Raw genomic sequence first — 56406 nt, forward strand, 5'->3', positions numbered from 1 at the left:
TTGATACACCCTTTGCCCGGGCGTTGTGGCGGGAGCATCAGGAGCGCATGGCAGCGCGGATTGCGGCTCTGGACGCCGGCCTGCCGCGTCCTGACATCGCCCGTTACGACCGCTTCGCGCTCCGCACCATTCCGGCCCTGCTGCTGGTCACTGCTTTCAGCTTCTCCATGTCCAACAGCGGCGGCGCGCTCAGCGATGCCTTCACTGCTCCGGCCGAGACGTCGATCAATCCGGACCTGCGCGTCGATGCCTGGGTAACGCCGCCCTACTATACCGGGGAAGCCCCCGTCTACCTGACGGGCAGTGCTGCCAACACGGGCGACAGCGTCAACATACCGCAATTCTCCGAGCTTACTGTGCGCGTCACCGGCGCTTCGACGGACGAGAAGGTGTTGTTTCAGGCTGCCGGCAGCGACACTGGCGCCGAAATCCCCGAGCAGGCGGCGGATGCGAGCAAGCAGCCGCCGATGAACGGCAATGCCGCCACCCCTCCGGCCATACAACCGGTGTCCAATAACGCCGCCACCCCGGCTGGCGCCGATGCCATGGTCGCCCGCACCCATGTGCTGAAGCTCGAAAAAGGCGGCAAGCTCACCGTCAACGGCAAATCCTGGTCCTTCAAAGTGGTCACCGACAAGCCGCCGGAAATCGCCTTCGACGGTATTCCGCACGGCAACCCCAACGGCGCGCTCGAAATGGGCTTCAAAGTCAAGGACGACTACGGCATCGAGGAGGCCCATGCCGAAATCGTGCCTGTGGAGACCGATCCCAAAGCCACGCCGCTTTACGGCCTGCCGGAATACAAGCTGGAGATTTCGCGCCGGGATCGCCGTAACGGCAAAGGGCTGGCGAGCCACGACCTGACGCAGGCCCCGCTTGCCGGCAGGCAGGTGCGCATTACCCTCGTCGCCCGCGACGGCGCGGGCCAGACCGGCCGCAGCGCACCCTATGAAATGACCCTGCCCTCGCGCAATTTCACCGAGCCGCTCGCTGCCGCCGTTGCCGAGGAACGCCAGGTTTTCGCGCTGGACACCCGCAAAATGCCGGAGGCGATTGAACTCAATCGGTCGCTGACGATCCGGCCGAATGAGACGATCCCGGATCTCGGCAACTACCTGCTGCTCGAATCGGCACTGACCCGTATGAAACTCGCTCGGGGCGATATCGCGCTGAAGGATACTGCCGACTATCTGTGGCAGATCGCGCTCGGCATGGAAGACGCACAGTTGACCGATGCGGAAAAGGCGCTGCGCGACGCGCAGCAGAAGCTCTCCGAGGCCCTGCAGCGCAATGCGTCCGATGCCGAAATCAAGAAGCTGATGGACGAACTGCGCAAGGCAATGAACGACTATATGAAGGAGCTCGCCGAGCGCATGAAGAACATGCCGGCGCAGCCAAACCAGAAGTCGGCCAATATCCTGCGCCAGCAGGACCTGCAGCGGATGATGGATCAGATCGAAAATCTGGCCCGTTCCGGCAACCGCCAGGCGGCGCAGCAGATGCTGTCCGAACTGCAGCAGATGATGAACAGCCTCCAGGCCGGACGGCCGCAACGCGGTCAGAACCAGCAGCAGAACGAAGCCAACGACAAGATGCGCCAGCAGATGGACAAGCTCGGCCGCATCCTGCGCGACCAGCAGAAGCTGATGGAGCAGACCTTCAAGCTCGACCAGGCCATGCGCGACCGCATGCAGCGCGGCGATCCCAACGAAGATGGTGACGATGCGCTGAACCAGCCCATGCCGGATCTGACCGATCCGACACAGCCGGATATGGGGCAGCGGGATCAGGGGCAGCAGGATCGGCAGCAGGGCCAGGAACAGCAAGGCCAGCAGAAGGGTCAGAAACAGCAGGGCGACAATCAGACTGATAATATGACTGCCGATCAACTGCGTGATGCGCTGAAGCAATTGCGCAAGCAGCAGGATGAACTCGGCAAGCAGCTCGGCGAACTGCAAAAGGACCTCGGCTCCATGGGCATGAAGCCGAACCAGAATTACGGCAAGGCTCAACAGGAAATGAAGGGCGCCTCCGGCGACCTCTCCCAGGGCAATGGCGAAGCCGCCGTACAGGGCCAGGGCCGCGCGCTGGACGCCCTACGCAAGGGCACGCGCGATATGATGAACCAGCTTATGGCGCAGATGCAGCAACAGCAGGGTCAGGGCCAAGGTCAGCAGCAGGGACAAGTTGGCCAAGGTAATCAGAACGGCCGCGATCCTCTCGGCCGTCAACGCAACGATGGCAACTTCTTTGATGATGCAAACGAAAACAAGATACCGAACATCATCGATCCGCAACGCGCCCGCGAAATCCTCGATGCGATCCGCGAGCGGTTGAGCAACAACCCGTCATTTTCGGAAGAACGGCGCTATCTGGAGCGCCTGCTCGATCTTGGCCAGTAAGAGAAGAGCTGACGCCACCTTCGCCGCCACGGGCGAAGGTCATTGTCTGACATAACTGCTTAAGCCGCCAGCGCGCGGGCAACGGCCTTGCGGATATCCGGCAAAGCGAAAGGCTTGGCGACGACGTCGACGATCTTTTCCATGAGGTCGTCGGCGCGTTCGCGCTGCTCGGCATAGCCGGTCATTAAGAGGATTTTCATGCCAGGGCAGGTCGAGGCAGCCTGATGCGCCAGTTCGATACCGTCCATCACCGGCATGCGAATATCGGAGAGTAGCAGGTCGTAAGCCCCCTGCTTCAGCTTTTCCAGACCTTCGGCGCCATCGGCCGCCTCTTCGGTCTCGTGTCCGTCCAAGCGCAGGGCGCGCGCGACAAAGGTGCGAAGAGAATCTTCGTCTTCGGTGATCAGAATTTTTGCCATGGTCTATGCTCCGTGGTCCGTCATGTTCCGCGACCGAAATCACCAGAATTCCGTTTGCGATCGGTAAACGACGGCGGTGCGATGCGGCTCCGTGGTTAATGAGTCGTCATCGCTGGAGCATATTGGGACAGCTTGTATGAGCGTTGGATTGTCCCAAAACGGCAGCCATACTTGGCTCCCGATACGTCAGGCGTCCCCGGTTACCACGCCAACAAAGGGCAACTCGCGGAAGGCATAGGCAACGTCCATGCCGTAGCCGACGACGAAATAATCGGGGCATTCGAAGCCGACATAATCGGCCTCCAGCTCTTCCTGGCGCTTCACGCTCTTGTCGAGCAGCACGGCAAGCGTGACGTGGCGGGCGCCGCGCTCATAGAGCAATTCCTTGGCGAATCGCAGCGTGCGGCCGGATTCCAGAATGTCGTCGATCAGCAGCACATCGCGATCCCTGACATCGCTGTCGATGTCCTTGACGATGCGTACGCCCTGGGAGACCGTGCCTGCACCGTAGCTTGAGAGCGTGATGAACTCGACTTCCGGCGCCAGTCCCGTCTCATGCAGCGCACGCAGCAGATCGGCGGCAAAGATGAACGAGCCTTTGAGAATGGCGATGACGAGGAGATCCTTCGTCGGTCCGCTGGCGATTTCCTTCGCCATGGCGCGATTGCGCTCGGCGATCTGCTCGGCGGTGAAAAGCGGCTCGATATTCTTCCCGCGTACGACAGGCATTGGTTGGTATGCTCCATGGCTATTTTCGGCGCTTGTCCGCCGATCAAGCTCTAGCCCGTAGCACAAACCTGAGGGCCGACACACCCCCTAAGGCATGAAGGAGAGGCGAACATCCGGCATTTTTCCACCGGGATGCTGCAATCGCGTGGAAAATCCGCGGCTCTCATGCGGCCCGATACGGTTTACCGGCGGGTTCACCACCACGCTTGTCAGCAATTGACCGCCGGAGAAGATATCGGCGCGGACAGGCGGCACCGAGAGCGTGGCGCCGGTCTCGTTCTCGATGATACCGTTGACGGTGAGCACCCGCATGCCGTTCTCGTCGCGCGGCGTCAGCGTCACATGGGAAAACTGTAGCGGCTCCGAGGTGGCCTGTGCCGGCGTACCCGACAATCCCGAGAAGCCGCCGGCAAGCCCGAAGACCAGGATGGCCAGAGCAACGATGAGCGCCACGAAGCTGCGCCGCGAGGCTTGCTGCAGCCAGCCTTCGGCAAGGCGCAGGCCCGTGAGCGCATGCAGGAAAGCTCCCTTGGGAGCCGGCCGCGGCGATTGGCTGGGGCGGAAAGCCCCGTCGCGAGCGTTGCTGCCCGAGGCGGTTCTGATGCGGCTGGGAATGACCGTCACGAACTCGGCGTCGACGACATCCGGCTTCGGCCCGAAGCGGCGCGATAGTCCCGAACCCAATGCGCGTTCGGGCGGCAGCAGGTCATAGATCAATCCCGCCTGTTGTTGGCGGTGGCGAAAAGTGCCCATGACGATCTCCCTTTCCGGTGATCCACATGGTTTCAACGCCCACCTGAATTCTGGGCATTGAAACGAATCCTGCCCAGTCGTAAATTTTAATAGTTAATGCTTCGCAAAGATCGCCATGAATCGGGCGCCTTTCCAGCAAAATTTACCGGCTGTTAACGCCCTTGGTTAACAAGTCGCCTGATTGAACACTGCGGAAGAGTGGACTGCCCGTTGATTCATTTTGAGAACGTCGGTTTGCGCTATGGTATGGGTCCGGAAATCCTCCGTGACCTGACCTTCGACATTCCGCGAAAATCGTTCCAGTTCCTGACGGGACCTTCCGGCGCCGGCAAGACGACGTTGCTTCGGCTTCTCTTCATGTCGCTGCAGCCGACCCGCGGACTGATCCGCATGTTCGACCGTGAGATTTCCTCGATCCCGCGCAACGAGCTGCCGCTCCTGCGCCGCCGCGTCGGCATCGTCTTTCAGGATTTCCGGCTGCTGGAGCATCTCACGACATACGAAAACGTCGCCCTGCCGCTGCGCGTGCGCGGCAAGGAGGAAAGTTCCTATCGCACCGACGTATTGGAACTGTTGAAATGGGTCGGCCTCGGCGAACGCATCAATGTGTTGCCGCCGGTGCTGTCGGGCGGCGAGAAGCAGCGCGCCGCCATTGCCCGCGCCCTGATCGACCGCCCCGAGATTCTGCTCGCCGACGAACCGACCGGCAATGTCGATCCACCCATGGCACGGCGGCTGCTGAACCTGTTCCTCGAACTCAATCGCCTCGGCACGGCGGTCGTCATTGCCACGCACGACCTCACCCTCATGGATCAGATCGAAGCCCGGCGCATGATTTTATCGGGAGGGCATCTCGATATCTATGACTGAGCCCGCTCCCCGCAGGAAAGCCTCGAATGCCGGGGCTGCCAACAACCAGGAAAGACCCGCCGCATCTCCGCCGGAGAGAAGGCGGCCGGAAATGCGCGTGCGCCCGACCGGACCGATCGTGCCGTCCTCCAATATCCAGGGCAACGCGCTGATCGTCGTTATCGCCATCATGGCTTTCCTTGCCTGCCTGACGCTCGGCGCCGTCAGCATGGTGCGCTCGACGGCGGCAAGCTGGGAGAGCCAGATTTCCCGCGAGATCACCATCCAGATCAAGCCGGACGACAATCTCGACATGGACAAGGCGCTCGCCAGCGCCCGCGACATCGCGCTCGGTTTCGTCGGCACCAAGTCCGGCCAGATCGTCGACGAGGCGGCGACCGCTCGCCTGCTCGAACCCTGGCTCGGCGCCGGCCTCGACCTCAAGGAGCTGCCCGTCCCGCGCCTGGTGATCATCACCATCGACGAAACGCATCCCCCCGATTTCGAGGCGATGCGCAACCTCCTCAAGGATCAGATTCCGCAGGCGACGCTGGATGATCACCGCACCTGGGTCGATCGGCTCGTCTCCATGGCGCACACTACCGTTTTGATCGGCACCGGCGTCCTGCTCCTGGTTTTCACCGCCATGGTGCTGACCGTGGTGTTTGCCACGCGCGGCGCGCTCTCGAGCAATCGCCACATCGTCGAGGTGCTCCACTTCGTCGGCGCCGAGAGCACCTTTGTTGCCACCGAATTCCAGAAGCATTTCCTGAAGATCAGCCTGAAGGGTTCGGCTGCTGGCAGCGCGCTCGCCGCCCTGTTTTTCGCCAGCGCCGGCTTTCTGCAAAGCCGCACGATCGCGACGCCGCAGACCGACCAGGCAACCGCCCTGTTCGGCACATTCTCGGTCGGCGCGCTCGGCTATCTCGGCATCCTCGCCACCATGATCATCATTGCCCTGCTCACCACGGTCACGGCGCGCTTCACCGTCATGCGCACCATTTACGAGATCGATTTGATCCGCTCCGACCCCGGAAGAACCGAAACTGTGCAAAATTGACGCTAGGGCGATGATTTTTTTCGATCTAATGGTCTGTTCCTTGCCGCAATTGGCGCATAATAGCGAATCATGAGCATGGACCTGACGACTCGCAAGACCGTGAGTTCGCAGACGTTGCGAGAGCAATCCCGCAGCGACCGGCCTGTGCGGCGCAGCCTCTTCCGAAGGTTTTTGCGCTGGGGCGGCTTCGGCTTCATCATCCTTGTCGCCGTTGTCTTCGGCGGCTTCCTGCATTTCGCCGATTCGATCACCACGCTGAAGCCGCCGCCGGAACCGAAGGCGGATGCCATTGTCGTGCTGACTGGCGGCTATCAGCGCATAGGCCAGGCCGTGGAACTGCTGCGCACCGGCGCCGGCAACAGGTTGTTGATTTCCGGCGTCCATCCGACCACGACGCCGTCGCAAATCCGCAGGCTGACCCAAAGCCCCGTCAGTCTCTTCAATTGCTGTGTCGATGTCGGTTATGACGCCCTCGACACCATCGGCAATGCCCGCGAAGCCGCGAAATGGATCCATGCCAGAGGCTACAAGAGCATACTGGTGGTGACGAACAACTATCACATGCCGCGCAGCCTGGCCGAGCTGAAATATGTCGATCCGGCCACGGATTTCATTCCCTATCCGGTGGTCAATTCCGATCTCAAGACCAAGAACTGGTTCACCGACCCCAATGCGCTGCGCACCATGCTCTCCGAATATGCCAAGGTTCTTCTCGCCGGCGCCCGCAATCTCACGGGTCTCGGACGCCCGCTCGGCCTGCGCTCGCGGGAGACGGACGATGATCCGGACTAAGATACTTGGCGACACATGGACCGACTTTTTATTGACAGCGTAATCGTGTAGGCAAAGCTTCAGATGCTGGCGAAAGCCGGCGTGTTGGGAAAGCCTTTGATGATCACCTTGCGTTCGATCCTGTTCAATACGACCTTCTATGCCAACCTGATCATTCGCATGATCGTGCTTTCACCGATCTATTTCCTGATGCCGCGCAAGGCCGGCTACGCGATCCCCAAGGCCTGGGCGAAATCCAGCGTCTGGCTGATGGAGAAGATCGTCGGCACCACCTTCGAGATCGAGGGCTTGGAGAATATTCCCGCCGGCAGCTACATCTTCGCCCCGAAGCATCAATCCTTCTGGGATACCTTCGCACTGCTGCCCTATCTCGATGATCCGGTCTACATTCTGAAGCGCGAGCTGATGTGGATTCCGCTGTTCGGCTGGTATGCGAAGAAACAGCGCATGATCCCGGTCGACCGCAGCGCCCGCGGCAAGGTGATGTTCGACGTGCTGAAGCGCACGCGGGAAGAGCTTTCTACCGGCCGCCAGTTGATCATCTATCCCGAGGGCACTCGCCGTCCGCCGGGGGCCGAGCCGGTCTATAAGTACGGCATCGCCCGCATGTATCGTGATCTCGACATTCCCGTCGTCGCCGTGGCCATGCATCCCGGCCTGTTCTGGCCGCGCCGCACCTTCCGCAAGTATCCCGGCCATTTCAAGGTGCGCATCCTGCCGCCGATCCCGCCGGGCCTGGATCCGGACGCCTTCTTCGCGCGATTGCTTGAGGAGACGGAAAAGGCAAGCGACGAATTGCTGGTCGAAACCATCGCCAACAATCCGCATCTGCCGGTCCCGCCGACGGCCGCGCGGCGCCTGGCCGAGATCGCAAAAGCGAAGATGGCGACCGCGGTTTAAGACGCCTCCCGCATCCGCTCGATCTCGCCCGCCACCTGCTCCAGCCATTGGTCGCGAATGCCCATCTCGCGCAGATGCGTCAGCGTATTGAAGACATAGGCATCGTTCGGTCCGGACTGTCCGACGGCGGAATCGACAATATGGGCCGCCTCTATGGCGTCGAGCGTGCCGGCATATTGCTGATGATTACGGTCGACAATATAGGCGACGGCAGCTACCCTTCGGCCATCCGCGAGACGAATGGGCAGCGTCCTTTCCAGATAGACGTTGGTGACCAACTCCCGCTCGCGTAGATAGCTCAGCACTTCGTCCCGCTCGGCGGCTGCTATGCTGAATGCCATGCCGCGGCAGGAGCCGCCGTGATCGAGGCCGAGCACCAGGCCCGGACTTGCCTCCGTGCCGCGATGGACCCAGGAATGGACGCAAAGGGAGCGGCGGTAGCCGAAAATCAAGGCCTCTGCTTTTTCAACATAGCTAAACCCCGGATTCCACATGAGTGATCCGTAGCCAAATACCCAAAATTCGTCCATATCCAACGCCAAATCATTGTGAACACATAGGTTCAACCATTGGAGAACAACATGGCAGCGTCAAGCCAGAGCGTAGCATCCGGCAGAGGCAAACGCATGTGGCTCATCGGGCTGGGGCTGATCGTGATCCTTGCCGGGCTTTATACCGGCGGTTGGTTTTATGCGACCACGATGGTGAAGACGACCGTGCTGAAGGCGCTCGGCGAGCAGAAAGACGCAGGCATTTCGGGCGAATGCAGCGACATGGCCTTCAGCGGCTTTCCCTTCTCCATCGGCCTCTCCTGCGCCAAGGTGACCGTCGACGATCATGTGAAGGGCGTTTCCGCCTCCTTCGACAACCTCCATGCCTCGGCGCCGGTCTATCAGCCGAACCATGTCGGCTGGAGCCTGAGATCGCCGGCCGAGATCCGCACCGCGCAGGGTTTGACGGTGTCGGCCGAATGGACGGATCTGCAATCGAATCTCATCGCCAAGGGCCGTGGCGTGGCGCAGAGCGAGACCGTCATCGATGGGCTAAAGGCTGGCATCGTCTCCTCGTTCACCGGCCAGAGCGCCGACGTGACCGCCGCGCACACCGAAATGCACGCGCGCCAGAACGGCGACGACCTGGAACTGGCGATCGGCATCGAAAATGCCAATGCCGTCATCAAGGATTTTCCGCAGACGCTGCCGACGGCATCGACAAGCGCCGATATCACCTTGACCGGCAAGGCAGGCTTGCTCGACGGCAGCGACGGACACGGCCTTTATGGTGCTGCAGGCGTTCTTCGCAAGGTGGTGATCGATATCGGCGACGGCCGCGTCATGACCCTTTCCGGCCCCTTCAATTTCGACGATCAGGGCTTTCTGTCCGGTCAGTTCAAACTGGAGATCAATCAGATCGGACCATGGGGCGACAGCCTGAAAGCAACGATCCCAGCCGCCAAAAACATGATCGACACCGCCACCAAGCTTCTGAAGTCGCTCGCGGCCGGCGGTGACAAGGTCTCCGTCGATCTCACCGCCGATCGCGGCCGCCTCTCGCTCAGCGGCTTCATTCCGCTCGGCAAGATCCCGCCGATCTGAGAATCACCACCTGCGCCTCAGCGGGGCGAAGGTTATGTCGATACCTACTTCTTCACATCCAGCGCGTGACGCCCGAAATCCGGGGCGTCGACGTCCTGGCCAGCCTCGACGATCGAGCGGCGGATGGCGCGTGTGCGGGTGAAGAGATCGAAAATCTTGTCGCCCTCTCCCCAGCGGATTGCCCGCTGCAGATAGGCAAGATCTTCCGAGAAACGCGCCAGCATTTCCAGAATGGCATCGCGATTGTGCAGGCAGACGTCGCGCCACATTGTCGGGTCGGACGCGGCGAGACGGGTGAAATCGCGGAAGCCGGAGGCGGAATATTTGATCACTTCCGATTCCGTCACCGTCTCCAGATCATCAGCCGTGCCGACGATGTTATAGGCGATGAGATGCGGCAGATGCGAAACGATCGCCAGCACCTTGTCGTGATGGGTGGCATCCATCTCATCGACGCGCGAGCCGAGCGCTTCCCAGAAATGGCGAAGCCTTTTGACGGCGGCCTCGTCGGTGCCGGGGATCGGCGTGAAGATGCACCAGCGCCCTTCGAACAGCCCGGCAAACCCGGCGTCAGGCCCGGACTTCTCCGTGCCCGCAATGGGGTGGCCGGGAATGAAATGCACATTGCTCGGCATATGCGGCTGCATCTGCGCGATGACGGACGCCTTGGTCGAGCCGACGTCGGTGACGATGGCGCCGGGCTTCAGATGCGCGGAGATTTCCGCCGCAACGCTTCCCGATGCGCCGACCGGCACGGAGACGATGACGAGATCGGCATCCCCAACGGCTTCGGCCGACGATTGCGTATAGCGGTCGCCGAGTTCGAGTTCTTCGGCACGCTTCAGCGTCTCGGCGCTTCGCGTCGAGATCACTACTTCCTTGGCGAGGCCGAGCCGCTTGATGTCATAGGCGATCGACGAGCCGATCAGGCCGATGCCGATCAGCGCGATACGGTCGAACTGCATGCTGCTCATGCCTTGCGCCCCATGAATTCGGTCAGGGCATCGATGACGCCCAGATTAGCCTCTTCCGTGCCGATGCTCATGCGCAGCGAATTCGGGAAGCCGTAGGCACGCACCGCACGCAGGATATAGCCGCGGCTGGTCAGGAACTCGTCGGCATCGGCAGCACGCTTGCCCTCGATATCGGGGAAGTGAACAAGCACGAAGTTGGCGACCGACGGCGTCACCTCGAGGCCGATCGATTCGAAGGCCTTCGTCACTTTCTCGATCCACAGCGTATTGTGCGCCACGGCCTTCTGGGTGAAGGCCTGGTCGCGGATGGCGGCCGCACCGGCGGCAATGGCTGCCGCATTCATGTTGAACGGGCCACGCACACGGTTCAGCGCATCCACCACATCGGCCGGCCCATACAGCCAGCCGACGCGCAGCGCCGCAAGCCCGTAGATCTTCGAGAAGGTACGGGTCATGACGACATTGGGATTAGAGGAGACAAGCTCGAGGCCGGCTTCATAATCGTTGCGGCGGACATATTCGGCATAGGCAGCGTCAAGCACGAGGATAACATGCTTCGGCAAGCCCGCCTGCAGACGGCGGATTTCGCTGACCGGCACATAAGTGCCCGTCGGGTTGGCCGGATTGGCGATGAAGACGATCTTGGTCTTGTCGGTTACAGCGGCAAGAATCGCGTCGACATCGACAGTACGATCCTTCTCCTTGACCGTCACCGGCGTTGCGCCTGCGGCCAGGATCTGGATCTTGTAGATCAGGAAGCCGTGCTCGGTGATGATGCCTTCATCTCCGGCGCTGAGATAGACATGGCAGAGCAGGCCGAGCAGCTCATCGGAACCGTTGCCGCAGAGGATATTGGCGGTGTTCAGGCCGTGAATGTCGGCGATCGCCTGACGCAACTCCGTGGCCTGCCCGTCCGGGTAGCGTTCCAAATGCTCGCCGGCTGCGCGGAAGGCTTCGATGGCCTTGGGGCTTGCACCGAACGGCGTCTCGTTCGAGGAGAGCTTGAACACCCGCGCCACGCCCGGCGCATGCTCCTTGCCCGGCACATAGGCGGCGATATCGAGAATGCCGGGGCGCGGGACGGGCTTGCTCATTTCCATGCTCATGGGATCGACCTTGGGAAGGGCCGGAAAATTCCGGCTTTAGACATCTCGTGGCATTAATGCGGATTGACGAATTTGTCGAGTGTTTGCCAGTTGGCAAGCCTGCTCATGCACCGTCGCGCGTCGTCGGTATGCCGCGCGGCGCCAGCACCGGCACGAAGACGCGGCGCGAGGCGCGGACGGCGACCGGCAGGCCCTGGTAAAGCCGCTTCTGCGCCTCGACGATGATGACGCCGGAAAAAGCCGGCCAGAGCGTACGCCCGATCCGTTCGAAGGCGCGTCTGAGCCGCAGGACGGTGCGCAGCTTCGAGGGCGGAAAGAACAGCGCCTCGGCGGTCGCACCCGGCGTAAAGTTGGTCTCTCGCAGCAGTGAAGTAAGCTGCCCTCGCGAATAGGGCCGACCGGAGCCGAAGGGTGTATGCTCCATGCGCGCCCATACGCCCGTGCGGTTCGGCACGACGATGACGAGCCGGCCGCCAGGCGCCAGCACGCGCCAAAGCTCCTTCAGCGTCTCGCGCGGGCTTTCGGCGAATTCCAGCGAATGCACCATCAGAACCCGGTCGATGGAACTGTCCGGCAGTGGCAATTCCTCGTCGAAGATCAATGCTGTCGCCGAAACCGAATCCACCGGCCAGTTCACGGCGCCCTGCCCGGCCGGCATGAAGGCGAAAGTGCGTTCGGTGTCGGCGCGGAAACGATCGAGATAGGGAACGGCATAGCCAAGGCCGACAAGCCGTTCTTCCGGCAGCCGCGACCAGATCGAGGAAAGCGCCATGGCGATAGACTGCTCGGCCAAGCGCCCAAGCTCGGAATGATAGAATTGGCGGAGATCGACGATATCGGCGTGCATCGCCACAAATGTTATCAGCCACCCGTTGGACTTCAAGGCCGAACCGCCTACATTCCGATTCAAGCGCATCGATAAGGACTATTTCGACCATGAAACCCTTGGAATTAGAGGTATTTATCTGCCGCTCAGACAATTTCGGCGTGCTCGTCCATGATCCAGAAAGCGGCTACACGGCGTCGATCGACGCGCCTGAAGCAGAGCCTATCCTGGCGGCCGCCAAGCGTCGGGGCTGGACGATCACCCACATCCTCACCACCCATCACCACACCGATCATGTCGAGGGCAATCTGGCGCTGAAGGAGCAATTCGGCTGCGAAATCATCGGCCCGATCAATGAAGCAGTCGCCATTCCCGGCCTCGACCGCGCCGTCAGCGACGGTGACACCTTCGAGTTCGGCGATCATACCGTCAACGTCATCGAGACACCGGGCCATACGGCTGGTCATGTCTGTTACCACTTCGAGGATGACAAGCTGCTTTTTGCCGCCGACACGCTCTTTGCGCTCGGCTGCGGCCGGCTGTTCGAGCGGCCGGCGGCGGATATGTGGGCATCCCTCCAGAAGCTCGCCGTATTGCCGGACGAAACGGCAATCTATTTCGGCCATGAATATACGCTGTCCAACGCCCGCTTTGCCGTTACCATCGATCCCGACAATGAAAGGCTGAAGGCGCGCGCCGCCGATATCGAGGCGCTGAGGGCCGAAGGCAAATTCACCATTCCGACGACGCTCGCGCTGGAGAAAGAAACCAATCCCTTCCTGCGCGCCGCCGATCCATCGATCCGCAGGAATCTGCTGATGGAAAGCCGCAGCAACGAGGAAGTCTTTGCCGAAATCCGCAAGCGCAAGGACAATTTCTGATGCGGCCGGAAGAGATCATCGAGGCACTTTCCATGCAGCCGCATCCGGAAGGCGGCTGGTATGTACAGACGTTCCGCGACGAGCATGGCGGCAACCGCGGCCATTCGACCGCGATCTACTATCTGCTACAGGCGGGCGAACGCTCGCATTGGCATCGGGTGCGCGACGCCGCGGAGGTCTGGCACTACTATGCCGGCGCACCGCTTGCGCTGTATCGCTCCGCCGACGGCAAAACGAGCGAGACGATCGTCCTCGGCGTCGACCTCGCAAAAGGCGAGCGTCCGCAGGCGATCATCCCCGCCGATTGGTGGCAGGCGGCCGAAACTCTCGGCGATTTCACCCTCGTCGGCTGCACGGTCGCGCCGGGCTTCGAATTTTCCAGCTTCGAAATGGCCGCTCCCGGCTGGAAGCCTTCATCAGACTGAACTTTTCCCGTTCTTTGATATCACGTACGACCCAAGGTGGCTGCTTTGCGGACAGCCGCCTTGAAAAACCTTCGCACTGCCGCAGCTTTACACGGGGAGAGAGAAATTGGTTGATGTGGAGGAGATTTTTTCGTGCGCTTGTTGTTCCCCGTGTTTGTTCTGGCGGGCTGTGTCATGAGCCTTCCCGCCGCTGCCCTTGACGCTCCCGCCGCACCGCCGGCGGAACGTCCGCTGAAGGAATTCGTCACCTCCGTCGGCAAAGACGGATCGATCACCTTCCGCCTCTACGCTCCTTCGGCAAAAGCCGTCACCGTCGTTCTCGGCTCGCACAATCCGATCGCGCTGCAACGCGGCGATGACGGCATATGGGCTGCCAAGACCGAGCCGACGAAGCCCAACCTCTATGAATACTATTTCAACGTCGACGGCTTTCGCAGCATCGATCCCGGCACAAATTCGCCCAAGCCGCAGCGGCAGGTGAATACCAGCCTCATCCTCGTGCCCGGCAGCATCCTCGATATTCGCAATGTTCCGCACGGCGACCTGCGATTGGTGACACTACATTCCAAAGCGCTCGATTCGGAGCGCCAGATGTATGTCTACACACCGCCCGGCTATAGCAATCCGACGAAGCCACTACCCGTGCTCTATCTCTATCACGGCTTCGGCGACACGGCCGCATCCTGGATTGCGCAGGGACGGGCACCCCAGATTCTCGACAATCTGCTGGCGGAAAAGAAGATCGAGCCGATGATCGTCGTCATTCCGGACACGGAAACCGACGTGCCGGATGCGGTTGCGGAGAATTTCCCCGCCGCCGAACGCCGGAAAAACTTCTATCCGGCAAATGCCGAAGCAGCGGATCGAGAACTCATCGAGGATCTCATCCCCTATATGAAAAACCATTACCAGGTGCGCAGCGATGCTGACGGACGTGCGGTCGCCGGCCTGTCGCAGGGCGGATACCAGGCGCTCGTTTCCGGCCTCTCGCATCTCGGCACCTTCGGCTGGGTCGCGACCTTCAGCGGGGTGAGCACGACCACCGTGTCGAACAAGGCCGTTGACGCAGCTTTGAGCGGCCCTGACAAGGTCAACAAGCTACGCAACTTCACGGTGACGGTTGGAAGCAAGGACCAGGTCGTCGGCAAGGACGTCGCCGGCCTGAAGGCGATGCTCGAAGAGAAGAAAATCAAACACGACTATCAAGAATACCCGGACCTCGGGCATGAGATGGATGTCTGGCGGCCGTCGCTGATCGCATTCCTGCAAAAAGTCTTCAAGGAATAGGCGGCAACGACCGGAGCGGAGCTATTGCGCCGCTTCCGCCTGTGCCGGGCCGGTATTGTCCCGGCGCAGGATCATCCTGTGCGCTGCCAGCACCGCCCCGCCGGTGACCAGAATGCAGGCAAGCGCGATGCTCCAGCTAGGTTCGGCAAAGCCGAACAAAGTGAGGATCAGCGTCGAGAGCAGCGGTGCAGCATAGCTCGCCGCGCCGAGAATCTGGATATCGCCGTTTTTGACGCCGTAATCCCAGGCATAGAAGGCAGCGCCTACCGGAAAAAGCCCGAGCCCGAATACCGCAATCCATTGCGACGCCGCTTCCGGCCAGATCGTATCCTCCAGGCCAAGATGGCAGACGAGGGAAAGGGCTGATGTCACCAGACAGAAGATAGTGACGACATCGGTCGATACCGCCTCGAACCGGCGGGTGATCAACGAATAGCCGGACCAGGTGAAGGCGCAGAGAAATGCCGCACCGTAGCCGATGGCATGGGCACCCTCGAAGTGAAACCCGTTGCGGCCGACGATCAGCACCGTGCCAGCAAGACCCATCAGCGCGCCGACGATATGGTACCAGCGCAGCCGCTCGCCCGGCAGGAGCGCCGAGCCGACCACGATCAGCAACGGCCAGAGATAGGCGATCAGCCCCGCCTCGACCGCCGGCGCATGGCGCAGCGCGGTGAAATAGAGGAAATGATAGCCGAACAGCCCGGCGATGCCGGTGATCCAGACCTTGGCCGGCTGGCGCAGCAACTGCAGGCGCTCCGGCCTCAAGGCGAGAACAACGATGCCGGGGATGCTGCCGATGGCGAAACAGATGGCGAGCAATTGAAACGGCGGCATCTTACCCGATGCCACCGTCAGCAAGGCCAGAAACGACCACATCACGATGGCCGCAAATCCCGTCAATGTTGCGCGAAACTTCAAGTCGGCCCCCAGTCTGTCGCCGCGGGCTCTTTCCGAATCGAAAGCCCGTCTAGCTACCGTATTTCACGGCAGTAATCGTCACCGTCCCGTATTGCGTCGGGATACGGACGTAGACAGGCGCATATACATTCATGGCATCAGCCTTGGCAAACCAGATCTCCATGCCGTCGCTCTTGGCGAGATAGAGATAATCCTTGCGCGTTCCCTTATAGCCGCTCTTCGGCGTGAAGCGTACGCCACAGGCAATCGTCTTGCCCTTGAAACCATCCGTCGAAAACGGGTGCGATCCCTTCGGCGACAGTTTCAGATCCATGCGCATCTCGCCGTCGAAGACAGGCAAGGTCTGATTGCAGAGGTTGAGATTGGCGGTCGCTGGAAAGATCATGCCGGAAATCGGATCGAGTACCGAGTGCAGATCTCCGTTGCTGAGCGGAATCCAGCTTTGCGGCCGCTTCGGCTCCGGCGTGATCGTATTCGACGTCACATTGCCATCGGTATAGGCGACATCATAGGTGCGTTCCTTCTTTCCGCTCTTGTAATAGAGAGTGTAATGCGTCGCCTGCAGCTTGTTATCGCCGACCGTGCCGGTCACATCGGTTTTCGCATCGATCGACGTGACGAGATCGGCAAGGCCCGCCGACGTAATATCGCCCCGGATGGTAAACTGCTTATCCTTGACCTCGGTCTTGAAATCCGCCCTCGCGATCGGAAAACCGGCGAGCGACACGCGATACTGTGTTTCATGCCGCAGTTCCTCGGCCGATGCCGCCAAGGGCATCGACGCCAGCAGGGCCGAAACAAAAAGCCACCTTCCAAAATGAACCATGACCAAAGCCTTCAACAAAGAGCAGACAGCATATATAGGCGCTTTATGCCCTTGCTGCGACAATCAGAAAACAGCAGCTTTTTGACGGAATTGCGGGAAAGCTCAAGGTTTGGCTTGACGTAGCCGGTCGCTCTGACTATAGAACCGCAACTTTCCAATTATGGCCTGTTGGATTGCGCGCCGGGTTTTGCCCGGGATGACTATCCGATGGCCAAGAAAAACAAAAGTAGGTGTACTATGTCCCGCATGTGCGAATTGACCGGCAAGGCCGTCCTCGTGGGCAACAATGTCAGCCACGCCAACAACAAGACCAAGCGTCGGTTCCTGCCGAACCTCTGCCAGGTCACGCTGATTTCTGACGTTCTTGGCCAGCGTTATCGTCTGCGCGTTTCCGCTGCAGCACTCCGCTCGGTCGAGCATCGCGGCGGTCTCGACGCTTTCCTGATCAAGGCAAGCGAAAACGAGCTCAGCATGCGCGCCCGCCTGCTGCGTCGCCAGATCGTCAAGAAGACCGCTGAAGCTGCTGCCGTAGCAGCCTAAGCTTCCGCGCTTCTAGAAATAATACGGGCTGAAAGGCTTGCACGGATAACCTCCGGACAAGCCTTTTTCCATGCCCGGTTTGTTCCTCGAACTGGTGGCATCACCCAGGATAAAAAAATGCTGACGTCACGCTATACGCTTGTCTACGTTCTGCTGATGACGCTCGTCGTCGTCGCCTCCAACATCCTCGTGCAGTATCCGCTGCAGGCTGAGCTCGCCGGTATCAATCTCGCCGACATCCTGACCTGGGGCGCTTTCACCTATCCCGTCGCCTTCCTGATCACCGACCTGACCAACCGCCAGTTCGGGCCGAAGGCCGCGCGCAAGGTGGTCTTCGCCGGCTTCGTCGTCGGCGTTACGCTATCTTTCTTCACCGCACAGCCGCGTATCGCGATCGCCTCCGGCTCAGCCTATCTCGCTGGCCAGCTTCTCGATATCTCGGTCTTCAACCGCCTGCGCCGTATGGCCTGGTGGCGCGCGCCGCTGTTCGGTTCGCTGATCGGCTCGATGCTGGACACGGTGATGTTCTTCTCCTTCGCCTTCGCGCCCTTCTTCGTCTTCTTCGGCCCCAACGATCCCTTCGCAATCGACTGGGCGCCAATTCTCGGCACTTTCTCGACCTCGGCGCCGCGCTGGATTTCCTGGGCGATCGGCGATTTCTCGGTGAAGATGACCGTCGGCTTGGTCATGCTGCTGCCCTATGGCGCGCTGATGAACGTGTTGAAGCCGACGCAGCCGGTCCGCGCCGCGTAAACAGCTACCCATGCGATTTCATGAAAGCCCGCAAGTCGCGGGCTTTCTCATTTCTGGCTGACCAGCTTCTCATCCCTCAGCCGGAATTCCAGCATCAGGCTTCGCTGCAGGATCGAATGATTGTCGTCGGAGACCATGATCAGGTGGATCGCGCCATCGGCGGCGCGGAAGGCGTCCAGTCCTTCCATATTGTCGATCTGCAGATTGGACCCTGCCTGGAAGATGACGTTGCCGTCGACGACCGCGCCCGGCTTGATATCGCCGCCCGCGATGCGGCGGATACGTACGCCGATACCGTGCGCCAGATCGAAGCGCCGCTCCAGCAGCAGTAGATCGCCGTCGGGTAGGAAAACACCGTCGCTGGCGTCGAAATCGTCGTAATGGCGCACGGTAAAGCGGCCCTTCAACGGTCCGTCCAGAATCGCCGCCAGCATGTTCCCCTGATCGTCCAGGCTGCGCTCCGCGACGATCACCGCTGCTCCCGCAAGCGGGCTCGATTGCGGTGCAGTCATCAGGGCTTCCAGGCTGCGGTTGCCGCGCAATAGTTTCTTCGGAATTAGGATCGGAACGCTGCCGTCGGGCGGAGAAGTCTCGAAACCAGGATCGGGATAGGTGTCGACGCGATGATTCTGCTCATAGCTGACGAGCACATGGTTTCCCCGCAGCGCCAGCCCTTCCGCATCCATCGCGCCTTTGCCGGCATCCGTCTCGCCGAAGCGATCGATCATCGGCATGATGTGGGCATCGACAATGCGCCTCAGCCTGCCGTCCTCATCGCGCTCGATGGCCCCCGTCAGCCAATGACCGGTATCCAGGACCGAAACGAAATGACGCTGATCAGGACGGAAGCGGATGGCGGAGAGGGCGCCGAGAAGTGCGTTGCCGGAGCTGAGTTCAAGACCGCCGAGAAATTCGAGCGCACCGAACCGTGTCTGTTCGGAACCGGGCTTGAATGCCGTTATCGCCGTCGCGTGTATTTCCGCCGGCCCACCTTCCGACGTATCCATAGAGCCGCAGCCGGCGAGCAGCATCACAAGCATGGTCGCGCGGCAAAGGCGTTTCATGGGCTCTCACGGGGCCTTGCAACTAGAGCAATTCCAGGAAAAGTGCGTAGCGGTTTTCCGTCCGGAATTGCGTTAAAACAAAGAGATGGAGCAGTTCAGCGATTCCGTGAAGCGATGAACAGCTCTAGGCGGAAAATCGGCGGAAGCACCGGCCGGAAGGCCGATACAGGTTGGACTATAGGCTGTTCAGCTTGCGCGACGCATACGCGGCAGGCTGGCCTGATCCTCAAACAGCGATGCGAGCTGTTCGGTCATGGCGCCAGCCAACTCGTCGGCATCGACGATCGTCACGGCGCGGCGATAATAGCGAGTGACATCATGGCCAATGCCGATTGCCAGCAGCTCCACGGGCGACCGCGTCTCGATCTGCTCGATCACGGCGCGCAGGTGCCGCTCCAGATAGTTGCCCGGATTAACCGACAGCGTCGAATCATCGACCGGCGCGCCGTCCGAGATCATCATCAGGATGCGGCGCTGCTCGCGGCGGCCGAGCAGGCGGTTATGGGCCCAGATCAGCGCCTCGCCGTCGATATTTTCCTTGAGCAGGCCTTCGCGCATCATCAGGCCGAGATTGGTTCTCGCCCGTCGGTAGGGCTCGTCGGCCGATTTGTAGATGATGTGGCGGAGATCGTTGAGCCGGCCGGGCGTCTGCGGCTTGCCGCCGGCGAGCCATTTCTCGCGTGCCTGTCCGCCCTTCCAGGCCTTGGTGGTAAAGCCGAGGATTTCGACCTTGACACCACAGCGTTCCAGCGTGCGCGCCAGAATATCAGCGCAGGTCGCGGCGACGGTAATCGGCCGGCCGCGCATGGAACCGGAATTGTCGATCAGCAGAGTCACGACCGTATCGCGGAATTGCGTGTCGCGCTCCATCTTGAAGGAGAGCGCCTGCATCGGATCGATGATCAGGCGCGTCAGGCGCGCCGGATCGAGATACCCCTCTTCCAGGTCGAAATCCCAGGCGCGGTTCTGCTGCGCCATCAGCCGGCGCTGCAGGCGGTTCGCAAGCCGCCCTACGGCGCCCTGAAGATGCGCGAGCTGCTTGTCGAGGAAGGCACGCAGGCGCTCGAGCTCCACCGTGTCGCAGAGTTCCTGCGCCGTGGTCGTCTCGTCGAACTCCTCGGTGAAGACGTGGTAGTCGACCTTTTCGTTGAAGTCGGCGAAGGGCGTATTCGGACGGCGGGTCTCTCCCGGCGTTTCCGAATCCTCTTCGCCCTCTTCGCTCATGTCGTCGTCGGAGATTTCGGCGCCATCCATCTCGCCGTCGTCCATCTGCTCATCGGAAGCTTCGCTGTCCTCGGCAGGCGCGGAGTCGGAACCGTCGTCGCTCTCGACGTCCTGATCATCCTGATCTTCGCCGCTCGGCTTGTCCTCCTCGGCAGACTCCTCATCGGAATCCGGCTCCATGTCCTCGTCGCCGTATTCCTCGGCCATGTCCATGGCCGTGAGCATATTGCGGACGACGCGGGCGAAGCTCTGCTGGTCGTTGATGGCAGAAAGCAGATTGTCGAGTTCGCCGCCGGTCTTGTCCTCGATAAAAGGACGCCAGAGGTCGAGCACCTTGCCGGCGCTTTCCGGCGGCCGCTGACCGGTCAGCTTCTCGCGCACGATCATCGCCATGGCCTCGCCGATCGGCGCGTCTTCCTGCCGCTCGATACCGGAGAAATTCGCCTTGGCGTATTTCTCCGAATTCATCGAATTGAGGTTGGCCGCCATGCCGCTCATGCGCAATGCCCCGATCGATTCCACGCGGGCCTGTTCGACGGCATCGAAGATGGAGCGCGCCTCGGCGCCCTGCGGCGCCATGGTGGCGTGGACGCGGGCGTCGTGGCAGGCAAGCCTCAGCGCCATGGAATCGCCAAGGCCGCGCGTCACCGCCAGCTCATGCGCCGTCGGCCGCTTCGAAAGCTCCGGCAGGCGAATGCGCTCGCCCGTCATCCCCGGGCGTTCGTTGGCGAAGGCCACTTCGACCTCGGCATCGCCGGCGATCGAGCGCACGCAGCCGGTAATCGCCCGACGCAACGGCTCCATGTCCACCGGAGCGCCCGGCTTCGCTTTGGAATTGTCTCCGCGACCTGCCATGACTTGCTGGCTCTTCTCTTAGGCTTCGAGCACGATGTTGGCGGCGCTTTCCTTCAGCTCGACGCCGAAAGCGCGCTGATATTGCTCGGCGACCAGCGGCCGCTCCAGCTCATCGCACTTGTTGAGGAAGGTCACACGGAAGGCAAAGGCGACATCGCCGAAGATTTCCGCATTTTCCGCCCAGGTGATGACCGTACGCGGGCTCATGACGGTGGAAAGATCGCCGTTCATGAAGGCCGCGCGGGTCAAATCGGCGACGCGCACCATCTTGGACACGGTATCGCGGCCTTTCTCCGTGCGGAAAGACTTTACCTTCGCCAGCACGATATCGACTTCGTTGTTGTGCGGCAGGTAGTTCAGCGTCGTCACGATCGACCAGCGGTCCATCTGCGCCTGGTTGATCTGCTGCGTGCCGTGATAGAGGCCCGTCGTATCGCCGAGACCGATGGTGTTGGCGGTCGCAAACAGGCGGAAGGCCGGGTGAGGACGGATAACACGGCTCTGGTCGAGCAGCGTCAGGCGGCCGGACGATTCCAGCACGCGCTGGATGACGAACATGACATCCGGGCGGCCGGCATCGTATTCGTCGAAGACGAGCGCGACATTGTGCTGATAGGCCCAGGGCAGAATGCCGTCCTTGAATTCGGTGACCTGCAGGCCGTCCTTGACGACGATGGCATCCTTGCCGACGAGGTCGATACGGCTGACATGGCTGTCGAGGTTGATACGCACGCATGGCCAGTTAAGGCGGGCTGCGACCTGCTCGATATGCGAGGACTTGCCGGTGCCGTGATAGCCGGAGATCATCACGCGGCGGTTATGGGCAAAGCCGGCGAGGATGGCGAGCGTCGTCTCGCGATCGAACAGATAGTCGGTGTCGAGGTCGGGCACATAGGCATCGCCCTTGCTGTACGCCGGAACGCGGATATCGGAATCGATTCCAAAGACTTCACGGACCGAAACGGTCGTGTCGGGAAGCTCGGAAATATCAAGGTCAATCTTGCTCATCATGTCTCCAAGGCGGGCGACTGTCACCCAGCCATATCAATCTCAGCTTTTTTCATCCGTGACGCCGCAGCTTATTGTCCGCATCCGTCCGGTCGGGACATCGGCGATACTTCTCCGGGACTGAAGCGAAACCTCGGCGCGATGAAATGATCGCTTACGAGCATTCTGGAACTGAGTCCCGGACAAGAAACGCCGCGCCCGGAAAGTTGACCGAGGTGCAGCCAGCCAAAAGCGCACCTTGCCGCAGTCGCCTGCGGCCTCAGCCGATTTGGACCATACCTGATTGAAGACGGAGAGCAAGGACAGGAATTAACAAAAACCGTTCTGCTTCAACAATTGATAGGCCTGAATGACCGCGCGAAACCGTTCCTCCGAGCCGCGATCGCCGCCGTTGGCGTCCGGATGGTGCTTTTTCACCAGTTCCTTGTAACGGCTCTTGATCTCGGCGCTGGTGGCATTGGCACCCAGCCCCATCGTGTCGAAGGCTTTCGCCTCGAGCGTCTTCAACTTGCGCTCCTGGGGGAAGCGCGGACCGCGTCCCTGCCCCTGCCCGTCCTTGACGAAACCGAAGGGATCGCGAACGCGGGAATAGGAACCGGAGCGGATGTCGGATTGCAGCGGGCTGTTGCGGGCCGACTTATTGACGCCGACGGTCCAGGTCGGGCGATGACCGGTGATGGCTTCCTTCTGGTAACGCGCGATCTCACCGTCCGAGAGGCCGGAGAAATAATTGTAGCCCTTGTTGTAATCTTTGACGTGCTCGAAGCAGAACAAAAAGAACTGCCCTTCCGCATTGCGCCCGACCGGCGCACGATGCGTACCCTTTTTGTCGCAGCCGTCCCATTGGCACGTCGGCGGAGCCTGTTCGGCCTCCGGCTCGCGCTTGCGGCGGGTTCGAATGCGATCGAAATATTTTGAATCGAGTCTCATGGCGCCCTAATTATGGGGCCTCAGCCACCCCACAACAAGAATTGACAAATGGGAATGTTGCAGGCTTTGTGAAACCTTTTTCGCGAACGAGGTGACGGCGGGAATATGGAAACGACGCTTCAATCCCGCATTGAGAAAAAGCTCAACGACGCCTTCGCGCCCGAGCGTCTCGCTGTCATCAACGAAAGCCATATGCATGCCGGCCATCAGCCCGATATGACCGGAACGGGCGAAACTCATATAAGGGTTCGCATCGTCTCCGCCAAGTTCGCCGGCATGACACGCCTTGCCCGCCATAGGGCAATAACCGAGCTTTTGAAGCCGGAACTCGATGCCGGCCTCCATGCCCTGGCCGTGGAGCCGGCAGCACCGGGCGAAGCGGTGCGGTGGTAACCAGCTACTCCGGCTTCCCCTCTTCCGTTTCCGCTGGCCTGATCCTGATCTTGGTGATGCGGTTCTTCTCCCGCTTCATGACGATGAAGCGCTTGCCGTAGAAGGTGAACGCCTGGCGCTCTTCCGGAATGGTCATTGATTCGTGAATGACGAGGCCGGCGATCGTCGTTGCCTCCTCGTCCGGCAGATCCCAATCGAGGGCGCGGTTCAGATCGCGAATCGGCACGACGCCATCGACGACGATCGAACCATCGGCCTCCTGCCGCACGCCCTGAATATCGAGATCGTGCTCGTCGGCAATATCGCCGACGATCTCCTCCAGAATATCCTCCAGGGTGACGATGCCCTGCACTTCGCCATATTCGTCGACGACGACGGCGAAATGCTGCTTGCGGCGCAGGAAGGCATTGAGCTGATCTTCGAGATTGGTGCTGTCGGGCACGAACCAGGGCTTCTGGGCGATCTTGACGATATCGAGGTTTTCTGGCTCGACATTCCGCTCCGCCAGCGCCCTCAACAGATCCTTGGCATGCACGACGCCGATGATGTTGTCGATCGTACCGCGCCAGAGCGGCATGCGCGTATAGGGGCTGTCGAGAATAGCCCTCACCACGACTTCCGGCGGATCGTCGGCATTGATGGCGCGCATTGCCGTGCGATGGACCATGATGTCGGAAAGCTCCAGCTCGCCGAGATCGAGCACACCGCCCAGCCGGTCGCGGTCCGCCTTGACCACCGAACCTTCGCGATGCAGCAGATCGACGGCGCCGCGCAATTCGTCATACGCCGACAGCATCGACACTTCCCTGGAGAGATTGACACCGAAGATGCTCAGTATCTGACGCACGATGGCGTTGACGACGCTCGACACCGGCCCGACGACGATGACGAAGAGACGTATCGCACCGGCGACATTCAGCGCGAAGCGGTCCGGCGTCGCAATGGCCCAGCTCTTCGGCAGAACCTCGGCGAAAATGACAAGGATGACTGTCATGGCGGCAGTGGCGATCGCCACACCGGAGTTGCCGAACAGGCCGAGGAACAAGCTGGTCGCAAGCGACGACGACAGAATGTTGGCGAGATTGTTGCCGATCAGCAGCGCGCCGATCAACCGGTCGCGACGCTCGATCAGCAGCCGCACGATGCCGGCGCGGCTGTCACCGTTGGCTTCCAACGTGTGGATGCGGCTACGCGAAGCCGCCGTCAGCGCCGTCTCCGAGCCGGCGAAAAAGGCCGAAAGCAGCACCAGCGCGATGATCGAGATGATCTCGGGCCAATATTCCCACAGAACAGCCAGGGTGCTTTCGACCGTCATTGCGGATGTTTTTCCCTTAGGAAACTGAGAACTTCGGAGGAAGGAACGTCATCGGCGACGAAGGATTGCCCGATGCCGCGGGTCAGGATGAAGGTTAGCTTGCCGCTCTTGACCTTCTTGTCCTGGGCTATCGCGTCCATCAGTACCTCGGCCGGCGGCAGCTCGCCCGGAATGTCGCCCATCCGCGTCGGCAGGCCGACCGCCTTCAGGTGCGTCTCGACTCGGTTCGCGTCGTCGGGGCTCGCCAGATTGAGGCGCGAAGAAAACTCGTGCGCCAGCACCATGCCGATCGAAACACCCTCGCCATGCACCAGCCGCCGGCTGTCATAGGCGGTGGCCGCCTCCAAGGCATGGCCAAAGGTGTGGCCGAGATTGAGCAGCGCCCGCGGACCGTTTTCGCGCTCGTCGGCAACGACGACGTCGGATTTTGCCTGGCAGCTCGCAGCAATCGCCTCGATGCGCGCCTCGCCGCCGGAGAACACCTCTTTCCAGTTGGCTTCCAGCCAGGCGAAGAAATCCGGCTTGTCGATCAGGCCGTATTTGGCAACCTCGGCATAGCCGGCGCGGAATTCGCGTTCGCTGAGCGTATTCAGCACGTCGGTATCGGCGAGCACGAGATCGGGCTGATGGAAGACGCCGACAAGGTTCTTGCCGTGGTGGGTATTGATGCCGGTCTTGCCGCCGACAGAAGAATCCACCTGCGACAGCAGCGATGTCGGCACCTGCACGAACCGGACGCCGCGGCGCACGATGCCGGCAGCAAAGCCGGCGAGATCGCCGATCACGCCGCCACCAAGCGCGATGACGGCATCGTTGCGCTCGACACGGGCGGTCAGCACGGCATCGCAGACGGCCATCAGATGCTCGAAGCTCTTGGTCTTCTCGCCGGCCGGCAGCACCAGCTTCGACGGCTGAATACCGGCTTCTTGAAGGCTCGCAATCAGGGCATCGAGATAGAGCGGCGCGACATTTTCGTCCGTAATGACAGCCGCTCTGCGGCCCTTCAGCCTTGCTGCGATTTCCTTGCCGGCGCGCGCAATCAGGCCAGGGCCGATCAGAATGTCATAGGCGCGCTCGCCGAGGGGCACGCGGACGAGACGCTCGGCCGATGCCGATGGGATCGCATTCATGGTGTCTTGCTTTCTTCTTTCCCCTCGACGATGGCAGCAAGGACTTCCTTGACCATAACTTCCTTGCCCACATCGCGGGACAAAACCGTGAGATCGGCTTCCGCATAGATCGGATAGCGCGCATTCATCAGCTTTTCGAGGGTCTGCTTCGGATTTTCGGTTTTAAGCAGCGGTCGCGTATCGCGCTTGTTGACCCGCTCCCAGAGCACGTCGAGATCGGCTTTCAGCCAGACCGACAGGCCGCTGCGTTTGACGTGCCGGCGCGTGCGGTCGTTGATGAAGGCGCCGCCGCCGGTGGAAACGACGCGAGGGCCGCCCTTAAGCAGCCGCTTGATCACCCGCGTCTCCAGCGCCCGGAATTCGTCTTCGCCGTAGGCCTCGAACAGCTCGGCGATCGTCATGCGCGACACGCGCTCGATCTCGATATCCGTATCGACGAAGGGAATGCCGAGCTGATGCGCGACCAGCCGGCCGACCGAGGATTTTCCGGCCCCCATCAACCCGACGAGGACAAGATTGCGCGTACCCAATACGGCACGCGCTCTGTCTCTAAGGCTTTCTGCAAGGGTCAGTACTTGTTCACTCATCGGCCCATTCACAATTTGTTTGGAAACGGTATCGTCAAATGCGCCTGTAGCGTCAAGACGCCGCAACATAAACATGTCTGCAATATCCTTCGGCTAACGCTTGTCGGATATGATTACAGTATAGCGTCGGACCAATGATTGGGACGAGGAGAGTTTCTGAATGCCGACCCTGTTTCGCTTCCTTGTCATCTGTGCGGTGATCGCCGGATCGGTCTATGGAGCAATGTGGGCCCTTGTGCTCTTCGTCGATCCGCAGCCGCGTGATGTGACGATCCGCATACCGTCTGAGCGCGTCAACCCGCCGGCGACCGGTTCGGTGAAGCCGTGAGCGCGGAGTTTGCCGTGAAGGACCTGGGCCGCGTCCATATGGAAGCCTTCCTCGAAATGATGAGCGCCGAACGCGGCGCGGCGGTCAACACGCTGCAGTCCTACGAGCGCGACCTCGACGATCTCCATTCCTTTTTGTCCGAGCGCAACGTCCGCCTGACGGAAGCGGCATCGAACGATCTCGGCGCCTATCTCTCCGGTCTTTCCCGCCAGGGCTTCAAGCCTTCGTCGCAGGCCCGCCGCCTGTCGGCCATGCGCCAGTTCTATAAATTTCTCTATGCCGAGGGTCTGCGCACCGATGATCCCACCGGCATTCTCGACGCGCCGAAGAAAGGCCGCGCCCTGCCGAAGACCATGGGTGTCGACGAGGTGACGCGCCTTCTCGCCCAGGCCGAACACGAAGCTGCCGTCGAAGGTCCCGATCAATTGCAGCATCTGCGCATGCTGGTTCTGCTGGAGCTGCTCTATGCCACCGGCATGCGCGTCAGCGAACTCGTTTCCCTGCCGGCGAAAGTCCTGCACCAGGAAGGGCGCTTCCTGATGATCCGCGGCAAGGGCAACAAGGAGCGGCTGGTGCCGCTGTCGCAATCGGCGATCGCTGCGCTGAAGACCTATGGCCGCCGACAGGCGCTGGAGGTGGCAAAGGCCAAGCAGCCCGCCCCGGAAAGTCCATGGCTCTTTCCCGCGGCCTCCAAGCAGGGCTATCTGCCGCGCCAGGTCTTTGCGCGGGATTTGAAGGATCTTGCCATTCGCGCCGGGCTGACGCCCTCTTTGATCTCACCGCATGTCATGCGCCATGCCTTTGCCAGCCACTTGCTCGCCAATGGCGCGGACCTCCGCGTGGTGCAGGAACTTCTTGGCCATTCCGACATTTCGACCACACAAATCTACACACATGTGCTGGAAGAACGGCTTCACCAACTGGTGCAAACGCATCACCCCCTTGCCAAACAGGCCAAAAAACGGGAATAGGACCGGCACACAGGCTATACGTGCCGTCTCTCGTCACGGGCAAAAGGATCGGAAACGCACCTCATGCACAATTATCTCGACTTCGAAAAACCCATCTCGGATCTCGAAGGCAAGATTCACGAGCTGAAGAAACTGGCAAGCGAAGACGAGAGCATCGATACGTCCGACGAAGTCGGCCGGCTCGAAATTCGCGTCCGCGAAGCCATGGCCGATATCTATTCGAAGCTCAATGCCTGGCAGAAGACGCAGGTCGCCCGTCATCCGCAGCGCCCGCATTTCGTCGATTATGCCGGCGCGCTGTTTACGGAATTCACGCCGCTCGCCGGCGACCGCAAGTTTTCCGAGGATGCCGCCATCCAAGCGGGCTTTGCCCGTTTCCGCGGCCAGCCGATCGCCATCATCGGCCAGGAAAAGGGCAATGACACCAAGACGCGCCTGAAGCACAATTTCGGCAGCGCCCGTCCCGAGGGCTACCGCAAGGCGATCCGCATCCTGGAAATGGCCGATCGCTTCGGATTGCCGGTTGTTACCCTGGTCGACACGGCCGGCGCCTATCCCGGCGTCGGCGCCGAAGAGCGCGGCCAGGCGGAAGCAATTGCCCGCTCCACGGAAATGTGCCTGGGCGTCAAGGTGCCGATCATCTCGGTCGTCATCGGCGAAGGCGGGTCGGGCGGCGCAATCGCGATTGCCACCGGCAACCGCGTCTATATGCTCGAACATTCGATCTACAGCGTGATTTCACCCGAAGGTGCCGCCTCGATCCTCTGGCGCGATTCCACCCGTGCCAAGGAAGCAGCCACCAATATGAAAATCACGGCCGAGGATCTGAGGGGGCTCGGCATCATCGATGGCATTATCCCCGAACCGCTCGGCGGCGCGCATCGCGATCCGCAGACCGTGATTGCGGCGACGGGCGACATGATTTCCAACGCGCTCGGCGAACTTTCCAGCCGTTCGGGCGAACAATTGCGCAGCGACCGCCGCCAGAAATTCCTCAATATGGGTCGCAATCTCTAACTTCAGTTAGAGACTCGTGATCTCTCAAAACGGGAATGAGGCCAAATCTTGGCCACATTCTTGTTATCGAAACGCTTATGACAAAGAAAAGCTTGCGGCCATGCCGCGGGCGCGTCATAGGCTGGTAAGGAATTGTCAAGTATAAGCCGTCTATGATTCTGTTTCATGTTTCGATTGGGGGCGGCGAAACAGATCGTGCAGCCGCTCTTCGTGTCTATGGGCTAAGTCAGAATGCGCTTCCGTCACCTCGCCTATGTTTCCCTGATGGCGCTGGCTCTCGCCGGCTGTAACGACACGCTGGAATCCGCGTCGGTCGATCTGTCGACGGTGAAAAACAAGGTCGAGCAGCCGCTTCCGAGCCACATCCTTGCCGACATGACGAAAAAGGGCATGGACCGCAATTCGCCGATCATGATCCGCATCTTCAAGGAAGAAGGCGTGATGGAGATCCTCAAGGCGAACCAGAGCAATCGCTTCGAGGTCATCGCCGATTACAAGATCTGCGCCTGGTCTGGCCGTCTTGGCCCGAAGGTGAAGGAAGGCGACCGGCAAGCGCCGGAAGGCTTCTACATGCTGACGCCGGCCAACCTCAATCCGAATTCCAAATATTATCTCGCCATCAACACCGGTTTTCCGAACCGTTATGACGCGGCCAATGGACGCAGCGGCGCCAATCTGATGATCCATGGCGCCTGCTCGTCATCGGGCTGCTATTCGATGACCGACCAGCAGGTGCTGGAAATCTATGCCTTCGCGCGCGACGCGTTCAAAGGCGGCCAGAAGGCGATCCAACTCGAGGCCTTCCCCTTCCGCATGACCGCGGAAAACATGGTCAAGCATCGCCTCAGCCCCAATATCGAATTCTGGAAGATGCTGAAGGTCGGCTACGACAATTTCGAAGTGACGAAGCGTCCGCCGGAAGTTGAGGTCTGCGAGAAGAAATACGTCTTCAACCAGCAGGCCGCCGGCCCCTTCAACGCCGGCGGCAAATGCCCCGTCATGACCACCCCGCCGGCCCTGCAGACCGCGCTGCTGAGCCACGACAAGCAGTATGACGCCGACTACAGCGCCGCTCTGAAGAAATACGACGGCATGGCCTGGTACGACCCGACCGAAGCCGAACGCAAGGCTGTCGTCGCCAAGCAGCGCAAGGGCCACGATCTCGCCTATGCACCGACCGGCACCGCACTTGCGGCCGGCAAGATGATGAAAGTGGCCGATCTGGAGACGATGATGTCCAACCAGTCGGCGCAGCAGGTCGCCCGTGGCACCACCGTCGCCAATCCGACGACCGCAAGCATCCGCATGGCCGGCAACGGCCTTGCCACGCAGCCGGCGGCTCCGGCCGGCGGCCCCGTGGTCGCCACGGCCGTCCCGGCGAACGTGCCGATCCCGATGGCAAACCCCATGGTCAATCCGCTCGCCTATGCACCCCCGCCCGTCGAAACAGCCCAGACCGAGCCGGCCAAGAAGCCGCCCTTCTGGAAGTTCTGGGCCAAGAGTGAATAGCCTGACCGACGAGGTTTACGATCTGCGCGGGCTGAAATGCCCGTATCCGGCGATCAAAACGGAAAAACGCCTGCGCGGCATGCCGAGCGGCGCGGTTTTGACGGTGGAGACGACGGACCCGCTTGCCGTCATCGACATTCCCCATCTCTGCAACGAGCAGGGCCATACCTTGCTCACAAGCGAAAAAACCGAACGCGGCCATCGCTTCGTGATCCGCAAGGGATAGCGATTTTCACCTGGAGCGCATCTTTGCTCTACCTTCTCCCCAACGGGGAGAAGGTGCCCGAAGGGCGGATGAGGGGATCCGCGACGCGGGCCTTGAGCGGTAAGCGAAAGGCAATTCTCCTTACGGTGCAACGCCCCCTCAACCGCGCTGACGCGCTACCTTCTCCCCGTCGGGGAGAAGGTAAAGGCGCCTCAGAACCGCATCCCCGGCACGGCGAGCGGATTGTCCTGAAGTGCGGCGCGATCCGGCGTGTCGACACGCGGCTTGCTCAGGAACGCATCGAACAAGCCCTTCACGAAATCCTCGGGCAGATCCTTGGTGATGATCACCATGCGCGTGCGCCGGTCGTCGGGATTGGGCCAGGCGGGCAGGCGCACCGGCGGATGGAAAATATTCTGCACGCCATGCAGTACGACCGGACGTTCCGGCCTGTCGGACATGGCAACGATGGCTTTCATCCGCAGCAGCTTTTCGCCATGCGCGGAACGCAGGAGGTCGATGAACATTTCCAGCGCGATCGGGTCAATCGGTTGGCTCTCGACGATCGAGAAAGAGCGGATCGACTCGTCGTGACGGTTCACATCATGATCGTGCTGATGCCGATGGCCATGATGATGGTGGCCATGGCGATGATGGCCGTGCCCCTCGTGATGATGGTGGTGATCGTCCCCATGGTCGTGATGATGGTGATCATGGTCATCATCAGCCTCGAGCTCGTCTCGCAGCCAGCGGCCGACATCGGCGATCTTGGACGCCGGATCGTAAAGGCCGTTGACGAGAATGGCGGCATGGCCCGCCTCGTTGCTGTCGGCGTTCAAGATTTGCGCCCGCGGATTGAGCGCCCGCAACCGGCTCTCCAGCATGTCGACGGAAACGGCGCCTTCCAAACCGGTCTTGGAGACGATCAGCCGGTCGGCGACTGCCACCTGCTTGCGCGCCTCTTCGTGATTGTCGAGCGTCTGCAACCCATTGACCGCATCGACGATGGTGATCACGCCATCCAGGTCGAAATTGGCGGCGATGATCGGATTGCCCATGATCGACTGCATCACCGGCGCCGGATCGGCAAGGCCGGTCGTTTCGACGACGACGCGCTTCAGCGGCCGGATGCGGCCGGTCTGCATGGCGTCCATCAGATTAGCGAGCGTATCCACCAGCTCGCCGCGCACCGTGCAGCAGAGGCAGCCATCGGAGAGCTCGATGATGGAATCGCCGGAGCTTTCGACCAGCAGGTGGTCGATGCCGACATCGCCGAATTCATTGATGATGACAGCGGCGTCCCGCATCTCCGGATCCTTGAGGATGCGGTTCAGCAATGTCGATTTACCGGCCCCGAGAAAACCGGTCAGGATCGAAACCGGCACCCTCTCCTGCGGAACGCTCATGGTTCAGGTCCGATCAGTAAGTGGGGCGCGGCATGGGAATGGGTATGCCGGTGACATCGCCCGTGGCGGCAATCTTGTCGCCCTTCACGGCCTTGTCGCCCTTTGCCGTCACATCGTCCTTGTCGCCTTTGCTCGCGGTCGCGACGTCCTGACCGCCGATCAGGCCGGCATAGACGAAATTCGGCTCGTGATCCATTTCATGGATGTAGGGCGACTGTACCTTTGTGCGGCCGGTGGGATCACGGGTTTCGCTGCGGTGTTGTGCGCCCTTGGCGCTGCAGATGTCGGCAGTGACGTCGGCAACCTCGTCCTGGCCGGTTCCATAGGGCTGCAGGCTTGCCAAGGTGTCCCGCCCGGAGAACTGGTTCTCGAAACCCTTTTCCAGGAAATTGGCGGAATCGTCGGCGCGTGCGGCAAGGCTGTCCGTTCCGAGAACGACGGAGACCAGGGTGCGGCCGTTGCGAGTGGCCGAGGCGATCTGGTTGAAGCCGGAAGCGCAGATGAAACCGGTCTTCATGCCGTCTGCGCCGTCGAAGCGGCCGATGAGCATGTTGATGTTCTGCACCTGCTTGACGCCGTTGGTGAAGCCTTCCAGCGAGAAATAGCCGGCATATTGCGGGAACTCGCGGCGCAGCGCCACGCTGACAACGGCAAGATCGCGCGCCGTGGTGTACTGACCCTTGCCCGGCAAGCCGTTGGGATTGATGAAATGCGTGTCACGCATCCCGAGGCGGGCGGCTTCCGCATTCATGCGCGCGACAAAGCCCGGCTCGGAACCGCCAACCGTCTCGGCGATCGCCATGGCAAGGTCATTGGCGGATTTGATCAGCATCATCTTCAGGGCGTTGTCGAGCGTCAGCTTCTGCCCCGGCTTGAAATACATCTTCGCCGGCGGCTGCGAGGAGGAAAGCTTGGACATGACGACGGGCGTATCGAGCGTGACCTGGCCGGACTGGAGGGCGCGGAAGGTGACATAGACCGTCATCAGCTTGGTCAGCGAGGCCGGATACCACTTTCTGAAGGCGTCTTCATGATCGAGCACGCGGCCGGTGCTGACATCGACGAGAATATGCGGATTTGCCTCGGCCACATGCGCGGTCGACAGGAAAAGCATGGATACGGCTGCGGCCATGGGAACCAGCCGCAGGGCGGCATACAAACGATTCTGCTTCGTCAGCACGGTCTATCCTTCAGAAGTCCGGAATTTTCTCGAAAGCTCCCCCTATTTAACCTATATGGCTAAGAGAAGGCAAAGGCGATTGACGACTTTATTGCCAACGGATCACAGCCTTGTGATCACGCGCACGGCATCAAAAAGTGCGATGTGATATTGAGGGTTGTGCGCCGGATGAAATTGCTAAACCGAATCCGATATTGAGCAGCAGGAAAAATCAGCATGCCGATTTTGAACAGAGCCGCCGAACTCCAGGACGAAGTGACGGAATGGCGCCGCTATATCCATACGAGGCCTGAGCTGATGTATGCGGTGGAAAACACCGCCGCCTTCGTCGCCGAAAAGCTCAAGGCATTCGGCGTCGACGAGGTCGTCACCGGCATCGGCCGCACCGGCGTCGTCGGCCTGATCCGCGGCAAGGGCGAAGGCCGCACCGTCGGCCTGCGCGCCGACATGGATGCCCTGCCGCTCACCGAAATCACCGGCAAGCCCTGGGCTTCCGAGACACCCGGCAAGATGCATGCCTGCGGCCATGACGGCCACACCGCCATGCTGCTGGGCGCCGCGAAATATCTCGCCGAGACCCGCAATTTCAACGGCAACATCGCCGTGATCTTCCAGCCGGCCGAAGAAGGCGGCGCCGGCGGCGACGCCATGGTCAAGGACGGCATGATGGAGCGCTTCCGGATCGAGGAAGTCTACGGCATGCACAATCTGCCGGGGCTGCCGGTCGGCCAGTTCGCCATCCGCAAGGGCGCGATCATGGCGGCGACCGACGAATTCACGGTCACGATCAAGGGCCGCGGCGGCCACGCCGCCATGCCGCACAAGACGATCGACCCCATCGCCATCGGCGCGCAGATCATCACCAACCTGCAGCTCATCGCCTCGCGCAGCGCCGATCCGCTGAAATCGGTGGTCGTCTCCGTCACCAAGTTCAATGCCGGCAACGCCTATAACGTCATTCCGAACGACGCAAGCTTCGTCGGCACCGTGCGCACGCTCGACGCGGAGATCCGCGACCTTGCCGAGCAGCGCTTCCGGCAGATCGTCAGCGGCATTGCCGCCAGCCACGATGCCGAAGCGGAGATCCAGTTCCACCGCAACTATCCGGTCACCGTCAACCACGCCGACGAGACCGAGCACGCGATTGCCGCCGCACGCGACATCGCCGGTACTGCTAATGTCATCCCCAACATCGATCCCATGATGGGCGGCGAGGATTTCTCCTACATGCTGAACGCCCGCCCCGGCGCCTTCATCTTCGTCGGCAACGGCGACACCGCCGGCCTGCACAACCCGGCCTACGACTTCAACGACGAAGCCATCGCCCACGGCATCTCCTATTGGGTCCGCCTCGCCGAACAGCGCCTCAACGCCTGAGACGCCACCCTCTTTCCGTGCGCCTGACCACGGCGCACGGCCCCGCAAAAGCAGATTGTCTCCAGGACGTAAAAGGGCTTGGCTTCGGGCCCTTGCTTTTGTATGGATCAATGTCAGTGGTCCCGTAGCTCAGCAGGATAGAGCATCAGATTCCTAATCTGAGGGTCACGCGTTCGAATCGCGTCGGGATCACCATTGGTTTCAATGAATCTCATCCGTGACCTAGAGATTCCGGTTCTCTCCATGCCGTGGCGCGGCGCGACCTTTGGCGCAAATCGGCATTATCTTCGACACGGCAAAACTGAATCGCAAAAATCCCCCGCTGAAGATCGCTCGCTCCCACCTTTTCCACTCAAGTATGTTTTCGATCTCGGACTTTGCCATTTCCTCTGATCCCCAAGCCGAGAGGACCTCTCCCAATTCCACTGAGATTTCCGTTAGCGGAGGTTTGATTCATGTCGACGCAGTGTAACCCGTATTGAGCGTAAGTCAGATGGCAATAAAGGAATTAGAGTTGTGCCTTCTGATTTGATAAGACGATCAAACCATGCGGTTTTGGCTCTGGGAGACAGCTTCTATGGAATGGGTAGTGCCACTTGTCGGAGGTCTCGGCCTGGGATCGCTTCTGAAGACCGTGATTGACCACTTCAATTCCAGGCGTGCCGTGACGAAAGACCGCCTTTATCAAGAAAAGCGTGAGGCCTACATCGGCCTTCTCGGTGCGTTACACAAAGCGGCCATCCAACATTCGAACGAAAACTCCAAGGAATATGCCCTATGGCAGACCCGCTGCCAGCTATTCGGCTCGTCGGAAGTTTCGCGCTTCGCACAAGCTATCCTCGATACCAACGACGGACCGCGAGATGAAAGGGATGCGGCTTTTCACGGTCTAATCGAAACAATGCGGAAAGACCTACAGCGCTCGGCGTGACGTATGATTGTCATCGATCTGCAGGAGAACGCTCAGGGATTTCGCGGGCGCCGTCGTGGAGCGCCTGAAGCAGCAAAGGCGGGTTCACCGGCTTCTTGGGGCGACTATCAACGTGAGACTGGTAGCGTCCCGCGTCCGGCCCCCAATCGAAGTAGATCCCGTTTCCAGGCTGGCGCAGTTGTTCAGCTTCAGCTTGCGTGATTGTCAAATTGATTTCTGTTAGGCGCCGCACCCTCTTTTCGCCGACAATCTTAGCGAAGATTTCCAACGTATAATCGCCCGCTGCAAAATCGAAATTTCTCACGTCCGACGGGGTAAGAAAATGATGATTTGTGGCGACGCCTTCGGCGCCTACATATAGGCCAGAACCTCTTGCAAGCCGGTCTTCGCCATAGACCCAAATGCTGAAATTCTGTTGTGTCTCACCACGGCGAAGGCGAGCATAGGCGTTTTCGACGACATGACCACGGTGAGCACTTGAGAAGAGCAAGGTCCGTAGGAAGACTTTAGAAATCCCCTTTTCCTCACCCGTGCCGCCGTCAGGACCAAAGAAAATAACCGTTGGCTTAGTCATTTTGATCTCGCCCTTTCGAAGCAAGGTCAGCCAGAGCGTTGTCGCCGACATTGCTAGGGCCAGAACTGAAGCGCCGATGCTAAATATCTGCCCCAACTCCATTCGCATTATCCCCAATGATTCATCTATGCGGACCTTACCATGGAAGGACAATCTGAGCGTGAAGGAATTGGTTGCTGAGCAATCGAGAAGATCGAGGCCGCTGGCTAGCTTGGAGCGGCCTATGAGTGCATCACCGGATGCATCACCATTCCATTTTCCGTGTACGAATATTCTTGCTGCCTATTGAATTTCCGTGTACGAAAATTATATGGAGATCATCTGGACGAACTGAAGCGCGAAACAAACCTCGCCAAGCACGGCCTGGACTTTGCCGATCTCGATATTGAATTCTTCGCAGGTTCTGTCGTCGTCCCCGCGAATGATGGCCGCTCCATGGCCATCGGTGAACTGGACGGACAGATCGTTGCAGCCGTCGTATTCAAGCCGCTTGGCTCAGAAGCCATCTCGGTCATTTCGATGCGCCCTGCAAGCCGCAAGAAAAGGAAGCTCTTATGGTGACGAAGTTCTCTTCACGGCGCCCTCTGAATGAGAGAGAAGAAGCCGAAATTCAAAAGATGATCGCGTCCGATCCAGATGCTCCGGAAGCAACGGATGAGCAACTTGCTCAGGCGAAACCCTTCGCAGAAGCCTTTCCGGATCTGATGGGTAGCATTAAGCGCGCCAGGGGGCGGCCAAAAGTGGATGCACCGAAAGTCGCCGTCACCCTGCGAATAGATCCGGATGTCCTTGAGCGATTCCAGTCCAAGGGAAAGGATTGGCGAAGTGATATGACGCATGCGCTACGCAAGGCTGCTGGGCTCAAATAAGCCTAATCTCGAACCTGCGGCCTCGCTGCTGAAACGACCACAGCAGCCTTTGCCTCGATGCCCTGTAGGGTTACAAACATGACGCGCGTGATGGTGATCGGCAATGCAGGTGGCGGAAAGTCGACGATGTGCAGAGCATTAAGCACTGCGCACGCATTGCCTTATTTCGCAATCGACAAGATTCAGTGGAAGCCGAATTGGATCCAGACGCCCAAGTCGGAATTTGCAGCGTCGCATGAAACCTGGCTTTCGCAAGGGCGGTGGCTGATTGATGGCTACGGGTCGTGGGAATCCGTTGAACGTCGGATGGATGTGGCTGATACGATTGTTTTCGTGGATCACCCGATATGGATTCATTACTGGTGGGCCACCAAGCGCCAGGTGAAGTCTCTATTCCTTGGCCGCCCGGATGGACCTGACGGATGCCCGATGTTTCCGGTTACTATTCGTCTCTTCAAAATGATGTGGTGGCTGCATCGGGAAATGCGTCCAAAACTGCTTGCCGCAATCGAAGCTCACCGCGGGCACGCACGGATCATCCACATTCGATCACCGAAAGAGCTTGCTGAGTTCGCCGCCAACCCAGGATAGGCAGCAGCACGTCCCCCAACCCTGTTGTCGGAAGGTGGCGCCCTGACCCTCACCCCACCAAAATCCTGTTCCTTACCAGCCTCACCCCCGGCACGGCCTCGGCCACCACAGTCGCCCGCTCGATTTCCTGCGGTGTTGCCGCCGTTCCGTCCAAACGGATTTCCTGGCCGACGGCGGTTACTGTGACGTCGGAGGCGTCGAGGCCGCCGGCGACGGCGAGCGCATCGGCGACGGTGGATTCCAGTGCCGAGCGTTTAGCGTTTTCGCTTTCTATTTCAGGCCTTACGCCGTGAAACGTAGCCGCTTTAAAAACCATTGTTGCCCTTCTCCTGCGCCTCTGCCGGATGGGGAACGCGGTATCAGCGTATTGGTTCATTAGCGGCCCGAAAATTGCCGCAAAACCTGGAAACTCCAGCAGGAAGGGACCAGAGGGAGGGCGCCGATAGAGCTGCGGACTTGCCGCCTCCCGCGATCCCCTGTAGAGCCATGGGCGATTACAGCAATATTCGGACACTTGGAATGACAACCGGGAGCAAGGCGCCGCGCCGCCTGACGATATTGGGTTCGACCGGCTCGATCGGGCAAAACACGCTCGACGTCATCGCCCAATTGGGCGGGCGCGAGGCGTTCGAGATCGCCGCGATCACCGGGCACGACAATATCGATCTCTTGGCGAGCCAGGCGAAAGCCTGTGGCGCCGCTCTCGCCGTCACGGCCAATGAAGACCGGTATCAGGCGCTGAAGGACGCGCTTGCCGGCACCGGCATCGCCGCGGCGGCCGGCCGGAATGCTCTCATTGAGGCCGCCTCCATTCCCTCCGACTGGGTGATGGCGGCGATTGTCGGCACGGCGGGCCTTGCGCCGACGCTTGCGGCTGCGCACCGGGGCGCCGATATCGCGCTTGCCAATAAGGAATGTCTGGTTTCAGCCGGCGAACTCTTCGTCCGTGCCGTCAGCGAAGGCGGCGGACGGCTGATCCCGGTGGATAGCGAGCACAGCGCGATTTTCCAGGCGCTGGAGGACGACCAGCAGCATGCGGTCGAGCGCATCATCCTGACCGCCTCGGGCGGCCCCTTCCGCACATGGTCGCGCGAAGAGATGGCCAATGTCACGGCAGCGACCGCGCGCGCGCATCCGAACTGGTCCATGGGCCTGAAGATCTCCATCGGCAGCGCTTCGATGTTCAACAAGGCGCTGGAGATGATCGAGGCCAAACATCTGTTCAATGTCGGCCCGGATCAGATCGAGGTTATCGTCCACCCACAATCCATCGTCCATTCGATGGTCGGCTATACCGATGGCTCGGTGCTGGCGCAGCTCGGCTGTCCGGACATGCGCACGGCGATCGGCTATGCGCTGACCTATCCGTCCCGGCCGAAGCTCGATGTCGACCGGCTGGATTTTGCAAAACTGGCCCGGCTGGATTTCGAAGCGCCGGACGAGGTTCGTTTCCCCGCACTGCGCCTTGCCCGCACCGCGCTGGAACGCGGTGGGCTGCAGGGCGCCGTCATGAATGCCGCCGAAGAGATTGCCTTCCAAGCCTTCGTGGACGAACGCATCGGCTTCCTCGAAATGGCCGATATTGCCGAAGCGGTCATGGACCAAATGATCGGGATTGGCAGCGCCGAAACGATGGATGCAGTCTTTGCCGCCGATGATGAGGCACGCGGCCGCGCCAGCGCGCTTGTTGCCCAGCGCGACAAGGCAGCCTAACATCCTCGCCAACAACGCTTTTGCGGAGAGATCACTCCATGGCACTTCACCTCGAAACTCCGCTCCTCGAATCCCGACCGCTCAGCCAGGTTTCCGGATGCTCCATCTGGCTGAAAATGGATGCGCTCCAGCCGCCCGGCTCCTTCAAGATCCGCGGCATAGGGGCCGCCTGCGAACATCATGCCAGAAACGGAAAGCGGCGCTTCGTATCCTCCTCCGGCGGCAATGCCGGCATTGCGGTGGCCTATGCCGGTCGTCGCCTTTCGATCCCCGTATCGGTCTTCGTTCCGGAAACAACGACCGAACGGGCAAAATCGTTGATCCGCCAGGAGGGCGCCGAGGTTTTCGTGAACGGGGCATCCTGGCAGGAGGCAAACGAACACGCGCTGCAGGCGGTCGACGCGGGAACGGCGTTCATCCACCCCTTCGATGATCCGCTCGTCTGGACAGGCCATGCAACGTTGATCGACGAGGTCGTCAGAGCCGGCGTGCCGTTCGACGCCGTCGTTCTTTCGGTCGGCGGTGGCGGGCTGCTGGCCGGCATTTCGGAAGGACTTGATCGTAACGGTCTTCAGCATGTTCCGATCATCGCCGCCGAAACGGAAGGTGCCGCCTCGCTCGCAGCCGCAGTGAAAGCCGGAAAACCGGTGGAATTGCCGGCCATCACCAGCATCGCGACATCGCTTGGCGCTCGCAAGGTCGCCGAACGCGCCTTTGAGATTACTCGGAACAGGCCGGTCGATTGTGTTGTTGTCAATGACCTAGTCGCCGTCGACGCATGCATGCGCTTCCTCGACGATCATCGCGTCCTCGTGGAGCCGGCTTGCGGCGCCGCATTGGCCGTCGCCTACGCCCATGCCGATCAGTTGGCACGCTTCGAGCGCGTGCTGATGATCGCCTGCGGCGGAGCAACCGCAACCCTCACGCAGTTGCAAGCCTGGCAAACCTCCTGATCGATGTAGCCTCTTGGGCGACGATGCTTTTCGATAGGGCCGTCATCGGCCCACGAAAGCGCCAACATGTAGGCATAAACTTACCTATTGGTTCTGGTTATTGCCATTCCTGATAATGATGCTAGAGAGGAATTCCGGCCTTACTTTCAAAGGAATCAAGATGCCGGATCTCTCAACGCTCATTGTATTCGCCGCTGCGGCGCTGGTGCTAACCGCCACGCCCGGCCCAGACATGCTTCTTATTGCTTCGCGGAGCGTCAGCCAGGGCCGATCCGCCGGCTTCCTGACCTATGCGGGTATTGCGCTCGGCACCTATTGCCACGCCCTGGCCGCAGCACTTGGCCTATCACGGCTTTTCCTGAACGTGCCAATTGCCTATGAGATCGTGCGCTGGGCGGGCTGCGCCTATCTGCTCTATCTGGCCTTCAAGACCCTACGTTCGCAGGGCCCTGCCTTCGCGCCCTCGGCCGGACTCAAACGGCTTTCGGGCCGGCGCATCTTCATCGAGGGTCTCGCGACCAATATTCTAAACCCGAAGATGGCCTTGTTCGTGCTTGCCCTGTTCCCGCAATTCGTTGATCCGAACGGCTCGATGGTCATCCAGATGGCTCTACTGGCTACCATCCTGAATGGGATCGGCTTCCTAGTAAACGGTTCCGTCATAGCGCTCAGCAGCCACATCCGAGGTCGACTCTCGGCGATCAAGCATATTCCGAAGCTGCCGCAATATCTGCTGGCGACAGTCTTTGCCGGCCTTGCATGCCGCCTGGCCCTGGGAAGCCGCAGCTGACCTCTGCAGTATAAAAGATCATCGCGGAAATGGGCCGCACGCCGACATTTCCGCAATGAGAACCGCTTCAATTGTGCCGAAAGCCGCGCCCGTCAATCCCGGCGCGGCATGGTGAGAAAGTCACCTCTTACGCGACAGCCCTTGCCAGCGCACAGCGCGACCAGAGTGCATGCAGCGCGCCGACGAGATGGTCGATATCGGCGTCGGAATGCAGCGGCGTCGGCGTGATGCGCAGCCGTTCGGTCTTCTTCGGCACGGTCGGATAATTGATCGGCTGGACGTAGACGCCCATATCAAGCAGCAGATCCGAGATCCACTTGCACTTGGCGGCATCGCCGACCAAAACCGGCACGACATGGCTCGGATTCGGCATGTGCGGAATACCTGAGGCATCGAGCTGCGCGCGCAGCCGGCGAACCCGATCCTGATGGCGGGCGCGTTCGAACTGGCTGACCTTCAGGTGTCGGATCGAGGCGACTGCGCCTGCCGCCAATGCCGGCGGCAATGATGTCGTAAAGATGAAGCCGGACGCGAAGGACCGGATGAAATCGCAAAGTGCGGTCGAGGCGGCGATATAGCCGCCCATGACGCCGAAGGCCTTGCCGAGCGTGCCCTCGATCACCGTCAGCCGGTCCATCAGGCCTTCGCGTTCGGCAATGCCGCCGCCGCGTGGGCCGTACATGCCGACAGCATGCACTTCGTCGAGATAGGTCATGGCGCCGTATTTGTCGGCGAGATCGCAGATCTCCTTGATCGGAGCGATATCGCCATCCATCGAATAGACGCTCTCGAAAGCGATCAGCTTCGGCGCCTTCGGATCGGCGGCCTTCAGCTTGGCTTCGAGATCATGCAGGTCGTTATGCTTCCAGATGACCTTGTCGCACTTGGCGTAGCGGATACCTTCGATCATCGAAGCGTGGTTCAGCGCGTCGGAGAAGATGATCAGGCCAGGAATCTTCGCGCCGAGCGTGCCGAGCGTCGCCCAGTTGGAAATATAGCCGGAGGTGAAGATCAGCGCCGCTTCCTTGCCGTGCAGATCGGCGAGTTCCTGCTCCAGGAGAACATGGTAGTGGTTGGTGCCAGAAATATTCCGGGTGCCTCCCGCACCCGCGCCACAGTGATCGATGGCCTCTTTCATGGCTTCGATCACCTTGGGATGCTGGCCCATGCCGAGATAGTCGTTCGAGCACCAGACGGTTACGTCCTTGGAGCCTTCGGGCGTATGCCAGGTCGCGCGCGGAAAGCTGCCGCGCTGACGCTCCAGATCGGCGAACACGCGATAGCGGCCTTCCTTGTGTAGACCGTCCAGTTCACCTTTGAAAAATGCTTCGAAATCCATCATCTGCTCCAGAACCATGCGACCGTTTTCATGATTGCCGGTCTGCACGTCAACCCCTCCGCATCGCTTTCGCACTCGCTGCGGCAAATGGCCCTTAATTTTGAACAATTCCAGACAACAATTGTCAATCACCGAGAATTGACAATCGAACCTTTCTGGAACCTCGAAGCCGGAAAGGCAGCTAAGCCGCCCTTCCGGCAGTTTTCACGAGGCTTTATGCCGCCGCCGCGGCGCGCTTGGCCATGACCTTGATCAAATTGGCGCGATATTCTGCCGTGGCATGCAGATCGGAGAGCAGCGCCGACGAATCGATCGCCACGTTGGCGAGCGCATCCGGCGACCAGTTCGCCGCAAGCGCCTGCTCCATCCCGTCATGACGGAAGACCCCATCGGCACCCGCGCCGGTGACTGCGACCCGCACACCTCCCGTTCCCTTGGTGACGAACACGCCGGTCATGGCGTAGCGCGAGGCCGGATTGGGAAACTTGGCGTAGCCGGCCTTTTCCGGTGCCTCGAAGGTTATGGCGGTGATCAGCTCGCCCTCTTCCAGCGCCGTCTCGAACAGGCCGGTGAAGAAATCGTCGGCAGCGATCTGACGCCTGTCAGTAACGATGGTGGCGCCCAAGCCCAGCATGGCCGAAGGATAATCCGCCGCCGGGTCGTTGTTGGCGACCGAGCCGCCGATCGTGCCCATATGGCGGACATGCGGATCGCCAATCATGCCGGCAAGATCGCAGAGCGCCGGACAGACGGCGCGGATCGCCGCCGAGGAGGCGACCTCCGCATGCGTCGTCGCAGCCCCGATCGTTACCCTGCGGCCGTCGACGCGGATGCCCTTCAGCGCCGGAATATGCCTGAGATCGACGAGATCGCTCGGCGAGGCCAGACGCTGCTTCATGGTGGCAATCAGTGTCATGCCGCCGGAGACATATTTTCCCTCCGACGTATCGGACAGAAGCTTGACGGCTTCGTCGACCGAGGAGGCGCGGTGATAGTTGGTTGCGTACATGGTTTTCTCCTCCCCTTGTCTCAGGCCACGGCCTGCGCCGCTTCCCACACCTTGAGCGGCGTGGCGGGCATTGTCAGGGCATTATTGCCGATCGCATCGGTAATGGCGTTGATCAGCGCCGGCGGAGAGCCGATGGCGCCCGCCTCGCCGCAGCCTTTGATCCCCAGCGGATTGTTCGGGCAAGGAGTGTTTTGGTGCGACAGGTTGAAGGACGGCAAGTCGTCGGCGCGCGGCATGGCGTAGTCCATGAAGCTCGCCGTCAGCAACTGGCCGCTGGCATCGTAATGCACGCCTTCCAGCATCGCCTGCCCGACCCCCTGGGCGATGCCGCCATGCACCTGTCCCTCGACGATCATCGGATTGATGATATTGCCGAAGTCGTCAGCGGCGACGAACTGGATAATGTCGGTCTTGCCGGTTTCCGGATCGACCTCGACTTCGCAGATGTAGCAGCCGGCCGGGAAGGTGAAGTTGGCCGGATCGTAGAAGGCGGTTTCCTTCAAGCCCGGCTCCATGCCGGCGGGCAGGTTATGCGCCGTATAGGCGGCCAGCGCCACCTGGAACCAGGGCAGCGACTTGTCGGTACCGGCGACTTTGACTTCGCCGTTTTCGATGACGATATCGCTCTCGTCGGCTTCCATCAGATGCGCGGCGATCTTCTTCGCCTTGGCCTCCACCTTGTCGAGCGCCTTCACCACGGCGGACATGCCGACCGCGCCGGAACGTGAGCCATAGGTGCCCATGCCCATCTGCACCTTGTCGGTGTCACCATGAACAATCGACACGCTATCGATCGGCACGCCGAAACGGTCTGCGACGAGCTGAGCGAAGGTCGTCTCATGACCCTGGCCATGGCTATGCGAACCGGTGAGCACCTCGACGGTGCCGACCGCATTGACCCGAACCTCGGCCGATTCCCACAGGCCGACGCCGGCGCCGAGCGACCCCACCGCCTGTGATGGCGCGATACCGCAGGCCTCGATATAGCAGCTCATGCCGATACCGCGCTTCAGTCCGCGCGCCTCCGCGGCCGCCCTGCGGGCCGGGAAACCGTCCCAATCGGCCTGCTGCATGGCGGCGTTGAGAGAGGCCTCATAGTCACCAGCGTCATAATTCATGATCACCGGCGTCTGATGGGGGAAGGAGCGGATGAAGTTGGTTCGCCTGAGTTCCGCCGGTGAAACGCCGAGCTCGCGCGCCGCCGTTTCCATGGTACGTTCCAGCAGATAGGTTGCCTCCGGACGCCCGGCACCGCGATAAGCATCGACCGGCACCGTATTGGTATAGACAGTGCGGACATTGGCGTGGATCGCCGGGATTTCATATTGGCCCGAAAGCAGCGTCGCGTAGAGATAGGTCGGCACCGCCGAAGAGAAGAGCGACATATAAGCGCCGAGATTGGCGATCGTGTCGACCTTCAGTCCGACAACGCGGTTTTGCGCGTCGAAAGCCATCTTCACCTTCGAGACATGGTCGCGGCCATGAGCATCGGTTAGGAATGCCTCGGTACGGTCTGCCGTCCATTTGACCGGCACGCCGGTCTTCTTCGACGCCCAGAGACAGACGATCTCCTCGGGGTAAATGTAGATCTTGGAGCCGAAACCGCCGCCGACATCAGGCGCAATGACGCGCAGCTTGTTTTCCGGGGCGACATTGTAGAAAGCGCTCATGACCAGCCGGGCCACATGCGGGTTCTGGCTGGTGGTGTAGCACGTATAATGATCGTCGCCGGCATCATAGATGCCGAGGGTCGCGCGCGGCTCCATGGCATTCGGCGAGAGCCGGTTGTTGTGGATTTCAAGTTCCGTGACATGGGCCGCCTCGGCGATTGCCTTGTCGGTCGCCGCGGCATCGCCGAGCTCCCAGTCGAAGATCAAATTATCGACCGCTTCCGGATGGAGCTGCGGCGCGCCGGGCTTCAGCGCCTCGACCGCCTCGATCACGGCAGGAAGCTCTTCATAATCCACGACGACGGCTTCGGCGGCATCGCGAGCCTCGCCAAGCGAATCGGCAACGACGATCGCCACGGCATCGCCAACATAGCGCACCGTCTCGACAGCCAGCGGCCGCCAGGCGCCCATCTTCATCGGCGAGCCGTCCTTGGAATGAATCATCCAGCCGCAGATGAGGTTGCCGATGCCATCGGCCAGCAATTGCTTACCATCCAGCACGCCAATCACGCCCGGCATGGCCAATGCGGCCGAGGCATCGATGCCGGTGATCTTCGCATGCGCATGCGGGCTGCGGACGAAATAGGCATATTTCATGCCCGGCGCCACCATATCGTCGGTATAGCGCCCCTTACCCGTCAGAAATCGTTTGTCTTCCTTGCGCGCGACGCGCGCGCCAATGCCTTCAACGCCCATGACATCCTCCCATTGGGGTTCCGGGGTCGGCAATCCGCCAAGATAACGGTCGTTGGCGTTCGCCAGACAATCTCGGTGAAATTTTATTCGGCCGCCTGTTTGGCGGCATGCATCTCAGCATTGGCGGCAAGGACCGCCTTGACGATATTGTGGTAGCCGGTGCAGCGACAGATATTGCCGTCAAGTTCGGCCCGCACAGTCTTTTCGTCCAGCGCGCCGCCATGGCGATTGATCATGTCGACGGCTGTCATCACCATGCCGGGGGTGCAGAAGCCACATTGCAGGCCGTGATGCTCCTTGAAGGCGGCTTGAACGGGATGCAGTTCGCCATTGGCAGCCAGACCCTCGATGGTTGTAATATCGGAGCCGGATGCCTGCACGGCCAGGATCGAGCAGCTCTTGATCGATTTGCCATCCATGTGAATGACGCAGGCGCCGCATTGTGTGGTGTCGCAGCCGACATGCGTTCCTGTCAGGCCAAGCTTTTCTCTGATGAAATGGACGAGCAGCATGCGATCCTCGCACTCGCCGCCGACCGTCCGGCCGTTCACCGTCAAAGTCACTTTTGACATATTTTCCTCCTCGCCTCTCCTCCAGAGGCAACAGTCATCATTTGACTTTTTTGTAGTGCAATCAACCTCTACTTTAGAAAGACGGTGGATTTTTCTCTCCGTCTAGTTCCTTTTCTTTGCCAAATGTTGATCTATCGAGTTTAGCACCAAAAAAACCGCAACTGCCCAATGGACAAACATATTTTGCACGATATTTCTTCGTAGCTGCAGGGACTGCAAGGACAGCCCATCGTGGTGGAGCTGAAAAAATTGGGACGGCGTTGGCCGGGGGTACCGGCTTAACTAACGTTGGAGAGAATATATGAAGAAAGCTCTTATGCTCGCATTGGTCGGCTTGTCTATCGCAAGCTGCACCCCGACTGAACAAGGCGCCGGCATCGGCGCGGCATCTGGCGCCATCATCGGCGGCGCCGTTACCGGCAATGTCCGTGGTGCAGCCGTCGGCGCCGCGATTGGCGGTGTTTCGGGTGCAGTGATCGGCAGCGTCGCCGAACAGCCGGGCCAGTGCTACTACCGTGACCGCTATGGCCGCCGTTACATCGACGATTGCCCGCGTGGCGGCTATCGTCGCAGCTACTATGATGGCGGCGGTTACTGATCCAATACGGATTTGAGATACCGAAGTCCCGGGCCTGAGGTCCGGGACTTTTTGATTCCGGCTCCTCGTCTTTTCATCTGTAAGAGGTGCAAAACTGGTGTCGCCCCAAGGGAAATGACGCCAATTTCAACGCTGGATCGAAGCAATGACCATGGGAGCGACGACCGCCATTTGCTCCCTAAAGAGCGCTGAAATAGCCCTAAGTCCCGGACGAAAATCCGGGATTTTTCATTTCCGCCGCGGTCTTTTGCAGGTTTTTGAGTCTAAAAAGGTACACGCGGGACGGTTTTGCCTCTATGGTGGCCCGCGCGTTAACCCGGGGGAAACGCCAAACTGAGAAAGTTCTTATATAACCGTAAAGCGGCGTATGCATAAAAGAACTGGTCCGAGGAAGAGTATTGCGTATCGGCGAGCAGGCACCGTAATGGCGGTTGCGGCAACGATTGCGCTCGGCCCACTCCATGCCGGAAACGCGTTTGCTTTCAAACTGTTCGGCATGACGCTCTGGGGCGAAGACGATACGACAGACCAGGTTTCCGATCCCGTTCATTACACCGTCGATTTCAAGACGGACAATCTCGACAAGGATCTCAAGGAGGCCTTGACCGACAGCTCCATGCTGGTTTCGGACAAGAAAAAGCCCGTCTCCGGCGACCTCGGCGTCGTCATCAAGGCGCGCGATGATCGCGACCGGCTGATCGCCACCCTCTATGAAAAAGCGCGCTATGGCGGCGTGGTCACCATCACAGTCAACGGCACCGATATCGATGCGCTGTCGCCGAATCCCACCTTTGGCCGTTCGAAGCCCGTCGCAGTCACCATCAGCGTCGATCCAGGCCCGGTCTTCACGCTAGGCAAGATCAAGCTGCTCGGCGATGCCCGCAATCTCGACCCTGCCGGCTATGGGCTTGTTCCGGGCGGTGACGCCGGCTCGCTGACGATCCTGAAAGCCGGCGACAAGATCGTCGCAGACTTCAAGAACCAAGGCCATCCGCTCGCCAAGCTGATCAAGCGCGATGTCGTCGCCGATCACGAGACCAACAGGGTCGACGTGGCGCTCAGCGTCGAAAGCGGGCCCATGGCGCCCATCGGCAATGTCGGCGTCAGCGGCCAGAAATCGGTCGACCCGGATTTCATCAAGCGCTATGCCCGCATCAACGAGGGCAAGCCCTATTCGCCGGATGAGCTGAAGAAAGCTTCCGACCGCCTGCGTAAGCTCGGAGTCTTTTCGAGCGTCACCATCCGCGAGGCCGACAAGCTTGCCCCGGACGGCAGCATTCCCATGACCATCGAAGTGGCTGAAGGCAAGCAGCGCTATTTCGGCGTCGGCGCGCAATATTCCACCATCGATGGTTTCGGCGTGCAGGGCTATTGGGGTCATCGCAACCTGACCGGCCGGGCGGATTCGCTGCGCATCGAAGGATCGGTCTCCCGTATCGGCGAAACCACTGATGTCGGACAGCTCGACTATAGCGCCGGCATTACCTATGTCCGGCCAGCGACCTTCTATCCCTCGGCAACCTTTACCGCCGGCCTGAAGATGCAAAGCCTGCATCCGGATGCCTATGATGCCGATACCATCACCGCGAGCGGGAGCCTTGCCTACGAGCTCTCCGATCAGGATACCGTCTCCGGCGGCGGCGAAATTAGCTATGAGCAGGACAGCACCGACGCCTATGGCGATCAAAACTATCTGACGCTGGCGATCCCGCTCGAATATGTCAGGGACACGCGCGACAACAAGCTGGACCCGACTGCGGGCTACCGCGCCTCTGTCAGCGCCAAGCCGAGCTATGAAGCAATAGGCGGCGGAGTGTTTAGCTCCTTCGAAGGCTCGATTTCCGGCTATCAGGGCGTCGGCGCCAACGATAATGTCGTCTTCGCCGGCAAGCTTTCTCTCGGCTCGCTGATCGGCTCCAACAGTATAGAGGACATTCCGGCGACTCGGCGCTTCTATGCCGGCGGCGGCGGCTCGGTACGCGGCTACGCCTACCAGGAAATCACGCCTTATAATTCCAATGGCGATGCGCTCGGCGGCCGCTCCTATGCCACCGCCTCTCTTGAAGCCCGCATCAAGATCACCGATACGATCGGCATCGTGCCTTTCGTCGATATGGGCAGCGTCACCGACAGCACTTTTCCTGACTTTTCCGATGTTCGCATTGGCGCGGGCGTCGGTGTGCGCTACGCTACACCCTTCGGTCCCATCAGGCTCGACGTCGCCGTCCCGCTCAGGAAATATGAGAATGGTACGGCATACGGCATCTATGCCGGCATCGGTCAAGCCTTCTGACACGCCGTACGATCGCAGACGGTTCAGCACGCGGTTACAAAAATTGAGGTTACTGTCGCTCTCATGAGCATGTTGATTCGAATTGTCGGGAGATTGGTGCGCCTCATCGCCTATGCGTTCGTGGCAATTCTCGTGCTTGCGATCGCCGCCGTGCTCATTGTCGGCTTTGTACCCGCCGCGACCGACTATGCCGTCAATCAGGTGGCGAAGCTCGTCTCGACACCGGACCAGACCATCACGATCGCCGCGCCGTCGGGTCTCCTGACCGGCAACCTCCGCGTCGGCTCGATTGCGGTTGCCGACACCAAGGGCACGTTCGCGAAGGTGCAGAATCTCGCCATCGACTGGTCGCCGGTCTCGCTGCTGACGGGCACTTTCCATGCCGACCGCGTTGCCGCCGACGCCGTCGATTTTCAACGCCTGCCGGTGTCAACCGCAAAACCGGCGACAGAACAGCAGGCAGCGGCGAACGAAGGCAAAGGCTTCTCGCTGCCCATCGCCGTCGATATCGGCGCCATCGCATTGCCGAATCTTCGCATCGGGCAGGCCGTTGCCGGCCAGGATTTCGCGCTTGCCGCCAACGGCAGCGTCAAGGCGAACAGCAGCAGCGTCGACCTCATCCTCGATGCCAATCGCCAGGACGTTCCGGACGCCAAGCTCTCCGCCGATATCGCTTTTGCACCGGCTGAAAACCGCCTGAACCTGAAGGCCGAAATCGCCGAACCGCGTGACGGAATGCTGGCCGGGATGCTGCATCTGCCGGGCGGCCCGGCGATCAATATCAATCTTTCCGGCGAAGGCCCGTTATCGAACTGGACCGGCAAGCTGCAGGCAGCACTCGACGGCAAGCCGACGGTATCGATCAATGGCCATCATGCCCTTTCCGCCGAAGGGCTGCACCGTATCGACGTAAAGGGCGGCGGCGACGTCGATTCATTGCTGCCGCCGACCTTCCGGCCCCTCTTTGCCGGCCAGACGACGATCGACCTTGCGGCGACCTTCGACGGCAAGGGCAAGATCGATATCCAGACCGGCAATCTCGCCACCGGCAGCGTCGTCATCGCCGCTTCCGGCACGCTCGATCCCTCAGGCAATAACAGCCTCAACGCCAACCTGCTCGGCACATCGGGGCCTGTGGATTTCCGCTGGCCGATGGAAGACGGCGAAGTGCGGGCGATGATTTCGCGTGTCGATGTCGCGCTGACGGGCGCTGCGCCGTCCGTGAAGATCGATGCCAAGGCCTCGCTCGAAAGGGTCAGCACGCCGCAGGGCCAGATCGGTCAGGTGAATCTTAGCGCCAAGAGCGACGCCTTCAACCTGACCAACGGCTCCGGCCCGCTGCAGCTTCGCCTCGTGATCGGCCAGACGGCCTTCATCAGCCCCGACCTCAACCGCCTTATCCGCGCGCCGGTCGCGCTGACGGCGCCCTTGCAACTCTCGCCCGACATGATCGGCTTCAACAACACGACGCTGGAAAGCGCCAGCATCGGCGGCACAATCAACGGCAAATATACGCTGTCATCGAAGTCGCTCACCGGCAACTTCAAGATCTTTGCGCTGCCCGCCGTACTGCCGGACGGTGTGTCCGACAAGTTCGAGGGGACGATCTCGCTGGAGGGCCAGGTCGCCGGCACCGTGCCGACGAAAATGAACCTCTCCAATCTGGCCCTGAAATCGAATGTTGCCGAAATCAGCGGCAGTGCCGCGCTCGATGGCCAGGCGCTGACATCGGATATCACCGGCAAACTGCTCGATCTCTCCAAGCTCGTCCCCAATGCCGAAGGACAGGCGGATATTGGCCTCAAAGCCAAGGGGCCGCTGACCGCGCTCGGCATCGATGCGACGCTGAAAGCGGTCAACGTCAAGCTGGCCGGTCGCCTGCTGGACACGCTCGATGTGGCGCTGACCGGAACCGCCGATCCGAATGCGCCGCAAGCGAGCATACAGGCAAGCGGCGCAATCGAGGGCAAACCGATCAGCATTACCGCCGATGCGACCTCGCAGAACGGCCGCACCAGCATTCCGAAGCTCGCCGTCGAAGTCGGCGCCAACAAGCTGCAGGGCAAGCTGGATCTTTCGCCAAGTTTCGAACCGTCAGGCGCGTTGAACTTCGATCTGCCTGACCTCAGCCTGCTTGCAGCCCTCGCGGGGCAGAAGGCCGACGGCGATCTCAAGGGTTCGATCGATCTCTCCAACGCCAATGGCAAGATCGGCCTGAAGGTCAACGCCAACGGCAGCGGCATTCGCCGCGACGATCTCTCGATCGACAAGCCGGCCATCGCGCTGACCGTCGACGACCTCAAGGCTTTTTCCGCCAATGGCAGCATCCGCGCCGACGCCATCGCCTCCGGCGCCAACCGTATTGCCAATCTCGGGCTGACCTTCACGCAGCAGGGCAACCGCACGGTTTTCGATCTCAAATCGAACTACGACAACGCGCCGCTGACAGCCAATGGCAATGTCGAAACCGGCGGTGGCCAGACGGTCGTCAGCCTCGATAATTTCGCCGGCGCGCCGCGCACCATTCCGGTCAAGCTGGCATCGCCGACCAAGATCGTCGTCAAAGACGGCACGGCATCGCTGAGCGGCCTCACCATCCAGACCGGCGGCGGTTCGGTGACGGTCAACGGCACGGCTGGACAAGCGCTGAATATCACTGCTGAGATCGCCAACCTGCCCGCCAGCCTCGCCAATGTCTTCGCCCCGACGCTTGCCGCCGAAGGTGCGATCTCCGGCAAGGTGACGGTGACCGGCAAGCCGGCCGCACCCGTCGTCGCCTTTCAGACCAATTGGTCCGGTGCGGCGACCAGCCAGACGAAATCGGCCGGCCTCGGCCCGCTCGGCATCAAGGCGAACGGCCAGTTCGCCAACAATACCGTCACCATCGACACGAACCTTACCGGCCAGAATGGCCTGGCGCTCAACGGCGGCGGCACCGTCGCCATTGCCGGCAGCAAGGCCCTGGGGATGAGATTCTCCGGCACCCTGCCCTTCGACGCGGTGGCCGGGCAGCTTGCCGCGCAGGGCCTCAGCATGACTGGCACGGCGAAGATCGACATCCGGATCGCCGGCACGACCGCCGCACCTGCCATCACAGGCACGATCACCACCGACGGCTCCAAACTCGTCGATGTCCGTCGCAATCTCACCCTCAACGGCCTCGCCGTCACCGTCACGCTCGACGGCAGGCAGGCGGTGATCTCGCGGCTCAACGGCAATCTCGCCAGCGGCGGCAGCGTATCGGCAAGCGGCACAGTCGGTATTGCGCCCGACGGCGGCTTTCCCGCCGACATTCAGTTGAAATTCAACGATGCCACCTATGTCGACGGCACGCTGGTGACCGCAACCATCAACGGCACCCTCAACATCAAGGGGCCTTTGCTGACCGCACCAGCGCTCACCGGAAGTCTGCGGCTCAACAAGGCATCGATCACCGTGCCGGAAAAGCTGCCGGCCTCGCTCTCCGAGATCAATATCAAACACAGGAACGCACCGGCCGCCGTCAGCGCCCAGTTCAAGGACCAAAAGCCGCAAGGCCCGCGCGATAAATCCACCACCCTCGGTATCGACCTGCAGCTTGACGCGCCCGCGCAGATTTTCGTCCGCGGCCGCGGCATCGACGCGGAACTCGGCGGCAATATCACAGTTCGCGGCACGGCCGCCAATCCGATCGTCTCCGGCGGCTTCACCATGCGGCGCGGACGCCTGACTATCCTCAGCCGCCGTCTGGATTTCACCAACAGCAGCAAGATCACCTTCGGTGGCGACCTGACGCCTGCCCTCGACATGGAAGCCACATCGACCGTGAATTCCACAACCATCACCGTCGACGTCACGGGTTTGGCCACCGACCCGAAGATCAGCTTTTCCTCGTCGCCTGCCCTGCCGCAGGACGAGGTGCTGGCGCAACTGATCTTCGGCCAGTCGATGTCCAAGCTTTCAGCCCTGCAGATCGCCCAGCTCGCCGATGCCGCGAGCCAGCTCGCCGGCGGCCGTTCCACCTCCTTGTTCGAGGGGCTGCGCAGCCATCTCGGCGTCGACGATCTCGACATCACGACGGACTCAAAGGGCCAGGCCCAGGTTGGCGCCGGCAAATATCTGAACAAGCGCACCTATATCGAGCTGCAGCAGGGCGCCTCCAACAACACCAAGGCGATCATCAATCTCGACGTCGGACGCGGTGTTAAGCTACGGGGCGCAGCCGGCTCGGATGGGGCAGGCGAAGCCGGGATCGTTTATGAGCATGAGTATTAAGGAGCGCACACGACTTTCTGCTCAAGCCAATGCGTGGCCACCTCGCCCTTCAAGGCCTTGCCGCTTTCGCTGACGCTTAAACGTCAAAGCACCTCAGGGTGAGGTTGAGAGAGTTTTGGAGCACGCAAGAGATCAGTCCTCACCCGCAAGCCTCCTGGGCTTGTCGAAGGGGGCTGGAGCCTCAAAGGGCGAGGGCGGGTGGTGCCTCCTTGGAAAGAATGTTTAAAATCCCATCTTGCTCGTCTTCAGCAGGATATTGGACTCCGTCGTGTTGATACCGTTGATCAAGCGAATCCTGCGCAGCGTTTCGTCGAAGGAAGCGAGATCGCGATCCTCCAGCTCGGCGATGAAATCCCATTTTCCGTTGGTGCTGTGCAGCGCCCTCACCTGCGGCAGGCCGCGAAGCTGATCGGCGACCTTATCCGCCAATTTGCCGAGCACCTCAATCATCACGATGGCGCGCACCCCGGCGGAGCGGGCCTCGTGGCCGGTTCTGATGGTAAAGGCGGTGATGGTGCCATTGTCGACCAGCCGTTCGATGCGCGCCGTCACCGTGGCGCGTGAGGCGCCGGTCGCTGCCGCAAGCGACGAGACGGAGGTGCGGGCGTTGTGGCGCAACGCACTCAGGAGGTCACGATCGAGATCATCCATGGACTTATCATTCTGCTAAATGGCATTTATCAATCTGTCGAAGACTACTCGATTTTTGACAATTTTCCATCTTTTTGCTGTCATCTCCGTCGCTGATAATCGACACCGACAGCCAACCTGTATCTTGGATAACGCATAGGCCTTCCCGAAAGCCACTCTGCACTTTTCGGGCTTATGCGCTGAACGGAGGACCGCCGATGAACGTAGAACCCACATCCATCACGCTGATCGGCGTTCCGCTCGAGGAAGGCTCCGGCCGCCGCGGCGCCGGCATGGGCCCGACGGCCCTGCGCATCGCCGGCATCGAGACGATGCTGACCGAACTCGACCATCGCGTCACCGACAGCGGCGACCTGCATCCGGCCCCCGCCGCCGACCTGCCGGACCATCCGAAAGCGCATAATCTGAAGACCGTTGGCGCCTTCACCCGCGCTCTGGAAGCCAAGGTTTACGAAGTTGCCTCATCGGGCGGCTTCCCGCTGATCCTCGGTGGCGATCACAGCCTTTCCATGGGCAGCGTCTCCGGCATGGCGCGCCATGCGGCTGAGGTTGGCCGGCCGCTGTTCGTGCTCTGGCTCGACGCGCATTCAGACTTCAATTCGCCGGCCACATCTCCATCGGGCAATATTCACGGCATGCCAGTCGCCTTCTTCTGCGGCGAAGCGGAGATTGCCGATATCCTGCCGGCCTCCCGCCCGCTGGTCGATCCGAAGAAGGTATTCCAGGTCGGCATACGCTCCGTCGACCCGCACGAGCGCCAGGAAATCCGCGAGCATGGCGTCAACGTCTTCGATATGCGCTCGTTGGACGAGCAGGGCGTGGCAGCCATCATGCGCCAGGTGCTCGACACCATCAGCGCCGCCAATGGCCTGCTGCATGTCAGCTTCGATGTCGATTTCCTCGATCCGGATATCGCGCCGGGTGTCGGGACGACCGTGCCGGGCGGCGCGACTTTCCGCGAAGCCCATCTCATCATGGAAATGCTGTCCGACAGCGGCCTCGTCTCGTCGCTGGATCTGGTCGAGCTCAATCCCTTCCTCGACGATCGCGGCAAGAGCGCCCGCGTCCTGGTGGAGATGGCGGCGAGCCTCTTCGGACGACGCATTTTCGATCGCCCGACACGGGCAGCATAATTCTCGGGGGGAACTTACCATGAGCGCATCAACCGATCTTATCGCCACTGAACAGCGCCTCGGCGCCCATAATTACAAGCCGCTCGATGTCGTGCTGACCCGCGGCGAAGGTGTCTATGTCTGGGACACCGACGGCAAGCGCTACCTCGATTGCCTGTCAGCATATTCCGCGGTCAACCAGGGGCATTGCCATCCGAAAATCCGCGAGGCGATGATCGAGCAGTCCGGCAAGCTGACGCTCACCTCCCGCGCCTTCCGCAACGACCAGCTCGCCTATCTCTACGAGGAGCTGGCGGCGCTGACCGGCTCGCACAAGATCCTGCCGATGAACTCCGGCGCCGAAGCCGTCGAAACCGCGATCAAGGCGGTGCGCAAATGGGGCTATGAGGTGAAGGGCGTTCCGGAAAACCAGGCCGAGATTATCGTCTGCTCCAACAATTTCCACGGCCGGACGCTCAGCATCATCAGCTTCTCGACCGATCCGGATGCCCGCACCGGCTTCGGCCCCTATACGCCGGGCTTCCGCACTGTTCCCTTCGGCGACGCCGAGGCCTTTGCCGCCGCGATCAACAAAAACACCGTCGCAGCGCTGATCGAGCCGATCCAGGGCGAGGCCGGTGTCATCATTCCCGCGCCCGGCTATTTCACCCGCGTGCGCGAACTCTGCACCGTCAACAACGTTACCCTCATCCTCGATGAGATCCAGACCGGCCTCGGCCGCACGGGTAAGCTGCTCGCCGAGGAGCATGAGGGCATCGAGGCCGACGTGACGCTGATCGGCAAGGCTCTGTCGGGTGGCTTCTATCCCGTTTCCGCCGTGCTTTCCAATTCAGAAGTGCTCGGCGTCCTGAAGCCCGGCCAGCATGGTTCCACCTTCGGCGGCAATCCGCTGGCCTGCGCCGTCGCTCGCGCCGCACTGCGCGTCCTGACCGAGGAGGGCATGATCGAGAACGCCGCTGTTATGGGCGATTATTTCCTCGAGGGGCTGCGCTCGATCCGCTCGAATATCGTCAAGGACGTCCGCGGCCGTGGCCTTATGATGGCGGTGGAGCTGGTGCCGGAAGCCGGCGGCGCGCGGCAATATTGCTACCAGCTCAAGGATCTCGGCCTGCTCGCCAAGGACACGCACGACCACACGATCCGCCTTGCGCCGCCCCTGGTCATCACCCGCGATCAGGTCGATTGGGCACTGGAACAGATCGACAAGGTCCTGGCCCGATAGGCGAGATCTTG

The 56406-nt window shown here is 60.8% G+C and carries 55 protein-coding genes and 1 tRNA gene (1 of these 56 cut by a window edge); 31 read left to right on the forward strand and 25 right to left on the reverse strand.

What is annotated here, in order from left to right:
- Positions 1-2402, forward strand: the 3' portion of a protein-coding gene (locus N2601_RS14820; protein ID WP_260303176.1) for a TIGR02302 family protein. Its footprint begins 364 nt before the window's first position; only the last 2402 of its 2766 coding nucleotides appear in the window; its start codon lies beyond the left edge, outside the window; its stop codon occupies positions 2400-2402.
- 59 nt (positions 2403-2461) lie between these two features.
- Here N2601_RS14820 and N2601_RS14825 read toward each other — a convergent pair whose 3' ends face one another.
- The 3 genes from N2601_RS14825 to N2601_RS14835 form a co-directional block, all read right to left on the reverse strand.
- Positions 2462-2821 carry a response regulator gene (locus tag N2601_RS14825; protein ID WP_104824522.1) on the reverse strand — a complete coding sequence of 120 codons (360 nt, stop codon included), beginning with the start codon at positions 2819-2821 and terminating at the stop codon, positions 2462-2464.
- 186 nt (positions 2822-3007) lie between these two features.
- Complete coding sequence (hpt, locus tag N2601_RS14830; RefSeq protein WP_104824523.1) at positions 3008-3550, reverse strand: hypoxanthine phosphoribosyltransferase; 543 nt, start codon at positions 3548-3550, stop codon at positions 3008-3010.
- 87 nt (positions 3551-3637) lie between these two features.
- The gene (locus N2601_RS14835) at positions 3638-4303 is read right to left on the reverse strand and encodes a hypothetical protein (RefSeq protein WP_104824524.1); all 666 of its coding nucleotides are present in this window, start codon (positions 4301-4303) and stop codon (positions 3638-3640) included.
- 210 nt (positions 4304-4513) lie between these two features.
- Here N2601_RS14835 and ftsE point away from each other — a divergent pair, with 210 nt between their 5' ends.
- The 4 genes from ftsE to N2601_RS14855 all read left to right on the forward strand — a co-directional run bounded on the left by ftsE (position 4514) and on the right by N2601_RS14855 (position 7904).
- Entirely contained in the window at positions 4514-5173 is a 660-nt protein-coding gene (ftsE, locus tag N2601_RS14840; RefSeq protein ID WP_199773495.1) for a cell division ATP-binding protein FtsE, read from the forward strand.
- Positions 5166-6212 (forward strand): cell division protein FtsX, encoded by a 1047-nt coding sequence (locus N2601_RS14845; protein ID WP_445944964.1) that lies wholly within the window; start codon positions 5166-5168, stop codon positions 6210-6212. The genes ftsE and N2601_RS14845 overlap by 8 nt, the downstream gene beginning before the upstream one ends.
- Positions 6213-6281: 69 nt before the next feature.
- Entirely contained in the window at positions 6282-7004 is a 723-nt protein-coding gene (locus tag N2601_RS14850) for a YdcF family protein (protein ID WP_104824527.1), read from the forward strand.
- Positions 7005-7103: 99 nt separating this feature from the next.
- A complete protein-coding gene (locus tag N2601_RS14855) occupies positions 7104-7904 on the forward strand; it encodes a lysophospholipid acyltransferase family protein (protein ID WP_104825232.1) in 801 nt (266 codons plus the stop codon).
- On the opposite strand, the gene N2601_RS14860 is transcribed toward N2601_RS14855, so the two are convergent.
- Entirely contained in the window at positions 7901-8434 is a 534-nt protein-coding gene (locus tag N2601_RS14860) for a gamma-glutamylcyclotransferase (RefSeq protein ID WP_104824528.1), read from the reverse strand. The two genes, N2601_RS14855 and N2601_RS14860, sit on opposite strands and share 4 nt — an antisense overlap.
- Before the next feature lie 51 nt (positions 8435-8485).
- Between N2601_RS14860 and N2601_RS14865 the strand changes: the two genes are divergently transcribed.
- The gene (locus tag N2601_RS14865; protein ID WP_104824529.1) at positions 8486-9499 is read left to right on the forward strand and encodes a DUF2125 domain-containing protein; all 1014 of its coding nucleotides are present in this window, start codon (positions 8486-8488) and stop codon (positions 9497-9499) included.
- Positions 9500-9543: 44 nt separating this feature from the next.
- Here N2601_RS14865 and N2601_RS14870 read toward each other — a convergent pair whose 3' ends face one another.
- From N2601_RS14870 to N2601_RS14880, 3 genes are all read right to left on the reverse strand, one after another.
- Positions 9544-10473, reverse strand: a complete 930-nt coding sequence (locus N2601_RS14870) for a prephenate/arogenate dehydrogenase family protein (protein ID WP_104824530.1) — start codon at positions 10471-10473, stop codon at positions 9544-9546.
- Complete coding sequence (hisC, locus tag N2601_RS14875) at positions 10470-11579, reverse strand: histidinol-phosphate transaminase (RefSeq protein ID WP_104824531.1); 1110 nt, start codon at positions 11577-11579, stop codon at positions 10470-10472. Before hisC ends, N2601_RS14870 begins: the two co-directional genes overlap by 4 nt.
- A 103-nt stretch (positions 11580-11682) precedes the next feature.
- Positions 11683-12462 (reverse strand): class I SAM-dependent methyltransferase, encoded by a 780-nt coding sequence (locus tag N2601_RS14880; protein WP_104825233.1) that lies wholly within the window; start codon positions 12460-12462, stop codon positions 11683-11685.
- A gap of 53 nt (positions 12463-12515) precedes the next feature.
- Here N2601_RS14880 and gloB point away from each other — a divergent pair, with 53 nt between their 5' ends.
- From gloB to N2601_RS14895, 3 genes are all read left to right on the forward strand, one after another.
- Positions 12516-13286, forward strand: coding sequence for a hydroxyacylglutathione hydrolase (gloB, locus tag N2601_RS14885; protein ID WP_104824532.1), 771 nt, complete (start codon positions 12516-12518; stop codon positions 13284-13286).
- Complete coding sequence (locus tag N2601_RS14890) at positions 13286-13711, forward strand: cupin domain-containing protein (RefSeq protein ID WP_104824533.1); 426 nt, start codon at positions 13286-13288, stop codon at positions 13709-13711. The genes gloB and N2601_RS14890 overlap by 1 nt, the downstream gene beginning before the upstream one ends.
- A gap of 132 nt (positions 13712-13843) precedes the next feature.
- Positions 13844-14998: an esterase gene (locus tag N2601_RS14895; RefSeq protein ID WP_104824534.1), complete on the forward strand. Its 1155-nt coding sequence runs from the start codon at positions 13844-13846 to the stop codon at positions 14996-14998.
- A 21-nt stretch (positions 14999-15019) separates the two neighbouring features.
- Here N2601_RS14895 and yddG read toward each other — a convergent pair whose 3' ends face one another.
- Both yddG and N2601_RS14905 read right to left on the reverse strand, forming a co-directional pair.
- Positions 15020-15919: an aromatic amino acid exporter YddG gene (yddG, locus tag N2601_RS14900; RefSeq protein ID WP_260303177.1), complete on the reverse strand. Its 900-nt coding sequence runs from the start codon at positions 15917-15919 to the stop codon at positions 15020-15022.
- Between the two features lie 49 nt (positions 15920-15968).
- Positions 15969-16745: a DUF3108 domain-containing protein gene (locus tag N2601_RS14905; RefSeq protein WP_104824536.1), complete on the reverse strand. Its 777-nt coding sequence runs from the start codon at positions 16743-16745 to the stop codon at positions 15969-15971.
- Positions 16746-16982: 237 nt separating this feature from the next.
- Between N2601_RS14905 and rpmB the strand changes: the two genes are divergently transcribed.
- Positions 16983-17285: a 50S ribosomal protein L28 gene (rpmB, locus tag N2601_RS14910; protein WP_104824537.1), complete on the forward strand. Its 303-nt coding sequence runs from the start codon at positions 16983-16985 to the stop codon at positions 17283-17285.
- A gap of 117 nt (positions 17286-17402) precedes the next feature.
- Positions 17403-18038 (forward strand): queuosine precursor transporter, encoded by a 636-nt coding sequence (locus N2601_RS14915; protein WP_104824538.1) that lies wholly within the window; start codon positions 17403-17405, stop codon positions 18036-18038.
- Between the two features lie 47 nt (positions 18039-18085).
- Here the strand turns inward: N2601_RS14915 and N2601_RS14920 are convergent, their stop codons facing one another.
- The 4 genes from N2601_RS14920 to N2601_RS14935 all read right to left on the reverse strand — a co-directional run bounded on the left by N2601_RS14920 (position 18086) and on the right by N2601_RS14935 (position 23119).
- Entirely contained in the window at positions 18086-19102 is a 1017-nt protein-coding gene (locus tag N2601_RS14920; RefSeq protein ID WP_104824539.1) for an esterase-like activity of phytase family protein, read from the reverse strand.
- A 186-nt stretch (positions 19103-19288) separates the two neighbouring features.
- Positions 19289-21181 carry a cobaltochelatase subunit CobT gene (cobT, locus tag N2601_RS14925; RefSeq protein ID WP_104824540.1) on the reverse strand — a complete coding sequence of 631 codons (1893 nt, stop codon included), beginning with the start codon at positions 21179-21181 and terminating at the stop codon, positions 19289-19291.
- 18 nt (positions 21182-21199) lie between these two features.
- On the reverse strand, positions 21200-22189 hold the full coding sequence (gene cobS, locus N2601_RS14930; protein WP_104824541.1) for a cobaltochelatase subunit CobS: 990 nt from the start codon (positions 22187-22189) through the stop codon (positions 21200-21202).
- 309 nt (positions 22190-22498) lie between these two features.
- The gene (locus N2601_RS14935) at positions 22499-23119 is read right to left on the reverse strand and encodes a J domain-containing protein (protein ID WP_104824542.1); all 621 of its coding nucleotides are present in this window, start codon (positions 23117-23119) and stop codon (positions 22499-22501) included.
- 105 nt (positions 23120-23224) lie between these two features.
- Here N2601_RS14935 and N2601_RS14940 point away from each other — a divergent pair, with 105 nt between their 5' ends.
- A complete protein-coding gene (locus N2601_RS14940) occupies positions 23225-23512 on the forward strand; it encodes a BolA family protein (protein ID WP_104824543.1) in 288 nt (95 codons plus the stop codon).
- A gap of 4 nt (positions 23513-23516) precedes the next feature.
- Here the strand turns inward: N2601_RS14940 and N2601_RS14945 are convergent, their stop codons facing one another.
- Genes N2601_RS14945 through N2601_RS14955 form a run of 3 tightly spaced genes read right to left on the reverse strand, consistent with a single transcriptional unit; the run spans position 23517 to position 26544 of the window.
- Complete coding sequence (locus tag N2601_RS14945; RefSeq protein WP_104824544.1) at positions 23517-24827, reverse strand: HlyC/CorC family transporter; 1311 nt, start codon at positions 24825-24827, stop codon at positions 23517-23519.
- Positions 24824-25957 (reverse strand): 3-dehydroquinate synthase, encoded by a 1134-nt coding sequence (aroB, locus tag N2601_RS14950; RefSeq protein WP_104824545.1) that lies wholly within the window; start codon positions 25955-25957, stop codon positions 24824-24826. Before aroB ends, N2601_RS14945 begins: the two co-directional genes overlap by 4 nt.
- Positions 25954-26544, reverse strand: a complete 591-nt coding sequence (locus tag N2601_RS14955) for a shikimate kinase (protein ID WP_104825234.1) — start codon at positions 26542-26544, stop codon at positions 25954-25956. The genes aroB and N2601_RS14955 overlap by 4 nt, the downstream gene beginning before the upstream one ends.
- A 160-nt stretch (positions 26545-26704) precedes the next feature.
- Here N2601_RS14955 and N2601_RS14960 point away from each other — a divergent pair, with 160 nt between their 5' ends.
- The 5 genes from N2601_RS14960 (at position 26705) to N2601_RS14980 (ending at position 30595) form a co-directional block, all read left to right on the forward strand.
- A complete protein-coding gene (locus N2601_RS14960) occupies positions 26705-26872 on the forward strand; it encodes a hypothetical protein (protein ID WP_028754795.1) in 168 nt (55 codons plus the stop codon).
- Positions 26873-26886: 14 nt separating this feature from the next.
- Positions 26887-27843, forward strand: a complete 957-nt coding sequence (gene xerD / locus N2601_RS14965; RefSeq protein WP_104824546.1) for a site-specific tyrosine recombinase XerD — start codon at positions 26887-26889, stop codon at positions 27841-27843.
- Between the two features lie 63 nt (positions 27844-27906).
- Complete coding sequence (locus N2601_RS14970) at positions 27907-28860, forward strand: acetyl-CoA carboxylase carboxyltransferase subunit alpha (RefSeq protein ID WP_104824547.1); 954 nt, start codon at positions 27907-27909, stop codon at positions 28858-28860.
- A gap of 231 nt (positions 28861-29091) precedes the next feature.
- Positions 29092-30369 (forward strand): L,D-transpeptidase family protein, encoded by a 1278-nt coding sequence (locus tag N2601_RS14975; protein ID WP_104824548.1) that lies wholly within the window; start codon positions 29092-29094, stop codon positions 30367-30369.
- Positions 30362-30595 (forward strand): sulfurtransferase TusA family protein, encoded by a 234-nt coding sequence (locus N2601_RS14980; RefSeq protein WP_104824549.1) that lies wholly within the window; start codon positions 30362-30364, stop codon positions 30593-30595. Before N2601_RS14975 ends, N2601_RS14980 begins: the two co-directional genes overlap by 8 nt.
- A gap of 191 nt (positions 30596-30786) precedes the next feature.
- Here the strand turns inward: N2601_RS14980 and N2601_RS14985 are convergent, their stop codons facing one another.
- Both N2601_RS14985 and N2601_RS14990 read right to left on the reverse strand, forming a co-directional pair.
- Positions 30787-31980 (reverse strand): CobW family GTP-binding protein, encoded by a 1194-nt coding sequence (locus N2601_RS14985; RefSeq protein ID WP_104824550.1) that lies wholly within the window; start codon positions 31978-31980, stop codon positions 30787-30789.
- 13 nt (positions 31981-31993) lie between these two features.
- A complete protein-coding gene (locus N2601_RS14990; RefSeq protein ID WP_445944965.1) occupies positions 31994-33160 on the reverse strand; it encodes a D-alanyl-D-alanine carboxypeptidase family protein in 1167 nt (388 codons plus the stop codon).
- Between the two features lie 216 nt (positions 33161-33376).
- On the opposite strand from N2601_RS14990, the gene N2601_RS14995 reads away from it, so the two are divergent.
- The 3 genes from N2601_RS14995 to N2601_RS15005 all read left to right on the forward strand — a co-directional run bounded on the left by N2601_RS14995 (position 33377) and on the right by N2601_RS15005 (position 35468).
- Positions 33377-34537 carry a M20 aminoacylase family protein gene (locus N2601_RS14995; RefSeq protein WP_104824552.1) on the forward strand — a complete coding sequence of 387 codons (1161 nt, stop codon included), beginning with the start codon at positions 33377-33379 and terminating at the stop codon, positions 34535-34537.
- Between the two features lie 118 nt (positions 34538-34655).
- Positions 34656-34732: transfer RNA gene (locus tag N2601_RS15000), tRNA-Arg, on the forward strand.
- 352 nt (positions 34733-35084) lie between these two features.
- Positions 35085-35468, forward strand: coding sequence for a hypothetical protein (locus tag N2601_RS15005; RefSeq protein WP_260303179.1), 384 nt, complete (start codon positions 35085-35087; stop codon positions 35466-35468).
- Positions 35469-35478: 10 nt separating this feature from the next.
- Here the strand turns inward: N2601_RS15005 and N2601_RS15010 are convergent, their stop codons facing one another.
- Complete coding sequence (locus tag N2601_RS15010) at positions 35479-36144, reverse strand: hypothetical protein (RefSeq protein WP_104824555.1); 666 nt, start codon at positions 36142-36144, stop codon at positions 35479-35481.
- 183 nt (positions 36145-36327) lie between these two features.
- On the opposite strand from N2601_RS15010, the gene N2601_RS15015 reads away from it, so the two are divergent.
- From N2601_RS15015 to N2601_RS15025, 3 genes are all read left to right on the forward strand, one after another.
- Positions 36328-36603: a BrnT family toxin gene (locus N2601_RS15015; RefSeq protein WP_245463903.1), complete on the forward strand. Its 276-nt coding sequence runs from the start codon at positions 36328-36330 to the stop codon at positions 36601-36603.
- A complete protein-coding gene (locus N2601_RS15020; RefSeq protein WP_104824556.1) occupies positions 36597-36911 on the forward strand; it encodes a BrnA antitoxin family protein in 315 nt (104 codons plus the stop codon). The genes N2601_RS15015 and N2601_RS15020 overlap by 7 nt, the downstream gene beginning before the upstream one ends.
- 78 nt (positions 36912-36989) lie before the next feature.
- The gene (locus N2601_RS15025; RefSeq protein WP_104825236.1) at positions 36990-37502 is read left to right on the forward strand and encodes a EutP/PduV family microcompartment system protein; all 513 of its coding nucleotides are present in this window, start codon (positions 36990-36992) and stop codon (positions 37500-37502) included.
- Positions 37503-37551: 49 nt separating this feature from the next.
- Here N2601_RS15025 and N2601_RS15030 read toward each other — a convergent pair whose 3' ends face one another.
- On the reverse strand, positions 37552-37818 hold the full coding sequence (locus N2601_RS15030) for a BON domain-containing protein (RefSeq protein WP_104824557.1): 267 nt from the start codon (positions 37816-37818) through the stop codon (positions 37552-37554).
- A gap of 203 nt (positions 37819-38021) precedes the next feature.
- Between N2601_RS15030 and dxr the strand changes: the two genes are divergently transcribed.
- The 3 genes from dxr to N2601_RS15045 all read left to right on the forward strand — a co-directional run bounded on the left by dxr (position 38022) and on the right by N2601_RS15045 (position 40958).
- On the forward strand, positions 38022-39215 hold the full coding sequence (dxr, locus tag N2601_RS15035) for a 1-deoxy-D-xylulose-5-phosphate reductoisomerase (RefSeq protein WP_104824558.1): 1194 nt from the start codon (positions 38022-38024) through the stop codon (positions 39213-39215).
- A gap of 38 nt (positions 39216-39253) precedes the next feature.
- Positions 39254-40168, forward strand: a complete 915-nt coding sequence (locus N2601_RS15040; protein WP_104824559.1) for a pyridoxal-phosphate dependent enzyme — start codon at positions 39254-39256, stop codon at positions 40166-40168.
- Between the two features lie 160 nt (positions 40169-40328).
- Positions 40329-40958: a LysE family translocator gene (locus N2601_RS15045; protein WP_104824560.1), complete on the forward strand. Its 630-nt coding sequence runs from the start codon at positions 40329-40331 to the stop codon at positions 40956-40958.
- A 127-nt stretch (positions 40959-41085) separates the two neighbouring features.
- On the opposite strand, the gene hemA is transcribed toward N2601_RS15045, so the two are convergent.
- The 4 genes from hemA to N2601_RS15065 form a co-directional block, all read right to left on the reverse strand.
- Entirely contained in the window at positions 41086-42297 is a 1212-nt protein-coding gene (gene hemA / locus N2601_RS15050; protein WP_104825237.1) for a 5-aminolevulinate synthase, read from the reverse strand.
- Positions 42298-42511: 214 nt separating this feature from the next.
- On the reverse strand, positions 42512-43306 hold the full coding sequence (locus N2601_RS15055; RefSeq protein WP_104824561.1) for an FAD binding domain-containing protein: 795 nt from the start codon (positions 43304-43306) through the stop codon (positions 42512-42514).
- A gap of 20 nt (positions 43307-43326) precedes the next feature.
- Positions 43327-45672 carry a xanthine dehydrogenase family protein molybdopterin-binding subunit gene (locus tag N2601_RS15060; RefSeq protein WP_104824562.1) on the reverse strand — a complete coding sequence of 782 codons (2346 nt, stop codon included), beginning with the start codon at positions 45670-45672 and terminating at the stop codon, positions 43327-43329.
- Between the two features lie 83 nt (positions 45673-45755).
- The gene (locus N2601_RS15065) at positions 45756-46244 is read right to left on the reverse strand and encodes a (2Fe-2S)-binding protein (RefSeq protein WP_104824563.1); all 489 of its coding nucleotides are present in this window, start codon (positions 46242-46244) and stop codon (positions 45756-45758) included.
- A 301-nt stretch (positions 46245-46545) separates the two neighbouring features.
- On the opposite strand from N2601_RS15065, the gene N2601_RS15070 reads away from it, so the two are divergent.
- The 3 genes from N2601_RS15070 to N2601_RS15080 all read left to right on the forward strand — a co-directional run bounded on the left by N2601_RS15070 (position 46546) and on the right by N2601_RS15080 (position 53389).
- Positions 46546-46842 carry a YMGG-like glycine zipper-containing protein gene (locus N2601_RS15070; RefSeq protein WP_104824564.1) on the forward strand — a complete coding sequence of 99 codons (297 nt, stop codon included), beginning with the start codon at positions 46546-46548 and terminating at the stop codon, positions 46840-46842.
- Positions 46843-47209: 367 nt separating this feature from the next.
- Positions 47210-49135, forward strand: coding sequence for an autotransporter assembly complex protein TamA (locus N2601_RS15075; protein ID WP_199773496.1), 1926 nt, complete (start codon positions 47210-47212; stop codon positions 49133-49135).
- Between the two features lie 63 nt (positions 49136-49198).
- Positions 49199-53389, forward strand: coding sequence for a translocation/assembly module TamB domain-containing protein (locus N2601_RS15080; RefSeq protein WP_260303181.1), 4191 nt, complete (start codon positions 49199-49201; stop codon positions 53387-53389).
- 222 nt (positions 53390-53611) lie between these two features.
- Here N2601_RS15080 and N2601_RS15085 read toward each other — a convergent pair whose 3' ends face one another.
- Complete coding sequence (locus tag N2601_RS15085) at positions 53612-54040, reverse strand: Lrp/AsnC family transcriptional regulator (RefSeq protein WP_028751246.1); 429 nt, start codon at positions 54038-54040, stop codon at positions 53612-53614.
- 197 nt (positions 54041-54237) lie between these two features.
- Between N2601_RS15085 and rocF the strand changes: the two genes are divergently transcribed.
- Together rocF and rocD are read left to right on the forward strand one after the other, a co-directional pair.
- Positions 54238-55173 (forward strand): arginase, encoded by a 936-nt coding sequence (gene rocF, locus N2601_RS15090; RefSeq protein ID WP_104824567.1) that lies wholly within the window; start codon positions 54238-54240, stop codon positions 55171-55173.
- 19 nt (positions 55174-55192) lie between these two features.
- Positions 55193-56395 carry an ornithine--oxo-acid transaminase gene (rocD, locus tag N2601_RS15095; RefSeq protein WP_260303182.1) on the forward strand — a complete coding sequence of 401 codons (1203 nt, stop codon included), beginning with the start codon at positions 55193-55195 and terminating at the stop codon, positions 56393-56395.
- Positions 56396-56406 lie beyond the last annotated feature (11 nt).

The sequence above is a fragment of the Rhizobium sp. CB3060 genome, assembly GCF_025200735.1.
Taxonomy (GTDB): Bacteria; Pseudomonadota; Alphaproteobacteria; order Rhizobiales; family Rhizobiaceae; genus Rhizobium.

Excerpts from the sequence above, each read along its gene's own strand:
- N2601_RS14935 (WP_104824542.1), bottom strand. The coding sequence starts at position 23,119 with ATGAGACTCGATTCAAAATATTTCGATCGCATTCGAACCCGCCGCAAG.
- N2601_RS14825 (WP_104824522.1), bottom strand. The coding sequence starts at position 2,821 with ATGGCAAAAATTCTGATCACCGAAGACGAAGATTCTCTTCGCACCTTT.
- N2601_RS15010 (WP_104824555.1), bottom strand. The coding sequence starts at position 36,144 with ATGGAGTTGGGGCAGATATTTAGCATCGGCGCTTCAGTTCTGGCCCTA.
- N2601_RS15060 (WP_104824562.1), bottom strand. The coding sequence starts at position 45,672 with ATGGGCGTTGAAGGCATTGGCGCGCGCGTCGCGCGCAAGGAAGACAAA.
- N2601_RS15065 (WP_104824563.1), bottom strand. The coding sequence starts at position 46,244 with ATGTCAAAAGTGACTTTGACGGTGAACGGCCGGACGGTCGGCGGCGAG.
- N2601_RS15040 (WP_104824559.1), top strand. The coding sequence starts at position 39,254 with ATGGCACTTCACCTCGAAACTCCGCTCCTCGAATCCCGACCGCTCAGC.
- N2601_RS14850 (WP_104824527.1), top strand. The coding sequence starts at position 6,282 with ATGAGCATGGACCTGACGACTCGCAAGACCGTGAGTTCGCAGACGTTG.
- N2601_RS14940 (WP_104824543.1), top strand. The coding sequence starts at position 23,225 with ATGGAAACGACGCTTCAATCCCGCATTGAGAAAAAGCTCAACGACGCC.
- N2601_RS14835 (WP_104824524.1), bottom strand. The coding sequence starts at position 4,303 with ATGGGCACTTTTCGCCACCGCCAACAACAGGCGGGATTGATCTATGAC.
- N2601_RS15075 (WP_199773496.1), top strand. The coding sequence starts at position 47,210 with ATGCATAAAAGAACTGGTCCGAGGAAGAGTATTGCGTATCGGCGAGCA.
- N2601_RS15070 (WP_104824564.1), top strand. The coding sequence starts at position 46,546 with ATGAAGAAAGCTCTTATGCTCGCATTGGTCGGCTTGTCTATCGCAAGC.
- N2601_RS14870 (WP_104824530.1), bottom strand. The coding sequence starts at position 10,473 with ATGAGCAGCATGCAGTTCGACCGTATCGCGCTGATCGGCATCGGCCTG.
- gloB (WP_104824532.1), top strand. The coding sequence starts at position 12,516 with ATGAAACCCTTGGAATTAGAGGTATTTATCTGCCGCTCAGACAATTTC.
- N2601_RS15005 (WP_260303179.1), top strand. The coding sequence starts at position 35,085 with ATGCGGTTTTGGCTCTGGGAGACAGCTTCTATGGAATGGGTAGTGCCA.
- N2601_RS15055 (WP_104824561.1), bottom strand. The coding sequence starts at position 43,306 with ATGTACGCAACCAACTATCACCGCGCCTCCTCGGTCGACGAAGCCGTC.
- N2601_RS15045 (WP_104824560.1), top strand. The coding sequence starts at position 40,329 with ATGCCGGATCTCTCAACGCTCATTGTATTCGCCGCTGCGGCGCTGGTG.
- N2601_RS15085 (WP_028751246.1), bottom strand. The coding sequence starts at position 54,040 with ATGGATGATCTCGATCGTGACCTCCTGAGTGCGTTGCGCCACAACGCC.
- hisC (WP_104824531.1), bottom strand. The coding sequence starts at position 11,579 with ATGAGCATGGAAATGAGCAAGCCCGTCCCGCGCCCCGGCATTCTCGAT.
- cobS (WP_104824541.1), bottom strand. The coding sequence starts at position 22,189 with ATGAGCAAGATTGACCTTGATATTTCCGAGCTTCCCGACACGACCGTT.
- N2601_RS14865 (WP_104824529.1), top strand. The coding sequence starts at position 8,486 with ATGGCAGCGTCAAGCCAGAGCGTAGCATCCGGCAGAGGCAAACGCATG.
- N2601_RS15080 (WP_260303181.1), top strand. The coding sequence starts at position 49,199 with ATGAGCATGTTGATTCGAATTGTCGGGAGATTGGTGCGCCTCATCGCC.
- rpmB (WP_104824537.1), top strand. The coding sequence starts at position 16,983 with ATGTCCCGCATGTGCGAATTGACCGGCAAGGCCGTCCTCGTGGGCAAC.
- N2601_RS14945 (WP_104824544.1), bottom strand. The coding sequence starts at position 24,827 with ATGACGGTCGAAAGCACCCTGGCTGTTCTGTGGGAATATTGGCCCGAG.
- N2601_RS14995 (WP_104824552.1), top strand. The coding sequence starts at position 33,377 with ATGCCGATTTTGAACAGAGCCGCCGAACTCCAGGACGAAGTGACGGAA.
- N2601_RS14975 (WP_104824548.1), top strand. The coding sequence starts at position 29,092 with ATGCGCTTCCGTCACCTCGCCTATGTTTCCCTGATGGCGCTGGCTCTC.
- N2601_RS14970 (WP_104824547.1), top strand. The coding sequence starts at position 27,907 with ATGCACAATTATCTCGACTTCGAAAAACCCATCTCGGATCTCGAAGGC.
- N2601_RS14920 (WP_104824539.1), bottom strand. The coding sequence starts at position 19,102 with ATGAAACGCCTTTGCCGCGCGACCATGCTTGTGATGCTGCTCGCCGGC.
- rocD (WP_260303182.1), top strand. The coding sequence starts at position 55,193 with ATGAGCGCATCAACCGATCTTATCGCCACTGAACAGCGCCTCGGCGCC.
- rocF (WP_104824567.1), top strand. The coding sequence starts at position 54,238 with ATGAACGTAGAACCCACATCCATCACGCTGATCGGCGTTCCGCTCGAG.
- N2601_RS15025 (WP_104825236.1), top strand. The coding sequence starts at position 36,990 with ATGACGCGCGTGATGGTGATCGGCAATGCAGGTGGCGGAAAGTCGACG.
- aroB (WP_104824545.1), bottom strand. The coding sequence starts at position 25,957 with ATGAATGCGATCCCATCGGCATCGGCCGAGCGTCTCGTCCGCGTGCCC.
- N2601_RS14905 (WP_104824536.1), bottom strand. The coding sequence starts at position 16,745 with ATGGTTCATTTTGGAAGGTGGCTTTTTGTTTCGGCCCTGCTGGCGTCG.
- N2601_RS14955 (WP_104825234.1), bottom strand. The coding sequence starts at position 26,544 with ATGAGTGAACAAGTACTGACCCTTGCAGAAAGCCTTAGAGACAGAGCG.
- N2601_RS14915 (WP_104824538.1), top strand. The coding sequence starts at position 17,403 with ATGCTGACGTCACGCTATACGCTTGTCTACGTTCTGCTGATGACGCTC.
- N2601_RS14855 (WP_104825232.1), top strand. The coding sequence starts at position 7,104 with ATGATCACCTTGCGTTCGATCCTGTTCAATACGACCTTCTATGCCAAC.
- N2601_RS14860 (WP_104824528.1), bottom strand. The coding sequence starts at position 8,434 with ATGGACGAATTTTGGGTATTTGGCTACGGATCACTCATGTGGAATCCG.
- hemA (WP_104825237.1), bottom strand. The coding sequence starts at position 42,297 with ATGGATTTCGAAGCATTTTTCAAAGGTGAACTGGACGGTCTACACAAG.
- N2601_RS15020 (WP_104824556.1), top strand. The coding sequence starts at position 36,597 with ATGGTGACGAAGTTCTCTTCACGGCGCCCTCTGAATGAGAGAGAAGAA.
- cobT (WP_104824540.1), bottom strand. The coding sequence starts at position 21,181 with ATGGCAGGTCGCGGAGACAATTCCAAAGCGAAGCCGGGCGCTCCGGTG.
- N2601_RS14890 (WP_104824533.1), top strand. The coding sequence starts at position 13,286 with ATGCGGCCGGAAGAGATCATCGAGGCACTTTCCATGCAGCCGCATCCG.
- N2601_RS14985 (WP_104824550.1), bottom strand. The coding sequence starts at position 31,980 with ATGAGCGTTCCGCAGGAGAGGGTGCCGGTTTCGATCCTGACCGGTTTT.
- N2601_RS14960 (WP_028754795.1), top strand. The coding sequence starts at position 26,705 with ATGCCGACCCTGTTTCGCTTCCTTGTCATCTGTGCGGTGATCGCCGGA.
- N2601_RS14845 (WP_445944964.1), top strand. The coding sequence starts at position 5,166 with ATGACTGAGCCCGCTCCCCGCAGGAAAGCCTCGAATGCCGGGGCTGCC.
- dxr (WP_104824558.1), top strand. The coding sequence starts at position 38,022 with ATGACAACCGGGAGCAAGGCGCCGCGCCGCCTGACGATATTGGGTTCG.
- hpt (WP_104824523.1), bottom strand. The coding sequence starts at position 3,550 with ATGCCTGTCGTACGCGGGAAGAATATCGAGCCGCTTTTCACCGCCGAG.
- N2601_RS15030 (WP_104824557.1), bottom strand. The coding sequence starts at position 37,818 with ATGGTTTTTAAAGCGGCTACGTTTCACGGCGTAAGGCCTGAAATAGAA.